At 72.3% G+C, this 57,424-nt stretch carries 46 protein-coding genes (1 of these 46 running past the window's edge); 23 read left to right on the forward strand and 23 right to left on the reverse strand.

The window, feature by feature from the left end:
• The 4 genes from ACFVYR_RS02130 to ACFVYR_RS02145 all read right to left on the reverse strand — a co-directional run.
• A partial coding sequence (locus ACFVYR_RS02130) for an AAA family ATPase (RefSeq protein ID WP_389611114.1) occupies positions 1-1,741 on the reverse strand: 1,741 nt, incomplete at its 3' end.
• Positions 1,742-1,909: 168 nt separating this feature from the next.
• Positions 1,910-3,067, reverse strand: coding sequence for an acetyl-CoA C-acetyltransferase (locus tag ACFVYR_RS02135; protein ID WP_384247665.1), 1,158 nt, complete (start codon positions 3,065-3,067; stop codon positions 1,910-1,912).
• Positions 3,068-3,122: 55 nt separating this feature from the next.
• Positions 3,123-3,752: a TetR/AcrR family transcriptional regulator gene (locus ACFVYR_RS02140; protein WP_384247666.1), complete on the reverse strand. Its 630-nt coding sequence runs from the start codon at positions 3,750-3,752 to the stop codon at positions 3,123-3,125.
• A 70-nt stretch (positions 3,753-3,822) separates the two neighbouring features.
• Positions 3,823-4,605 (reverse strand): SDR family oxidoreductase, encoded by a 783-nt coding sequence (locus ACFVYR_RS02145; RefSeq protein WP_384247668.1) that lies wholly within the window; start codon positions 4,603-4,605, stop codon positions 3,823-3,825.
• Positions 4,606-4,749: 144 nt separating this feature from the next.
• Between ACFVYR_RS02145 and ACFVYR_RS02150 the strand changes: the two genes are divergently transcribed.
• From ACFVYR_RS02150 to ACFVYR_RS02165, 4 genes are all read left to right on the forward strand, one after another.
• Positions 4,750-5,931, forward strand: a complete 1,182-nt coding sequence (locus ACFVYR_RS02150) for an acyl-CoA dehydrogenase family protein (protein WP_384247669.1) — start codon at positions 4,750-4,752, stop codon at positions 5,929-5,931.
• Positions 5,931-6,968 carry an acyl-CoA dehydrogenase family protein gene (locus tag ACFVYR_RS02155; protein ID WP_384247670.1) on the forward strand — a complete coding sequence of 346 codons (1,038 nt, stop codon included), beginning with the start codon at positions 5,931-5,933 and terminating at the stop codon, positions 6,966-6,968. Before ACFVYR_RS02150 ends, ACFVYR_RS02155 begins: the two co-directional genes overlap by 1 nt.
• 40 nt (positions 6,969-7,008) lie before the next feature.
• Complete coding sequence (locus ACFVYR_RS02160; protein WP_384247672.1) at positions 7,009-8,193, forward strand: anhydro-N-acetylmuramic acid kinase; 1,185 nt, start codon at positions 7,009-7,011, stop codon at positions 8,191-8,193.
• Positions 8,194-8,301: 108 nt separating this feature from the next.
• A complete protein-coding gene (locus ACFVYR_RS02165; RefSeq protein WP_384247673.1) occupies positions 8,302-9,240 on the forward strand; it encodes a DUF2510 domain-containing protein in 939 nt (312 codons plus the stop codon).
• Positions 9,241-9,387: 147 nt separating this feature from the next.
• Here ACFVYR_RS02165 and ACFVYR_RS02170 read toward each other — a convergent pair whose 3' ends face one another.
• Positions 9,388-9,972, reverse strand: a complete 585-nt coding sequence (locus tag ACFVYR_RS02170) for a TetR/AcrR family transcriptional regulator C-terminal ligand-binding domain-containing protein (protein WP_384247675.1) — start codon at positions 9,970-9,972, stop codon at positions 9,388-9,390.
• 161 nt (positions 9,973-10,133) lie between these two features.
• Here ACFVYR_RS02170 and ACFVYR_RS02175 point away from each other — a divergent pair, with 161 nt between their 5' ends.
• Complete coding sequence (locus ACFVYR_RS02175; RefSeq protein WP_384247677.1) at positions 10,134-11,102, forward strand: phosphatase PAP2 family protein; 969 nt, start codon at positions 10,134-10,136, stop codon at positions 11,100-11,102.
• Positions 11,099-12,025: a DMT family transporter gene (locus tag ACFVYR_RS02180; protein WP_384247678.1), complete on the forward strand. Its 927-nt coding sequence runs from the start codon at positions 11,099-11,101 to the stop codon at positions 12,023-12,025. The genes ACFVYR_RS02175 and ACFVYR_RS02180 overlap by 4 nt, the downstream gene beginning before the upstream one ends.
• A 149-nt stretch (positions 12,026-12,174) precedes the next feature.
• Here the strand turns inward: ACFVYR_RS02180 and ACFVYR_RS02185 are convergent, their stop codons facing one another.
• From ACFVYR_RS02185 to ACFVYR_RS02195, 3 genes are all read right to left on the reverse strand, one after another.
• On the reverse strand, positions 12,175-13,203 hold the full coding sequence (locus tag ACFVYR_RS02185; RefSeq protein ID WP_384247679.1) for a phospholipid scramblase-related protein: 1,029 nt from the start codon (positions 13,201-13,203) through the stop codon (positions 12,175-12,177).
• A gap of 109 nt (positions 13,204-13,312) precedes the next feature.
• A complete protein-coding gene (gene valS / locus ACFVYR_RS02190; RefSeq protein WP_384247681.1) occupies positions 13,313-15,922 on the reverse strand; it encodes a valine--tRNA ligase in 2,610 nt (869 codons plus the stop codon).
• Positions 15,923-16,021: 99 nt separating this feature from the next.
• On the reverse strand, positions 16,022-18,079 hold the full coding sequence (locus ACFVYR_RS02195; RefSeq protein ID WP_384247682.1) for a phosphocholine-specific phospholipase C: 2,058 nt from the start codon (positions 18,077-18,079) through the stop codon (positions 16,022-16,024).
• 347 nt (positions 18,080-18,426) lie between these two features.
• On the opposite strand from ACFVYR_RS02195, the gene ACFVYR_RS02200 reads away from it, so the two are divergent.
• Both ACFVYR_RS02200 and ACFVYR_RS02205 read left to right on the forward strand, forming a co-directional pair.
• Positions 18,427-19,644: a serine hydrolase domain-containing protein gene (locus tag ACFVYR_RS02200; RefSeq protein WP_384247684.1), complete on the forward strand. Its 1,218-nt coding sequence runs from the start codon at positions 18,427-18,429 to the stop codon at positions 19,642-19,644.
• A 148-nt stretch (positions 19,645-19,792) separates the two neighbouring features.
• Entirely contained in the window at positions 19,793-20,260 is a 468-nt protein-coding gene (locus ACFVYR_RS02205; RefSeq protein ID WP_384247685.1) for a DinB family protein, read from the forward strand.
• Positions 20,261-20,308: 48 nt separating this feature from the next.
• Here the strand turns inward: ACFVYR_RS02205 and ppk2 are convergent, their stop codons facing one another.
• Positions 20,309-21,268, reverse strand: coding sequence for a polyphosphate kinase 2 (gene ppk2 / locus ACFVYR_RS02210; RefSeq protein WP_384247686.1), 960 nt, complete (start codon positions 21,266-21,268; stop codon positions 20,309-20,311).
• A 191-nt stretch (positions 21,269-21,459) separates the two neighbouring features.
• On the opposite strand from ppk2, the gene ACFVYR_RS02215 reads away from it, so the two are divergent.
• On the forward strand, positions 21,460-22,383 hold the full coding sequence (locus ACFVYR_RS02215; protein WP_384247688.1) for an NADP-dependent oxidoreductase: 924 nt from the start codon (positions 21,460-21,462) through the stop codon (positions 22,381-22,383).
• Between the two features lie 76 nt (positions 22,384-22,459).
• Complete coding sequence (locus ACFVYR_RS02220; RefSeq protein ID WP_384247689.1) at positions 22,460-22,960, forward strand: FBP domain-containing protein; 501 nt, start codon at positions 22,460-22,462, stop codon at positions 22,958-22,960.
• 42 nt (positions 22,961-23,002) lie between these two features.
• Here the strand turns inward: ACFVYR_RS02220 and ACFVYR_RS02225 are convergent, their stop codons facing one another.
• Both ACFVYR_RS02225 and ACFVYR_RS02230 read right to left on the reverse strand, forming a co-directional pair.
• A complete protein-coding gene (locus ACFVYR_RS02225) occupies positions 23,003-23,392 on the reverse strand; it encodes a (2Fe-2S) ferredoxin domain-containing protein (RefSeq protein WP_384247690.1) in 390 nt (129 codons plus the stop codon).
• A 7-nt stretch (positions 23,393-23,399) separates the two neighbouring features.
• On the reverse strand, positions 23,400-24,740 hold the full coding sequence (locus ACFVYR_RS02230; RefSeq protein WP_384247692.1) for a 6-phospho-beta-glucosidase: 1,341 nt from the start codon (positions 24,738-24,740) through the stop codon (positions 23,400-23,402).
• A gap of 96 nt (positions 24,741-24,836) precedes the next feature.
• Here ACFVYR_RS02230 and ACFVYR_RS02235 point away from each other — a divergent pair, with 96 nt between their 5' ends.
• From ACFVYR_RS02235 to ACFVYR_RS02245, 3 genes are all read left to right on the forward strand, one after another.
• On the forward strand, positions 24,837-25,697 hold the full coding sequence (locus ACFVYR_RS02235; protein ID WP_384247693.1) for a hypothetical protein: 861 nt from the start codon (positions 24,837-24,839) through the stop codon (positions 25,695-25,697).
• 80 nt (positions 25,698-25,777) lie between these two features.
• Entirely contained in the window at positions 25,778-27,073 is a 1,296-nt protein-coding gene (locus ACFVYR_RS02240) for an MFS transporter (RefSeq protein ID WP_384247694.1), read from the forward strand.
• Between the two features lie 40 nt (positions 27,074-27,113).
• Positions 27,114-29,786 carry a hypothetical protein gene (locus ACFVYR_RS02245; RefSeq protein ID WP_384247696.1) on the forward strand — a complete coding sequence of 891 codons (2,673 nt, stop codon included), beginning with the start codon at positions 27,114-27,116 and terminating at the stop codon, positions 29,784-29,786.
• A 9-nt stretch (positions 29,787-29,795) separates the two neighbouring features.
• Here the strand turns inward: ACFVYR_RS02245 and ACFVYR_RS02250 are convergent, their stop codons facing one another.
• The 4 genes from ACFVYR_RS02250 to ACFVYR_RS02265 form a co-directional block, all read right to left on the reverse strand.
• Positions 29,796-30,299 carry a thioesterase family protein gene (locus ACFVYR_RS02250; RefSeq protein WP_384247697.1) on the reverse strand — a complete coding sequence of 168 codons (504 nt, stop codon included), beginning with the start codon at positions 30,297-30,299 and terminating at the stop codon, positions 29,796-29,798.
• Positions 30,296-31,276, reverse strand: coding sequence for a 3-hydroxyacyl-CoA dehydrogenase NAD-binding domain-containing protein (locus ACFVYR_RS02255; protein ID WP_384247699.1), 981 nt, complete (start codon positions 31,274-31,276; stop codon positions 30,296-30,298). Before ACFVYR_RS02255 ends, ACFVYR_RS02250 begins: the two co-directional genes overlap by 4 nt.
• A 170-nt stretch (positions 31,277-31,446) precedes the next feature.
• A complete protein-coding gene (locus ACFVYR_RS02260) occupies positions 31,447-32,340 on the reverse strand; it encodes a 3-keto-5-aminohexanoate cleavage protein (RefSeq protein ID WP_384247701.1) in 894 nt (297 codons plus the stop codon).
• 48 nt (positions 32,341-32,388) lie between these two features.
• Positions 32,389-33,303 carry a TetR family transcriptional regulator C-terminal domain-containing protein gene (locus ACFVYR_RS02265; RefSeq protein WP_384247702.1) on the reverse strand — a complete coding sequence of 305 codons (915 nt, stop codon included), beginning with the start codon at positions 33,301-33,303 and terminating at the stop codon, positions 32,389-32,391.
• A 278-nt stretch (positions 33,304-33,581) separates the two neighbouring features.
• On the opposite strand from ACFVYR_RS02265, the gene ACFVYR_RS02270 reads away from it, so the two are divergent.
• Positions 33,582-35,480, forward strand: coding sequence for an NAD-binding protein (locus tag ACFVYR_RS02270; protein WP_384248009.1), 1,899 nt, complete (start codon positions 33,582-33,584; stop codon positions 35,478-35,480).
• 12 nt (positions 35,481-35,492) lie between these two features.
• On the opposite strand, the gene ACFVYR_RS02275 is transcribed toward ACFVYR_RS02270, so the two are convergent.
• From ACFVYR_RS02275 to ACFVYR_RS02290, 4 genes are all read right to left on the reverse strand, one after another.
• A complete protein-coding gene (locus tag ACFVYR_RS02275) occupies positions 35,493-36,344 on the reverse strand; it encodes a metallophosphoesterase family protein (protein ID WP_384248011.1) in 852 nt (283 codons plus the stop codon).
• Positions 36,345-36,373: 29 nt separating this feature from the next.
• Positions 36,374-38,020, reverse strand: a complete 1,647-nt coding sequence (locus ACFVYR_RS02280) for a cytochrome bc complex cytochrome b subunit (RefSeq protein WP_384247704.1) — start codon at positions 38,018-38,020, stop codon at positions 36,374-36,376.
• Between the two features lie 89 nt (positions 38,021-38,109).
• Positions 38,110-40,020: a helix-turn-helix domain-containing protein gene (locus ACFVYR_RS02285; RefSeq protein WP_384247705.1), complete on the reverse strand. Its 1,911-nt coding sequence runs from the start codon at positions 40,018-40,020 to the stop codon at positions 38,110-38,112.
• Positions 40,021-40,167: 147 nt separating this feature from the next.
• A complete protein-coding gene (locus ACFVYR_RS02290; RefSeq protein WP_384247707.1) occupies positions 40,168-40,446 on the reverse strand; it encodes an MMPL family transporter in 279 nt (92 codons plus the stop codon).
• Here ACFVYR_RS02290 and ACFVYR_RS02295 point away from each other — a divergent pair.
• Positions 40,424-41,095 carry a TetR/AcrR family transcriptional regulator gene (locus ACFVYR_RS02295; RefSeq protein WP_384247709.1) on the forward strand — a complete coding sequence of 224 codons (672 nt, stop codon included), beginning with the start codon at positions 40,424-40,426 and terminating at the stop codon, positions 41,093-41,095. The genes ACFVYR_RS02290 and ACFVYR_RS02295 overlap by 23 nt on opposite strands.
• Before the next feature lie 14 nt (positions 41,096-41,109).
• Here ACFVYR_RS02295 and ACFVYR_RS02300 read toward each other — a convergent pair whose 3' ends face one another.
• Entirely contained in the window at positions 41,110-41,706 is a 597-nt protein-coding gene (locus ACFVYR_RS02300) for a TetR/AcrR family transcriptional regulator (protein WP_384247710.1), read from the reverse strand.
• Between the two features lie 132 nt (positions 41,707-41,838).
• On the opposite strand from ACFVYR_RS02300, the gene ACFVYR_RS02305 reads away from it, so the two are divergent.
• Positions 41,839-43,302: an amidase gene (locus ACFVYR_RS02305; RefSeq protein WP_384247712.1), complete on the forward strand. Its 1,464-nt coding sequence runs from the start codon at positions 41,839-41,841 to the stop codon at positions 43,300-43,302.
• Between the two features lie 100 nt (positions 43,303-43,402).
• Positions 43,403-45,040 (forward strand): GMC oxidoreductase, encoded by a 1,638-nt coding sequence (locus ACFVYR_RS02310; protein ID WP_384247714.1) that lies wholly within the window; start codon positions 43,403-43,405, stop codon positions 45,038-45,040.
• 42 nt (positions 45,041-45,082) lie between these two features.
• Here the strand turns inward: ACFVYR_RS02310 and ACFVYR_RS02315 are convergent, their stop codons facing one another.
• Together ACFVYR_RS02315 and ACFVYR_RS02320 are read right to left on the reverse strand one after the other, a co-directional pair.
• Complete coding sequence (locus tag ACFVYR_RS02315) at positions 45,083-45,574, reverse strand: carboxymuconolactone decarboxylase family protein (protein WP_384247716.1); 492 nt, start codon at positions 45,572-45,574, stop codon at positions 45,083-45,085.
• 3 nt (positions 45,575-45,577) lie between these two features.
• The gene (locus tag ACFVYR_RS02320) at positions 45,578-46,654 is read right to left on the reverse strand and encodes a dihydrodipicolinate reductase (protein WP_384247717.1); all 1,077 of its coding nucleotides are present in this window, start codon (positions 46,652-46,654) and stop codon (positions 45,578-45,580) included.
• A 112-nt stretch (positions 46,655-46,766) separates the two neighbouring features.
• On the opposite strand from ACFVYR_RS02320, the gene ACFVYR_RS02325 reads away from it, so the two are divergent.
• Positions 46,767-49,556, forward strand: a complete 2,790-nt coding sequence (locus ACFVYR_RS02325; protein ID WP_384247719.1) for an ATP-binding protein — start codon at positions 46,767-46,769, stop codon at positions 49,554-49,556.
• A 748-nt stretch (positions 49,557-50,304) separates the two neighbouring features.
• Here the strand turns inward: ACFVYR_RS02325 and ACFVYR_RS02330 are convergent.
• Positions 50,305-51,048 (reverse strand): SDR family oxidoreductase, encoded by a 744-nt coding sequence (locus ACFVYR_RS02330; protein ID WP_384248013.1) that lies wholly within the window; start codon positions 51,046-51,048, stop codon positions 50,305-50,307.
• 264 nt (positions 51,049-51,312) lie between these two features.
• On the opposite strand from ACFVYR_RS02330, the gene ACFVYR_RS02335 reads away from it, so the two are divergent.
• From ACFVYR_RS02335 to ACFVYR_RS02355, 5 genes are all read left to right on the forward strand, one after another.
• A complete protein-coding gene (locus ACFVYR_RS02335; RefSeq protein WP_384247720.1) occupies positions 51,313-52,089 on the forward strand; it encodes a Clp protease N-terminal domain-containing protein in 777 nt (258 codons plus the stop codon).
• Positions 52,090-52,323: 234 nt separating this feature from the next.
• Positions 52,324-53,496 (forward strand): radical SAM protein, encoded by a 1,173-nt coding sequence (locus tag ACFVYR_RS02340; RefSeq protein WP_384247722.1) that lies wholly within the window; start codon positions 52,324-52,326, stop codon positions 53,494-53,496.
• 7 nt (positions 53,497-53,503) lie between these two features.
• Positions 53,504-55,684 (forward strand): DegT/DnrJ/EryC1/StrS family aminotransferase, encoded by a 2,181-nt coding sequence (locus ACFVYR_RS02345; RefSeq protein WP_384247724.1) that lies wholly within the window; start codon positions 53,504-53,506, stop codon positions 55,682-55,684.
• On the forward strand, positions 55,681-56,853 hold the full coding sequence (locus ACFVYR_RS02350; RefSeq protein ID WP_384247725.1) for a hypothetical protein: 1,173 nt from the start codon (positions 55,681-55,683) through the stop codon (positions 56,851-56,853). The genes ACFVYR_RS02345 and ACFVYR_RS02350 overlap by 4 nt, the downstream gene beginning before the upstream one ends.
• A gap of 7 nt (positions 56,854-56,860) precedes the next feature.
• Positions 56,861-57,424: the 5' portion of a hypothetical protein gene (locus ACFVYR_RS02355; RefSeq protein ID WP_384247726.1), read on the forward strand. It continues 543 nt past the right edge of the window; 564 of the gene's 1,107 nt are visible here — the first part of the coding sequence; it begins with the start codon at positions 56,861-56,863; its stop codon lies beyond the right edge, outside the window.

A 57,424-nucleotide genomic window follows, 5' to 3' on the forward strand; every position in this document is an offset into this window, starting at 1 on the left:
CGCAGAGCTCGACGACCAGTTCGGCGCTCTCGCCGCGGGTCATGGCGTCGAACGCGCGCAGGATCAGCAGGGCGCGCTCGGCGTTGTCGCGGCCGGTGAGGGGGCCCGCGAGCTCGGCGAGCCGCCGCGAGCGGCCGGGCGAGTCCTCCTCGCCCGCGTGGATGCCTTCCCACATGTAGCGCACGGCTTGCAGGCGCAGCCGTGCGGGTCCCTCCTCCAGCCGGGCCGCCTCCTCGGCGATGGCCCGCAGGCCTTCCTCCAGCTGGTCGTTGTGGACGAGGGCCTGGGAGAGGCGGCAGACAGCGTCGACGCGCAGCTCCTGGGCGAGGCCGGGGGTGGAGAGCGCCTCGCGCAGGTGGCGGATGGTGGTGACGGGCGAGGTGAGGAGGGTGGCGCAGCCCAGTTCGTAGAGCACGCGGGCGTGGATCTCGGGCAGCGGCGGCTCTTTCAGGGCGCGCTCCAGGCACCGGCGGGCCGCGTCGGGCGCGCCGACGGCGAGGTGTTCGGCGGCGGCCTCGCGCAACTGCTCCACCAGGTCGGGGTCGTCGTCCGGGTGGACCTCCAAGAGGTGCCGGGAGGCGGCCGCGGCGCCGAGGCCGGAGTGGGTGATGACGGAGGCGGCCTGGCCGTGCATGGCGGTCTGGGTGGCCGCGGGGATCGAGTCGTAGACCGTGGTGGCGATCAGCGGATGGACGAATTCCAGGCCCTCGTCGCCGTCGACCAGGATGCGCGCCGTGCACAGCCGCTCCGCGCACCGCTCGGCGGATTCGAGTGTCATTCCGGCGAGCGAGGCGGCGAGTTCGGTGGAGATGGAGCTGCCGAGGATGGCGGCGGCCCAGGCGAAGCGGGTGGCGTCGGTGCCGAGGCCTTCGAGGCGGGCGACGAGGCCGCGGCCGCGGGCCGTGCGGTTGAGGGCGCGCAGTTCGTCGGCGGAGCTCTCGACCGGTTCGAGCTCGCTGTCCTGCACCTTGGCGAGGAGCTCGACGGATTCGTACGGATTGCCGCCGGTGACCGCCCAGACCTCGCGGCAGAACGGGGCGTCGGCGTGCTCGCCGAGCGTGGCGCGGGTCAGGCCCGCGGCGGCGTCCGGGGTGAGGGCGCGCAGGGTGGTGAACGAGCGGGCCTTGGCGGCGACGGCTGCCAGGTGGCGGGCGCTGTCGCCCTTGGCCTCGCCGGGCCTGCGGGCGACCACGACGAGTACGGGCAGTTCGTCCAGGCGCTGGGCGAAGGTGGCGAGCCAGTGCAGCGTTTCCTGGTCGGCCCAGTGCACGTCGTCGATGAGGAGGACGAGCGGCCAGTACAGCCTGGTGAGCCGGGAGACCGCTTCGACGAGGCCGTCGCAGACGCCTTGCGGATCGGGCTGGCGCCCGCCGGGCTCGGCTATCCCGAGGGCGGGCCCCGCGATGTCGTAGCAGTCGCCGAAGTACTCGCGGGCCTGGTCGGGGGCGAGGTGGACGAGTGCGGGCTGCAGGAGTTGACGTACGACGTTGAAGGGGACGGAGGTGACCGCCTCTCCGCCGCGGGCGCTCCAGACCGTGGCACGGCCGTCGGCGATGCGGCGCACCTCGGCCAGCAGAGCCGTCTTGCCGATGCCCGCCTCACCGCTGAAGACGATGAGGCCGCCCATGGTGGTCGCGTCGGCGCACAGCTCCTCGACGGCCCGGGTCGCCGCGGCGAGTTCGACATCGCGCTCCCACAGCGGGGCCCAGGCTGCGGCCCCTCCGGGCCGTCCCTGCGTCATCGCGCTACCTCCCGGGGTCGCTCAATCGACGTACAGAAGTCGAGACTAGCCGGGTCGGAGCCGCGATGGAGCGCGGTCGGCGCAGGTACTCCCGCAAGGGGTGAGGAAGAGTCCGCTTCCGCATTCCGCATTCCGCTTCCGGGGCGGCCGGGCATATGACACAGGCTCTCAGAGACGTTCGATGATCGTCACGTTGGCCTGGCCGCCGCCCTCGCACATCGTCTGGAGCCCGAACCGGCCGCCGGTGCGCTCCAGTTCGTGCAGGAGGGTTGTCATCAGCCGCACACCGGTGGCGCCGAGAGGGTGACCGAGGGCGATCGCGCCGCCGTTGACGTTGACCTTCGCGGGGTCGGCGCCGGTCTCCTTCAGCCAGGCGAGGACGACCGGCGCGAACGCTTCGTTGATCTCGACGAGGTCGATGTCCCCGATGCTCATGCCGGTCTTCTTGAGGGCGTACGCGGTGGCGGGGATCGGTGCGGAGAGCATCCGGATGGGGTCCTCGCCGCGCACGGAGAGGTGGTGGATGCGGGCGCGGGGCGTCAACCCGTGCTCCCGCACGGCCCGTTCGCTCGCGATGAGCATCGCCGCCGCGCCGTCGGAGACCTGCGAGGAGCAGGCGGCGGTGATCGTGCCGTCGTCGAGGACGGGCCGCAGGCCCGCCATCTTCTCCAGGGTGGTGTCGCGCCGCGGCCCCTCGTCGGTGGTGACTTCCCCATGGGCGACGAGTTCGCGGTCGAAGCGGCCCTCGTCGATGGCGCGGACCGCCCGCCGGTGCGAGCGCAGGGCGTACTCCTCCATGTCGCGGCGGGATATCCCCCACTTCCCGGCGATCAGCTGGGCGCCGTGGAACTGGTTGACGGGCCGGTCGCCGTAGCGCGAGCGCCAGCCCTCGCTGCCCGCGTAGGGGCCCTCGGTCAGACCGAGGGGCTCGGCGGCCTGCCGGGAGGCGAAGGCGATGGGGATCATCGACATGTTCTGGGTGCCGCCCGCGACGACGAGGTCCTGGGTGCCGGACAGCACGCCCTGCGCCGCGAAGTGCACGGCCTGCTGCGACGATCCGCACTGCCGGTCGATGGTGACGCCGGGGACCTCTTCGGGGAACCCGGCCGCCAGCCAGCTGGTGCGGGCGATGTCGCCGGCCTGCGGCCCGACGGTGTCCAGGCAGCCGAGGACGACGTCCTCGACGGCGGCGGGGTCGACGCCGGCGCGCTCGACGAGCGCCTTGAGGACATGGGCGCCCAGGTCGGCGGGGTGGACCTCGCTGAGGCCCCCCTTGCGCCTGCCGACGGGGGTGCGGACCGCTTCGACGATGTAGGCCTCGGCCATGACGGTGTACTCCTCGGTCTCCTCGGTCGGGCGGCGCCGCGGGAGGAGGCGCCGCTCACTTGCGTAGCGAGATGCCGTCCAGGACCATCGACAGGTACTGACGGGCGATCTCCTCGGGGCTGTGGCCTCCGCCGGGGCGGTACCAGGACGCGGCGACCCAGACGGTGTCGCGCACGAAGCGGTAGGCGAGCCGGATGTCCAGGTCGTCGCGGAAGACGCCTTCCGCGACGCCGCGCTCCAGCGTCGTCAGCCAGGCCTTCTCGAAGCGCTGCTGCGAGTCCGACAGGTACTGGAAGCGCTGCTGTGCGACCAGGTGCCTGGACTCCTTCTGGTAGATCGCGACGGCGGCGCGGTGCCGGTCGATCTCCCGGAAGGACTCGGTGACGAGCGCTTCGAGCGTTTCGCGGGGGCCGAGCCGGGCCTGGAGCACGGTGTCGTACCCGTCCCACAGCTCGGTGAGGAAGGTGCGGAGGATCTCTTCGAGCATCGACTCCTTGGAATCGAAGTGGTAGTAGAGGCTGCCGGCGAGCATGCCCGCGGCGTCGGCGATCTTGCGGACGGTGGTCGCGTTGTACCCCTGCTCGGCGAAGACGTCGGCGGCGATGGCGAGGAGTTCACGGCGCCGCTCGGGCGAGGGGCTCACCGGGGCCTTCTTCTTGCTGGTCTGCTGTTTCGGATTCGGCACACGGTCATTCTCCGCCCAAGCGCTTCGCCGGATTCACCGTCGGGTCCCGCGAGCCGGCACGGGCCGGGCCCTAGGCGTGCTGGCTGCTGACCGAGACCGTCTCCCCCGTCATGTACGAGGAGTAGCCGCTGGCCAGGAAGACGATGACGTTGGCTATCTCCCACGGCTCGGCATGCCGCCCGAACGCCTCGCGTGCGGTGAGCTCTTCGAGGAGCTCCGGCGAGGTGACCCTGGCGAGGTGGGGGTGCATGGCGAGGCTGGGCGAGACCGCGTTGACCCGGATGGCGTGCGGGGCGGCCTCGACGGCGGCACAGCGGGTGAGGGCCATGACCCCGGCCTTGGCCGCCGCGTAGTGCGCCTGGCCCGCCTGGGCGCGCCAGCCGAGCACCGACGCGTTGTTCACGAGTACGCCGCCCCGCCCGGCGGCCCGCATGCGGCGCAGGGCGGCGCGGGTGGAACGGAAGGTGCCGTTCAGCGTGACGTCGATGACCTTGTCCCACTGCTCGTCGGTCATCTCGGCGAGTTCGGCGGTCCCCCCGAGCCCGGCGTTGTTCACCACGATGTCGAGGGGGCCGTGGTGCCGCTCCGCGAGGTCGAACAGCGCCTCGATCTGCGCCGCGTCGGTGACGTCGCACGGCATGCCGTCGACCCGGTCGGCGCCGAACTCCGCCGCGAGCGCCGCCACCGACTCCTTGGTGCGCCGCGCGTGTGCGTCGCCGATGACGATCCGCGCGCCCTCTTCGAGGAAGCGGCGCGCGGTGGCGCCGCCGATGCCCGCCCCGGCGGCCGCCGTGATCACGGCCGTGCGGCCCACGAGCAGGTGGTGCGCGGGCACGTAGGCGGGTGCGTCCATGGTCTTTCCCCAGTTCCGGATTCGGGCTCTCGACTCGCTGACCGCCTTCAGGGTAATCTACCAAACACTTGTTAGGGAAGAGTGCGAAGCGTTCCCGGCCGCGATCGCGGAACCGCATCCCGGATTCGAAGAGGTGGGCCACTGATGGACCTCGACTTCACCGCCGAGGAAGGCGAGTTCAGGCGGCGGGCGCGCGCCTGGCTGGCCGCGCACGTACCGGCCGCGCCGCTCCCCTCCCTGGAGACCGGGGAGGGCTTCGCCGCCCACCGCGAGTGGGAGCGCACACTCGCGGCCGACCGCTGGTCGGTGGTGTCCTGGCCGCACGAGTACGGCGGACAGGGCGTCGACATCGTCAAGTGGCTGGTGTTCGAGGAGGAGTACTACGCGGCGGGCGCGCCGGGCCGGGTCTCGCAGAACGGCATCAGTCTCCTCGCGCCGACCCTGTTCGACTTCGGCACCGAGGAGCAGCGCGCGCGGGTGCTGCCGCCCATGGCGAGGGGCGAGGTGATCTGGGCGCAGGCCTGGTCGGAGCCGGAGTCGGGCTCCGACCTCGCGTCGCTGCGCTCCACCGCCCGGCGCACGGACGGCGGTTGGCTGGTCAGCGGGCAGAAGACGTGGTCGTCGCGGGCCGCGTTCGCCGACCGCGCGTTCGGCCTGTTCCGCAGCGAGCCGCACGGGAACGGCGCGGACCGTGCGGCCAAGCCGCACCGGGGCCTGACGTATCTGATGTTCCCGCTCGACGCGGACGGGGTGACGGTCCGTCCCGTCGGGCGCCTGGACGGCAAGCCCGCCTTCGCCGAGCTCTTCCTCGACGACGTGTTCGTGCCGGACGAGGACGTGATCGGCGAGCCGGGCCAGGGCTGGCGGATCGCCATGTCCACCACGGGCAACGAACGCGGCCTGACGCTCCGCTCCCCCGGCCGCTTCCTCGCCGCGGCGGACCGGCTGGCCGGACTGTGGCAGGCGCACGCGGACCCGGCCGACACGGCGCTGCGCGACCGGGTCGCCGACGCCGTCATCGGGGCCCGCGCCTATGAGTTGTTCACCTGGGCCAACGCGTCGCGATTCCTGGCCGGGCAGACGATCGGCGCCGAGTCGAGTCTCAACAAGGTGTTCTGGTCGGAGTACGACATCGCCGTGCACGAGACGGCGCTCGACCTGCTCGGCCCGGACGGCGAACTGACCGACGCGCCGCCGGTGGACGGCCCCGGCTGGGCCGAGGGGTATCTCTTCTCGCTGGCCGGCCCCATCTACGCCGGTACCAACGAGATCCAGCGCGACATCATCGCCGAGCGGCTGCTCGGCCTGCCGAAGGGACGCCGCTGATGAGGTTCCTCCTCGACGACGAGCAGCGGGAGTTCGCGCACTCCCTGGACGCGATGCTGACGGCGGCGGACACCGTGACGGCCACGCGCGCGTGGGGGGCGGGCGATCACGCGCCGGGGCGGGCGGTGTGGGCACGGCTCGCGGACGCGGGGGTCTTCGCGCTGCCGGTTCCCGAGGAGTACGAGGGTGTGGGGCCGCGGCCGGTGGCGACGGCCGTGGCGTTCGTCGAGTTGGGGCGGCACGCCGTGCCGGGGCCGGCCGTCGAGACGGTGGCGGCGGCCGCGCTCCTCGCACACCTCGCCGACGAGGGTGAGCCGGAACCGGCCAAACGCCTGCTGCCCTTCCTTGCCTCCGGCGCGGTGAGCGCGACGCTGACGCTGCCCGACGGGGGCCCGCACGCCCTGGACGCGGACGCGGCGGACCTGATCCTGGCCGTGACCGACGACGCCCTGCGGATCGCCCCCGGGCACGCGCGCGTGCGCCGGTCCCTGGACCCGGCGCGGCGCCTCGCCGCGCCGCTGCCCGGCGGGGAGTTGCTCGCCTCGGGGCCCGCCCTGAAGACGGCCGCGCGGCACGCGGCACGCTGGGCGGCGCTCGCCACGGCAGCGCAGTCGCTCGGCGTGGGCCTGGCGCTGCTCGACAGGACCGTGGCGTACGTGAAGCAGCGCACGCAGTTCGGGGCGCCGATCGGGTCGTTCCAGGCGGTCAAGCACCGGCTCGCGGATGTTCTGGTGGGCCTGGAGTTCGCCCGGCCGCTGCTGTTCGGCGCCGCGACGACCATGGCCCCCCGCGATGTCGCGGCCGCCAAGGTGACGACGGGCGAGGCCGCGTACGCGGCGGCCCGCGCGGCGCTCCAGCTGCACGGGGCGATCGGGTACACGGCGGAGTTCGATCTGTCGCTGTGGCTCACCAAGGCGCGGGCGCTGCGGAGCGCCTGGGGGGACCCGGGGGTGTGGCGCGGGCGGGCCCTCGCGGCGTACGGGCAGCGGTCCGTCTTCCCGGAACACGAGCCGTCCGCGGCCCGCGAGGTGCGATGATCAAACGCATTCGGTGAGCCGACCGGGAAGGAGGCCCCACGTGCGCGTGATCGGGCTCATGTCAGGGACCTCGTACGACGCCATCGACGCGGCAGCCGCCGATCTGTCCCTGGACGGCGACCGTCTGACGCTCACTCCTCTCGGCCTGATCAGCCGCGGCTACGACGAGGGGTTGCGCGCCGACCTGGCCGCGGCGCTGCCGCCCGCGGCCACCACCCTCGCCGAGGTCTGCCGTCTGGACACCCGGATCGGCCAGGCCTTCGCCGCCGCCGCGGTCGAGGCCGACCGCGAGCTGTGCGACGGACGGGCCGAGCTGGTCGCCTCGCACGGGCAGACCGTCTACCACTGGGTGGCGGACGGGCAGGTGCACGGCACGCTGCAGATCGGGCAGCCCGCCTGGATCGCCGAGGCGACCGGCCTGCCGGTGGTCGCCGACTTCCGGCCCCGTGACATCGCGGCGGGTGGCCAGGGCGCGCCCCTGGTCAGCCTGGTGGACCGGATGTGGCTGCGCGGCAGGCCCGGCTCCCCGGCCGCCCTCAACCTCGGCGGCATCGCCAACATCACCGCCGCCGACGGCACCGCCTTCGACACCGGCCCCGCCAACGCCCTGATCGACGCCGCGGTGCACGAGGCGACGGGCGGGCGCCTCGCCTACGACCTGGACGGCGAGCTCGCCGCACGCGGCACGGTCGACGAGGAACTCCTCTCCCGGCTCCTCGCCGAGCCGTACTACGCACGTCCCGCGCCCAAGACGACGGGCAAGGAGCTCTTCCATCTGCCCTACCTGCGCGAGGCGTTGAAGGGGTACGAGGCCCTGCCGCCGGAGGACGTCGTCGCCACGCTCACCCGCCTCACCGCCCGCACGGTCGCCGACGCCGTCCGCACCGTCGGGTCCTGCGAGGTCGTCGCCTCGGGGGGCGGGACGCGCAACCCGGCCCTGATGGCCGCCCTGCGCGCGGAGTTGGGCAGGGGGATTCCTGTGCGCACCTCCGACGAGCTCGGTCTGCCCTCCGCGGCGAAGGAGGCGTACGCCTTCGCCGTCCTCGGCTTCCTGACCCTGCACGGGCTGCCGGGCACGGTCTCGGCCAGTACCGGAGCGCGGCACGCGAGCGTGCTGGGCTCGATCACACCGGGGCGCCCGGGAACGCCGTGGCCGAAGACAGTGGCAAGGAGCGAGGGACCGGTGCAGCTCGTCGTCAACGGGCGGGGGGACAAGGGCCGGTAGGGCAAGAACACGAGCCGATGGAGCAGGGGGCAGGGCCGACACGGCGGCTCCACACAAGAAGTGGCCCCTCTCATCCACCTTTCACGCGGTGCTCCTACGCTGGCGGTCATGACCCAGATGACTCCCCCAGGCTGGTACCCCGACCCCGGCCAGATCGCCGGCGGTCCTCCCACCGAGCGCTGGTGGGACGGGAACGTGTGGACGGACCAGGTGCGGGCCGCCGCGGGCACCACGGCGTACCCGACGCAGCCGGCCTTCCCGGCGTACCCCGGGCAGCCGCCCGCCCCACGGCGGCGGCTGCGCATGGCGATAGCCACCGGCGTGGTGATCGTCGTCCTCGCGGGGATAGTCGGGGGCGTGTACGCCCTGACCTCCGACGACGACGGGGACGGCGGCGGCACCGCGGTCAAGGAGCCGTCGGCCGGCGCGCCGCGGGGGCCGGGGGCGTCCGAGTCGCCCCGCGCGCCGAAATCGCCGGGTGCGCCCGACGAGCGGGCGCCGCAGGAGGACCCGGGTTTCGTGAGCGACCTGGTGAACGGCATCAGGATCCCCGTGCCGGACGGCTGGCGGGGTGGGAGCACCAAGGACGGCGCAGGGGTGCAGACCAACCCGATCCCGTGCCCCGGGAACACCGCGGAGCAGTGCACGCGCGGCAGCGCGTTCTCGCAGTCGGCCGAGCAGCTGAAGATCGACGCCACGACGCCCGAGGCGGCGGCCAAGGCGGACATCGGGAAGAACGCCGAGACCGGGTACGGCGGCAAGACCTACGGCAGGATCACCTCGCACAAGGTGCTGGCGTCCGAGGCGGTCACCGTGGCGGGCCGGAAGGGCTACCGCGTCCGGTGGAAGGCCGTCACGCAGAAGAGCGACGACGGGTACGTCGAGTCGCTCGCCTTCCCGTCGCCCGCCGACAAGTCGAAGATCGTCATCGTCCGCATGGGCATCGACGTCAACGACAAGGCACCGTCGCAGTCCGCCATGGACAAGATCGCCGCGGGGATCAAGGCCGGTCCGGTCGGCGGTGGCGGGGCAGGCAAGAACGTATAGCCGCGCGGCTACCCGCCCAGCGGGCCGGGCGGGGTTCCTCGCCGCTCAGGAGGAACCCCGTCCGGCCCGGGGGGTGCGCGCCGCCCCCGTCCCCACGGTGCGGCGCGGGCGGGCCCGGGTCGTCATCCAGCAGACCCGGGCCCACGATCAGGTGAGGCCCAGTGCGGGGAGCACACAGGCCTCGACGAAGCGGGTCAGATACTCCCCGTCGGCGTACACGCCCTCCAGGATGGGCCGGGCCCGCAGCACGCCGAACATCTGCACCGAGAGGAACTCCACCGCCGGGTGGCCCTCAGGGATCTCGCCGCGCTCGACGCCGCGCCGGATGATCTCGGCGACGGCCTGGAGTTCCGGCTCGACCAGCGTCTCGCGCAGCGCCCGCTGCAGTTCCTCGTCCTGGAGGACCGCGTGGCTGAGCGCCTGGACCAGCATCATGTCCCGGCCCGACTGCTCGCCCGCGGCGCGGGCCGCCTCCCGCAGGTCCCCGGCGAGGCTCCCGGTGTCGATGCCGGCGAAACGCACACAGCGGTTGGCGCGCAGCGCGGCGGCCACGAACTGGGGCTTGGTCTTCCACTGGCGGTAGAGCGTGGACTTGCTGCAACGGGTGCGGGCGGCCACGCCCTCCATGGTCAGCGAGTCGTAGCCGCACTCGCGGAGCTGGTCGAGGACGGCCTCGTAGAACTCCTGCTCACGCTCCGGCGTGATCTTCGAGCGGCTCGACGTCGACGTCATGGCTCTTCTCCTCGGTACGGCGGCCGATCGGCTCGATCGGCACCTTTCGAAACGCGAGTGTACCGGTACGCCTCCGTATCGGTACACTGGCGTATCGATGAGTGGGGCGATCCTCCGCTCAAGCACCGCACCACCCAGTCGTCACGTAAAGGGGCCGGGGGATGGAATCCCGAACCGAGCCTGCCGAACGGGAGCCGGACATAGAGGTCCGGGAGCCGGGCGCAACCGCCGTCCGGAAGCCGGACACATCTGCCCGACCGCCCCTCGTCCGCGAGCTCCTCCTCGTCGTAGGACTTTTCCTCGTCTACAAATTCGGCAGGCAGCTCGCCAACGGTCACACCGGCGAGGCCTTCCACAACGCGCACCGCGTGTGGGACGCCGAGCGCACCCTGCGCCTGCCGGGCGAAGGCGTCGTACAGCACGCCCTGCTCAGCAGCGAGTCGCTGATCCACGTCGCGAACACCTACTACGCGACCGTGCACTTCCCGGCGACGCTGCTCTTCCTTGTCTGGCTGTACCTGCGCCGCCCGCGGCACTACGTCTGGACGAGGCGGGTGCTCGCCGCGCTGACCGCCGCCGCGCTCGTCCTGCACCTCGGCTTTCCGCTCGCGCCGCCCCGGATGCTCGACGTGGCGCACCTCATGGACACCGCGCAGGTCTACGGGCCTTCGGTGTACGCCGCCAAACCCGCGACCGACACCATGGCGAACCAGTTCGCGGCCATGCCGTCCCTGCACTTCGGCTGGGCGCTGATGCTCGCCGTCGGCATGATCGTCGCCACCTCGACGCGGTGGCGCTGGCTGTGGCTGCTGCATCCGCTGCTGACCCTGCTCGTGGTGGTCGGCACCGCCAACCACTACTGGCTCGACGCCCTCGCGGCGACCGCTCTGCTCGGCATCGCGCTCGCGGTGATCCGGCTGCCGAAGGCGGGCCGCTCGCGGGTCGTGCGCCGCTCGGCACCGCCCCGGACGCGGACACCGGCACCAGCACCAGCACCAGCACCAGCACCCGAGCCCACGCCCGCACTCACAGCCCCAGCCACAGCCACAGCCACAGCCACAGCCCCATTGACACCCACACCGGCACCGGCGCCCGCACCGGAACTGATCACCTCGGGAGCCCGCCGATGAGCGCCACGCTTCTCGCCGTCGTACTCTCCCTCGTCTCGGCGGCCGCGTACGCCGCCGCGGCGGTCGCCCAGGAGCGGCTGGCCTCCCGTGTCGCCGAGGGCGAGAGCGGCGCCCTGCGGATGCTCGGCAGCGGCACCTGGTGGTCCTCGGTCGGGCTGAACGCGTCCGCGGCGCTGCTGCACGTGGCGGCCCTGAAGTACGGGCCGCTCACGCTGGTCCAGCCGCTCGGCGCGCTCACCCTGGTCGCGGCCGTGCCACTCGGCGCCCGGCTCGCGGGCCGCCGGGTCACGCGCCTGGAGTGGCGCGGCACGGGCCTCACCCTCATCGGCCTCGGCGCACTGCTCCTGACCGCGTCGGGGCCCGCGCCCGAGGACAGCCTGACGGTGCCCGAGGCGCTGACCGTCGCGGCGGCGACCATGGCGGTCATCGGCTTCCTCTCCCGGCCGGGCACCCGCCCCGGGCTGCGGCACGCGACCGCGTCCGGCTTCGCGTCGGGTGTCGCGTCGGCGCTCACCCAGACCCTGACGGTCGCCGTCACCGACCGCTCGGGACCGCTGCTCAGCCCGCAGGTGATCGTCGTGGCGCTCCTGGTGGCGGCGCTCGCCGCGGGCGGCCTGCTGCTCTCGCAGACCGCCTACCGCGGCGGCCTCGGCGCACCGCTCGCCGTGGTGACCCTGTCCAACCCGCTGGCGGCCTCGGTCATCGGCGTGGCGCTGCTCGGCGAGCGGCTCCAGGGCGGGGCCGGCGGCGTCGCCCTCGCGGTGGCGGGCGCCGGAGTGGCGGCGTACGGAGTGGTCGTGCTCACCCGTTCGCCCCGGTCCGTCACCGGCGGTGCCGCGGTGGAGTCCCTGCTGTCCATCCCCGACCAGCCCGGGTCGCCCGAGGGGGCGCGACCGGCCCCGTCCGGCCTGCAGAGCGTGTGAGACGGACGGACAGACGGACGGAAACGGACAGACGGACAGACGGACAGACGGACAGACGGAAACGGCGCCGGTCGCCCCTGACGAAGGGGGCGGCCGGCGCCGTCGTCATACGAGAAGGCGGGCGAGAAGCCGGACGGCAGGGGGCACGGTCACCCGAAGCCGCGGGAATCCTGCTTCAGCGCCGTGTCGACGGTGAGCGCGGTCGCCACGACCAGGCTCAGTAGCGGCTCGGGCAGCTGGTAGTGGATCTGCAGGACGTAGTTGTCCGCGGTGGTGAACATGGTCTTGGCGAGGCCTTCCCAGGTCTTCGTGATCCGGGCGACCTCGTTGTCGGCGTGGTCGACGATCGAGAAGTTCCAGGCGCGCCAGTTCTCCGCCTTGATCGCGCCGACCTGCCGGCCGTCCACCATCATCCCGAAGTTGATCTTGCCGATCATGTTCTGCTGGACGATCTCGCCGACCGGCTGCCCGTCCGGGCGCTCGACGATCACCCGGGACTTCATGAACTTCTTGGGGCGCGTCAGCGTGAGCTGCGGCTGGCCGTACGCGTCGCGGATCTCCAGCTTGTGCGTCATGAACTGGTCGATGCTGGAGACGAAGCGCGCGACCTTCTTCAGCGTGCTCTGGCCCACCTGGACGACCGAGCCGAGCGTGTTGCCCGCCTGGTCCATGACGCTGTACTCGTTCGTCAGCTCGATGAGCTTGGCCTTCTGGTTCACGACGAGGACCGGCTCGGTGAACAGCGAGCCGCCGCCCTGCGCGGACGGCGCGACGCCGGCCTGCTGCTGCACCTGGCGCTGCACCTTGGCCGGGTCGGCCGCCGGGGCCGCCTGCGGGTGCGGGTGCGGGTTCGCCTGCGGCTGGCCGAACTGCCCCTGCTGGGCCGGGGCCTGGGCCTGGCCGAACTGGGCCTGCGGCTGCGCGAACTGGCCCTGCTGCTGCGCGGGCTGGGCCTGCGGCTGCCCGAACTGGCCCTGCTGCTGGGCGGCGGCCGGGGCCTGCGCGTGCTGCTGCTGTTGCGCGGGCTGCTGCTGCGCCTGCTGCGGGACCTGCTGGGCCTGCTGCTGGGCCGAGGTGGTGTGCTCCGTCCATTGGGAGCCGTCCCACCAGCGCAGGAGCTGGGCTGCGCCGTGCGGGTCCGGGTACCAGCCTGCAGGAGTGTTCGAATGCGTGGTCACCCGGGTGACCCTACCCCCCGGGCACGGGCCGCCCGCCAGCCCCATGCTGAGTTGTGATGTCCGCCTCAGCCGGGGCGGTCGGCGCCCTCAAGGGGCGCACCCGAGCCGCTCAGAACACCACCTCGACCCGCAACGGCTCCGCCCCTTCCGCCTCCCGCAGCTCCACCGCCCCGATCCTGCCCGCCGCCCGCACGTCGTCCGCAACCGACGCGAAGCGGGTCAGGGCGGCGCGCGGGGCCGTGGCCGTCGCCCTCGCGACCTCCGTGCGCATCGAGAGGCAGGCCTGTGACTTCGCCTTGCGGACCGCGGCGACGGCCTCCGAGGCGACGGCGAGGACCTCCGCGTCGCCCGCACCGGCCCGTAGCCCGGCGGCGTCCGGCCACGCCGCGCGATGGACCGATCCCTCGCGCCACCACGACCAGACCTCCTCCGTGACGAACGGCAGGACCGGCGCGAGAAGGCGCAGCAGGACGTCGAGAGCCGTGCGCAGCGCCGCTCGCGCCGACCCCGCCGCGGCCGTGTCGCCGTGGTCGCCGTACGCGCGGGCCTTGACCAGTTCGACGTAGTCGTCGCAGAACCGCCAGAAGAGCTGCTCCGTACGTTCCAGGGCGCGCGCGTAGTCGAAGGCCTCGAAGGCCCGTGTCGCCTCCTCGACGGTCGACGCCAGCCCGGCCAGCAGGGCGCGGTCGAGCGGTTCCGTGACGGCGGCTTGGGGCTCCGGCGCGCCCTTGGACCCCGGCGTGCCCTTGGGCCCCGGTGTGCCCTCGGTTTCCGGCGCGCCGAGGCCGAGGACGAACCTTCCGACGTTCAGGACCTTCGTGGCCAGGCGGCGGCCGACCTTCATCTGGCCGACGTCGAACGCCGTGTCCGTGCCGGGACGCCCGCTCGCCGCCCAGTAGCGGACGGCGTCCGCGCCGTGCTGTTCGAGGAGGTGATCCGGAGTGACCGCGTTGCCCTTGGTCTTCGCCATCTTCTTGCGGTCGGGGTCGAGGATCCAGCCCGAGATCGCCGCGTGCCGCCAGGGCAGCGCGTCGTGCTCGGCGTGGGCCCGCACGACCGTGGAGAACAGCCAGGTGCGGATGATCTCGTGGGCCTGGGGGCGCAGGTCCATCGGGAAGACCCGCGCGAACAGGTCCGGGTCCGCGAGCCACCCGCCCGCGATCTGCGGGGTGAGCGAGGACGTCGCCCAGGTGTCCATGACGTCCGGGTCGCCGATGAAGCCGTGCGGCTCGCCGCGCCGGTCCGCCTCGTAACCGGGCGGGGTCTCCGCGCTCGGGTCGACGGGCAGCGCGGAGCGGTCGGGGACGATCGGGTGCTCGTGGTCGGGTCTCCCCGCGCCGTCCAGCGGGTACCAGACGGGGATCGGGACGCCGAAGAACCGCTGCCGGCTGATCAGCCAGTCGCCGTTGAGGCCGCCGACCCAGTTCTCGTAGCGGGTTCGCATGTGCGGCGGATGCCACGCCAGCTCGGCGCCACGGGCGAGGAGCCGCTCGCGCAGCGCGGCGTCCCTGCCGCCGTTGCGGACGTACCACTGGCGGGTCGTGACGATCTCCAGGGGCTTGTCGCCCTTCTCGAAGTACTTGACCGCGTGCGTGACGGCGCGCGGCTCGCCCACCAGGGCGCCGCTCCCGCGCAGCATGCCGACGACGCGTTCGCGCGCGGTGTGCGCGGTGGCGCCGGCGAGTTCGGCGTACGCGGCGACGGCGGCCGGCGCCTCGACGCCGGGCGGCGGCTCGGCGAGGAAGCGGCCGTCCCAGCCGATCACCGACCGGGTGGCGAGGCGCAGTTCGCGCCACCATGTGACATCGGTCGTGTCGCCGAACGTGCAGACCATGACGGCGCCCGTGCCCTTGCCGGGCGCCGCCAGACGGTGGGCGAGGACGGGGACCTCGACGTCGAAGAGCGGTGTGCGGACCGTCGTGCCGAACAGGTGCCTGTAGCGCTCGTCGTCGGGGTGGGCGACGAGGGCGACGCAGGCGGGGAGCAGTTCGGGCCGGGTCGTCTCGATCAGGACGGCGTGGCCGTCCGCTCCGTGGAACGCGAGCCGGTGGCGGGCGGCGGGCCGCTCCCGGTCCTCCAGCTCGGCCTGGGCGACCGCCGTGCGGAACGTGACGTCCCACAGGGTGGGCGCCTCGGCGACGTACGCCTCACCGCGCGCGAGGTTGTTCAGGAAGGCGAGCTGCGCGGTGGCGCGGGCCTCGGCGCCGATGGTCCGGTAGGTCCTCGACCAGTCGACGGAGAGTCCGAGCCGCCGCCACAGCGCTTCGAAGGCCTTCTCGTCCTCGACAGTGAGGCGCTCGCACAGTTCGATGAAGTTCCGCCGCGAGACGGCTAGTTGGTGCTTGCCGGGCTTCTCGGGCGGGACGAGGTCCGGGTCGTACGGCAGGGCGGGGTCGCAGCGGACGCCGAAGTGGTGCTGGACGCGGCGCTCGGTCGGCAGGCCGTTGTCGTCCCATCTCATGGGATAGAAGACTTCCTTGCCCCGCATGCGCTGATAGCGGGCGACCGCGTCGGTGTGGGTGTACGAGAAGACGTGGCCGACGTGGAGCGAGCCGCTGACCGTGGGCGGCGGAGTGTCGATGGAGAAGACCTCGTCCCGCGTCCTCGACCTGTCGAAGACGAATACGCCCGCCTGCTCCCATCGCCGGGACCACTTCTCTTCGAGCCCGTCGAGGACGGGCTTGCCGGGGGCGCCTGCACGGCGATGGGTGGCTGCCATGCCCCTGGATGCTATCCAGCGGTACGGGCCGGGGCCTCTTCTTTTCCGGCGCCGCTCCCGCCCCCCAACACCGGGGGGCGGGAGCGTGCGGAGGGCCGGTCAGCCGGTGATGATCGCCGGGTCGCTGACGCCCGCCTCGCCGGTCTCCACGTGGCCCGCGAGGCGCCGCAGGAATCCGGCGTCCGCGTCGGACTTCACGGTCAGGTCGTACCAGCGCTTGGTCGACCGCAGGTCGACGGTGTGCTGCACGGAGGCGCCGGCCTTGACCTTGAAGGTCTGGCGCGCGCCGCCGTAGGCGTTGGTCACCGTGAGGTTCACGTCGGCGCTGCCCGTGTTCTTCAAGGTCAGCTTGATGTTGCCCGTCGTGCCGTCGTGCCGGGCGACGACCTCGGGACCCGCCTTCTTGCCGGGGCCCCTGAAAGTGCGCAGGAAGCCGTTGGGGCCGAACACCGAGAGGTCGTAGCTGTCGTGGGAGTACTTCGAGTTCCACGTGTCGGAGACCGTCTTGCCCGCCTCCGCGGTGTACGTCCAGGGGCCGTCGGTGCGGTTGGCCGAGCGGACGTGGAAGCAGACGCCGGCCTTGGAACCGCCGCTGAAGGTGAGCGTGAACTTGCCCGCGGTCGCGTCCGCCGCGCCGTCGACCAGCGGGGCGTACGGCAGCGGGCGGGCGGGCCGGGAGCCGCGCTCCTGCTTGGGCAGCGCCGGATTCGCGGGCGCCTTGGGCACGTAGTCGGGGTGCCGCTTGTCGTCCGGCGGCTGGTAGGCGGCGGTGTCGGGCAGCCGCGCCGGGCCGGTGTCCTTGCCCGCGAAGTCGAAGGCGGAGGTGAGGTCACCGCAGATCGCCCGGCGCCACGGCGAGATGTTGGGCTCCCTGACGCCGAAGCGCCGCTCCATGAACCGGATGATCGACGTGTGGTCGAAGACCTCGGAGTTGACGTAGCCGCCGGTGCTCCACGGCGAGACGACGAGCATGGGGACACGCTGGCCGAGGCCGTAGTGCCCTGCCGCGTAGGAGGCGTTGCCGGGGAAGTAGTCCAGGGTGGTGTCCACGGTGGACTTGCCCTGGTTGGCGTCCTTCGGGACGTACGGCGGCACGATGTGGTCGAAGTAGCCGTCGTTCTCGTCGTACGTGATGAACAGCGCCGTCTTCGCCCACACCGCGGGGTTGGAGGTGAGGGCGTCCAGGACCTGCGCGATGTACCAGGCCCCGTAGTTCACGGGCCAGTTGGGGTGCTCGGTGAAGGCCTCCGGACACGCGATGTAGGAGACCTGCGGCAGCCGGTCCGCCTTCACGTCGGCCGTGAGGATGTCGAAGTAGCCGTCGCCCGCCTTGGCGTTGGTGCCGGTTCGGGCCTTCTCGTACAGCGGGTCGCCCGCCTTGGCGTTGCGGTACTTGTTGAAGTACAGCAGCGAGTTGTCGCCGTAGTTGCCGCGGTACGCGTCGTCTATCCAGCCCCAGTGCCCGGCCTTGTCCAGGCCGTCACCGATGTCCTGGTACACCTTCCAGGAAACGCCCGCCTGCTCCAGGCGCTCCGCGTACGTCGTCCAGTCGTAGCCCGCCTCCTGGTTGCCGAGGACCGGGCCGCCGCCCTTGCCGTCGTTGCCGACGTGGCCGGTCAGCATGTAGTAGCGGTTGGGGTCGGTGGCCCCCATGAACGAGCAGTGGTAGTCGTCGCAGACGGTGAAGGCGTCGGCGAGGGCGTAGTGGAAGGGGATGTCGTCCCGTTCGAGGTACGCCATCGTCCGCTCGGACTTGGCGGGGATCCACTGGTCGTAGTTGCCGTTGTTGAACGCCTTGTGGCCGCCCGCCCAGTCGTGGTCGAGGCCCGCGATGAACTGCATGCCGAGGTTCTCGGCGTCCGGGTGGAAGGGCAGGACCTCCTTGGCGCCGCTCGGCTGGTGCCAGACCGGCTTGCCGTTCGGCAGCGTCACCGGGCGCGGGTCGCCGAAGCCGCGTACGCCCTTCATGGTGCCGAAGTAGTGGTCGAAGGAACGGTTCTCCTGCATCAGCACGACGACGTGCTCGACGTCCTTGATGGTGCCGGTGGCGCGCCGGGCAGGCAGGGACGCGGCCTTCGCGATGCTCTGGTTGAGCATCGCGAACGCGGCGGTGCCGCCGGTCAGCTGCATGAAGCGGCGCCGATTGAGTTCAGGCATGGGTAATCCGACCTCGTGTGATGTGGGGGACGCGAGCGGGGTGAAGTGTGCCAAGGGGAGCAAGCGATACGGAAGAGCCGGTGACGGGCGTGTGAAGAGAAGTCCAACCTCTGGTCGACAGGACACAAGGCCTCACCATTTCGGGACCGCCACCCCATAGCGGACATAAGACAAGGCCCGCACTTGACCAGTGCTTTCACAGCACATTCACATCACGTCTACGCCCTCGCGCCGGGTCCGCTTCGCCACACCCACGGCGTCGCGGGGGTAGGTGCCATGGGCAACCATGCGGAAGGATGGCGGCCACGGCCCTTCCCGCCGTCCCGCTCCGGCCACCGAGGAGAGTCATGACTGTGCGCGTCCACGGCATCTGCGCCCCCGGGTTCGAGGGCGTACGGAAGGAGTTCGAGCGGAGTTTCGCCGAGCGGGACGAACTCGGGGCGTCCGTCGCCGCCACCGTCGGCGGACAGGTCGTCGTCGATCTGTGGGGCGGCGACGCGGACCGCACGGGCACCCGCCCCTGGGAGCGGGACACGCTGGTGAACGTCTACTCCACGACCAAGGGCATGACGGCGCTCTGCGCCCATCTGCTCGCCGACCGGGGCGAGTTGGACTTCGACGCGCCTGTCGCGCGGTACTGGCCGGAGTTCGCGCGGGCGGGCAAGGCCGACATCCCGGTGCGCTGGCTGCTCAGCCACCGCGCCGGGCTGATCGCGCCGAGCGAGCCCATGGCACCGGGCGCGGCGTACGACTGGGAGAAGGTGACCGAGGCGCTGGCGGCGACGCGGCCGTGGTGGCGTCCAGGGACGGCGCAGGGCTATCACGCGGTGACGTTCGGCTTCCTGGTCGGCGAGGTGGTGCGGCGTGTCAGCGGTCTCTCGCTCGGCGCGTTCCTGCGCGCGGAGGTGACCGGGCCGCTGGGCGCGGACGTCCATGTCGGCACGCCGGAGAGCGAGCACGGGCGGTGCGCGGACCTGGCGCCGCCCGTCCCGGCCGCCGGCGCGTCGTCGTCGGCCGCGCGCGGCACCTTCGGCGACGCCCCCAAGCCGCCGGTCGGCGGGCTGACGGACCATCCGATGGCGCCGGTCACGCTGGCCCTGCACTATCTGCCGCTCGGCGACGTGAACAGCGCGGCCTACCGCAGTGCGGAGATACCCGCCGCCAACGGCCATGCCACCGCCCGCGGACTCGCCGCCGTCTACGCGGAGTTGGCGTGCGGGCGGCTTCTCTCCCCCGGCGCGCTGGAGCGGTTGCGCACGCTGCAGAGCGAAGGGGACGAGCCGGACCTGGTACTGCGGGCGGGCACCCCGCTCGCCGAGTCCTGGCCGTGGGGCCTCGGCTACATGCTCAACCAGTACGGGCAGGCGGGCCCCAATCCCCGGGCGTTCGGCCACGGCGGCATGGGCGGCTCGTACGCCTTCGCCGACCCGGAGAACGGCGTCTCCTACGCGTACGCCATGAACCGCATGGGCGCCGGGACGTCGGGCGAGGACCTGCGCAGCATCCACCTGGTGGGGGCGCTGTACCGGTGCCTGAGCGATCGGGGCCGGGGCGGGGGACGATGATGAGGACATGACTTCACGCACTACAGGCACTACAGGCACTACAGGCACTACAGGCACTTCACGCCCTGCGCTCAGAAGGGCCGTCTTCGCCACGGGAGAGCCGACCGATCCCCGGTACGGCGCGGTCACCACGGGCGACGAACGGGCCATGATCGTCAGCTTGTTGCGGGCCCAGCGGGCGACTCTGGAGCTCAAGTGCGCGGGCCTGACGGGCGAGTTGGGCCGACGGTCCGCGGCGCCCTCGGCCCTGTCGCTGCTCGGCCTGGTCCGTCACCTCACCGACGTGGAGCGCCGCTGGTTCCGGCGTGTCCTCGCAGGTCAGGACCCGGCGCCCCGCTACGCCACGCCCGACAACGCCGACGAGGACTTCGACGGAGTGGCGGCGGAGCCCGACCGCGAGGCCGTCGCCGCGGCCTGGGAGGCGTGGCGTGCCGAGGTGGCGTTCGCCGAGAAGTTCGTCGAGGAGGCCGAAGGCCTCGACTTCGAGGCGCAGGACCCCCGGCTCGGCACGGTGTCGCTGCGCTGGATCCTCCTGCACATGATCCAGGAGTACGCACGCCACAACGGCCACGCCGATCTGCTCAGGGAGCGGATCGACGGGGCGGTGGGGTACTGAGCCGTAGACGTCGACGGGGCGTGGCGGCGGGGGTGCGAAGGCAGGCCCTCACAGGCGCGGATGCCTGCCCGGTCCCCGGTCGTTGGGGGCGAGCTTGCTGGGTGAGAGGTCCGTGGGGTCCTCCCCCGGTTCGAGGAGGGTGTTGGCGGGGCCGATGATCAGCGGATCGGCCTTGCCCACCGCCTCGGTGTCCTTCGCCTCGTAGTCGACCTGCAACAGCAGATGGCGCATGGCCTCCAGCCGGCCGCGCCGCTTGTCGTTGGTCTTCACCACCGTCCACGGGGCGTGGGGCGTGTCCGTGGCCCGGAACATCTCCACCTTCGCATAGGTGTAGGCATCCCACAGGTCCAGGGAGGCGAGGTCGGTGGAGGACAGCTTCCACTGGCGGACCGGGTCGACCTGCCGGATCGCGAAGCGCGTCCGCTGTTCGGCGCGGGAGACGGAGAACCAGAACTTGATGAGGAGGATGCCGTCGTCGGTGATCATCTTCTCGAACAGCGGGGCCTGCTCCAGGAAGTGCAGATGCTCCTGCGGCGTGCAGAACCCCATGACCGGCTCGACACCGGCGCGGTTGTACCAGGACCGGTCGAAGAAGACGATCTCGCCGGCCGACGGCAGCTGGGCGACGTACCGCTGGAAGTACCACTGGCCCGCCTCGTGCTCGTTCGGCTTGTCCAGCGCCACCGTGCGCGCGCCGCGCGGATTGAGGCGCTCGGTGAACCGTTTGATCGTGCCGCCCTTGCCTGCCGCGTCCCGCCCCTCGCACACCACCACGATGCGGCGGCCCTCCTCGCGCACCGACTTCTGCAGCTTCAGCAGCTCGATCTGCAGGATCCGCTTGCTCCGCTCGTACGCCGTCCGGCTCAGCTTCTTCTCGTACGGGTAGTTCTCCCGCCACGTCTGCAGGGGCTTCCCCTGCTCGTCGAGGAGCACCGGGCGCTCGGGCCGGGTGTCGTCCACGGACAGCCCCTCGAGCAGATCCTCGTCATTCCCGTCGGTCGGCACCACCGCGTTGACCTCTCCCTCGTCGGCTCAGAGCCTGCTCACCCGAAAGCTTGCCCCCGTTGTCGCACCTCAGCACCCCAAGTCCGGCCCGACCTGTCCCGGCCGGGAATAGCCGGGCGATCTTCATGGTCGTCCCCTGCACGGAAGCCGCCGGCCGACGATGAGCGGGCGGGCGATCGGAATGAGGGAGCCAGATGCCCAAGGTCTACGCGTACACCGCACACGGCGGCCCCGAGGTGGAGGCCTTCCTCGACCTCGCGAAACCGGAGCCAGGCCCCGGGCAGCTACTCGTCGCCGTGCGCGCGGCCGGCGTCAACCCGGTCGACTGGAAGCTGCGCGCGGGCAAGCGCCGTCCCGGCCAGCCGCCCCTGACCGGGACCGAGGTTCTGGGCAGTGAGGTGTCCGGGATCGTTCAGGCGGTGGGTCCCGGCGTCACGGGGTTCGCGGCCGGTGACCCGGTGTTCGGCAATCCGGTCACCGGCGGGTACGCGGAGTTCACGCTGATCCCCGCCGACATCGCCGCGCACAAGCCGGACGCCCTCTCCTTCACGGACGCGGCCGTGCTGCCGGTCGCGGCGGCGACGGCGTACGACGGGCTGCGGCAGCTCGGTCTGCCCGCAGGTTCGACGCTGCTGATCACCGGGGCCGGGGGTGGTGTCGGGGTGGCCGCCACGCAGATCGCCCTGCACTTCGGGCTGCGTGTGGTGGGCACGGCGAGCGCGGGCAAGAAGGAGTTCGTCGAGTCGCTGGGCGCGCTCCACGTGCCGCCGGGCCCCGCTCTCGCCGAGCGCGTGCGGGAGGCGGCGCCGGGCCACCGTGTCGACGCGGTCTTCGACCTGGTCGGCGGCGCGGACCTGGTGGAGGTCGCCCAGCTCCTGACCGACCGGAAGAAGCTGATCACTGCGGCGGCCAAGGAGACCGTGGCCGAACTGGGCGGCGCCCCCGTCGCGCGGGCCCGCACCTCGGCCGTACTCGACGAGGTCGCGCTCCTCGCCGTGGCGGGCGTGCTGCGCCCGCACGTGACGGCGACGTACCCCCTGGACCGCGCGGACGAGGCGCTGCGCGCGGTGGAGGGCGGCCACGCACGGGGCAAGGTCGTGATCGAGGTCCCGGCCTGACAGGAAGCTCCGGGCCCGGCCCGTCGGGCGGAAAATGACACGACGGCCCGCCGGGGCCGTTGATACCTTCCGGATCATGAAGTCCGTCAGTGAGAACGAGATCCGCGCGTCCTTCGTGAACTGCTCCAAGGGCGAGGCCCGCAGACTCGCCCTGCCTGCCGGTTTCGCCGACACTCCCTGGTCCGACCTGGACTTCCTCGGCTGGCGCGACCCCAAGGCGCCCGACCGCGGCTACGTCGTGACCTGGCGGGACGGCGAGCTCGTGGGCATCGCCCTGCGCGCCTCGACCGGGGCGCGCAGGAGCCTGTTCAAGTCCAGCATCTGCTCGGTCTGCGTGACGCCCCAGGCCGGTTCCGGCATCACGCTGCTCGTGGCCCCGAAGGCGGGCGCGGCGGGCCGCCAGGGCAACTCGGTCGGGCTGTACGTCTGCGCGGACCTGGCCTGCTCCCTCTACGTACGCGGGAAGAAGAAGACGGCGCTGGCCCGCCGCTTCGAGGAGAGCCTCACCCTGGAGGAGCAGAACGCCAGGACCGTGCAGAACCTCAACGGCTTCCTGGACCAGGTCCTGGCCGACTGAGCCGGACGCCGAGAGCCGCGCACCGGCCAGGTCGTGCACCGGCTACAGCGCGCGGGGGTCCACCAGCTGGAGTGCGAGCGTGGCCGACGGCTCGGCCAGGCCCGGGCCGCCCGCGGCGGCCCAGTCGAGTATCCCGTCGAGCGACGCGTCGTCCGTGACGAAGCCGACCCAGGCCGCCCGGCCGCCCCGCCTGCGCCCTTCGTACGAGGGTTGAACCACGACGATGTTGGCCTGGCCGCACGGCCCGAGGCAGTCGCTCGTACGCACCGTGAACCGGCCGCGCGAGGCAGCCGCGGCGGAGCGCAGCCGCGCCAGCTGCCAGGTGTGGTCGATACCGGGATTCTTGCGCGCGTCACCGCAGCAGCAGCCCCGGCACACGACGAGTGTGCAGGGGCGGCGGGCGGCGGCACCGATGGAGACGACGGGACTCATGTCGTGATCATCTCAGGTACGCGAGTCCGGGGTGCACGCCCCGGTAGCCCTCCACCAGACGCCGCGCGACCGTCACCGAGTCCACCAGCGGGTGCAGCGCGAACGCCTTGACCGCCGTGGCGGCCGACCCGCTCCCGGCGGCTTCGAGCACCTCCCGTTCGACCGCCTTGACCGCGCACACCAGGCCGGTGGCGTGGCCGGGCAGCGGGGCCACCGACATGGGGTGGGGGCCGTTGGCGTCGACGGAGCAGGGCACCTCGATCACGGCGTCCGCGTCGAGGGCGGCGAGGGTCGTGCCGTTGCGGACGTTGAGGATCAGCGTCGCCCGCTCGTCCCGCGCGATGGCCCGCATCAGGGCGAGGGCGACCTTCTCGTACCCGCCGGACTCCAGGTCCTCCTCGGCCCGCTCCCCCACGCCCGCCGCTTCCCTGTTCTCCGCCATGTACGCCGCCTCGCGCTCGGCGAGGGTGGCGTGCCAGGTCTTGAGGGCGGGGGTGCCGGAGCGCCGCATGTCGGCGTAGAAGCGGCTCTGCTGGTGGTGGAGGAAGGCGCCGCGGGTCCGCTCGGCCCGCTGATAGGCGCGGACGGTCTCGCGGTTGAAGTAGTAGTAGTGCAGGTATTCGTTGGGGATCGCGCCGAGCGACTGGAGCCAGTCGGCGCCAAAGAGCCTGCCCTGCTCGAAGGAGACGAGGAGCGAGGGGTCGGCGAGCAGGCGCGGCAGCTCGTCGCGGCCCCCGATGTGCAGCCCGCGCAGCCAGCCGAGGTGGTTGAGGCCCACGTAGTCGATGAAGGCTTCGTCGGGGTCGCCGCCGAGCACCTGCGCGACCCGGCGGCCGAGGCCCACGGGCGAGTCGCAGATGCCGATGACGCGGTCGCCGAGGTGGTGGGACATGGCCTCGGTGACCAGGCCCGCGGGGTTGGTGAAGTTGATGACCCAGGCGTCGGGGGCGAGCCGGGCGACGCGGCGCGCGATGTCGACGGCGACGGGCACGGTGCGCAGCCCGTACGCGATGCCGCCCGCGCCGACCGTCTCCTGCCCGAGGACGCCCTCGGCGAGAGCCACGCGCTCGTCGGCGGCCCGCCCCTCGAGGCCGCCGACGCGGATGGCGGAGAAGACGAAGTCGGCGCCGCGCAGCGCATCGTCGAGGTCGGTGGTGGCGGTGACGGAGGGCGCGTCCGCGATCCCGTCGGCCTGCTCGGCCAGGACGCGGGCGACGGCGTCGAGGCGGGCCGCGTCCAGGTCGTGCAGGACGACGTCGGTGACGCGGCCCTCCGCGCGGTCGCCGAGGAGGGCCCGGTACACGAGCGGCACACGGAATCCGCCCCCGCCGAGAATTACCAGCTTCACTTCTTCAACCGCCTTCTGTCGGACCGTTATCACCGGTGCTCACGTTACGTACGATGGCGCGGCAGCGTTCGGACCCCCCACGGAGGTAGCGCCCCGATGACCGTTTGGAAGGCATCAACCGCCCTGTTCGGCGCCGTCACGCTGGCGGTGACGACGGGCGGCGGCGCCTCGGCCGCGCCCGCGGGACCCGGCGGCTGGCAGGAGACCGGCACCTCGTACGTCAACTCCCTCACCGGCAGCCAGGGGCTGGCGAGCCGCGCGGACGGCAGCCTGCTGCACCGCGGGCTCGGCTCGATCCCCCTCGACCTGCGGATCAAGGGCTGGGGGCACATAGGCGACCCGGACGTCGCGGACGGCCACACCTTCGACGCGTACCAGGGCGGCGACACGGCCCGGTCGAAGATGTATGCCGTCACGACGCCGGCCGGGCAGCGCTACCTCTACGAGCACCAGCTCGACGCGGGCGAGAAGCTCAACAACTCCTTCGCGGCCGTCTCGCCGGACAAGCAGTGGCTGGTGTCCGGCGAGTGGGGCGACCAGAACCGCCTCCAGGTCTTCCCCACGCCGCTCCTCAACCCCTCGACCCCGCCGACCGGCGGCGCGCTCCCGCAGGCCGGGCAGATCTCGCTCGACAAGCCGGTCCGTGACATCCAGGGCTGCGACTTCGTCTCCGACACCCGCCTGCTCTGCGCCTCCAACGACGCGTCCAGAAAGCTGTGGCCCGAGGACCGCCCCGTCCTCCAGGTCGACCTGCCGGGCCCGCTGGCCGGAAAGCCGGTGACCGGACACGTCACGAGCCTCTTCGCCGCGCCGCGGCGCAGTGTCTGCTCGGGCACGTTCGAGACGGAGGGCATCGACTACGACACCGCGCGTCGCACCCTGCGCGTCGAGGTGGTGCCGCCCGCGCCGTGTCTGGTGACGACGGCGGTGCACGCGTACAGGCCGACGACCGGCTGACGCACACCTGTCCCGGCCCGCCCTGTCCGCCTGACGGACAGTACGTGTGGGGCGCCGCGACGTGGGGGAAAGTCGTGATCATGACACAGCACGACCAGCAGGTGATCGCCACCCTCCCCGCCCCCGAGCGGCGCCCGATACGGCAGTTGCTCGCCGCGTCGGTCGGCAACGCCGTGGAGTGGTACGACTGGTACGCGTACACCTTCCTCGCCACCTACATCGCCGACCAGGTCTTCCCCAAGGGGTCCGGCAACTCCCTCGTCCCGCTGCTCGCCACCTTCGCCGTCTTCGCGGTGGGCTTCTTCATGCGGCCCGTCGGCGGTCTGCTCATGGGCGCGGTCGCCGACCGGCGCGGCAGGCGCGCCGCGCTGACGGTCACGATCCTGCTCATGGGCGGCAGCAGCCTGCTGGTCGGCCTGACGCCGACGTACGCGGCCGCGGGCGTGCTCGCCCCGGTCTTCCTGGTATGCGCCCGGCTGCTCCAGGGCCTGTCGGTGGGCGGCGAGTTCGCCGCGTCGACGACGTTCCTCGTCGAGTCGGCAGGACCCGGACGGCGAGGCCTGTTCTCCAGTTTCCAGTACGTCTCCACCAGCGCGGGCCAGCTCGCGGCGTCCGGCGTCGCGGCCCTCCTCGTCGCCACGCTCTCCGACGGGCAGATGGACGGCTGGGGCTGGCGGCTGCCCTTCCTGGCCGGCGCGGCGCTGAGCCTCGTCGGCTTCTGGATCAGGCAGGGCGCGCACGAGACGCACCGGGCGCCCGCCGAACCGGGCGACCGGCCCGGCCTCTTCGACGCGCTGCGCCACCATCCGCGCCAGTCCCTGCTGATCTGCGGCATCACGGCGGGCGGCACGCTCGCCTACTACACCTGGACGTCGTACCTGCCGACGTACGCCGAGCTGAACACCGATATCAGCAAGGGGCAGGCGCTCCTCGCGGGCACGGTCGCGCTCGCCTTCTTCGCCCTGCTCCAGCCGGTCGGCGGCCTGCTCTCGGACCGCTTCGGACGCAGGCCGCCGCTGCTCTTCTTCGGCATCGGGTTCGCCGCCCTGAGCGTGCCGCTGCTCAAGTCCCTCACGGGATCGTTCACTTCGCTGCTGCTCGTGCAGTGCGCGGGCATGGTGCTCCTGACCGGCTTCACGTCGATCTCGGCCGCCGTGAACGCGGAGGTGTTCCCCGCGAGGGTCCGGGCGGCCGGGATCGGCTTCCCGTACTCGCTCACCGTGGCCCTGTTCGGCGGCACGGCCCCGTACATGGGAACGCTCTTCAAGGAGATCGGGTCCCCCGGGCTCTTTCCCGTGTACGTGGCCGTGCTCTGCGTCGTCTCGTCCGCCGTCTACCTGCGGCTTCCCGAGACGGCGCACCAGCCCCTGAATTGAGACCTTCCGCCCTCGCACCGCATGCCGATATGCTCGGATCATGGCGCCTTTGGCCCCCGTATTCGTCAATGTCCGTGATTTCCACGCCATCCCCGGCCCCGAGGGCCGCTCGACCTGTTCGGACGCGTTCCAGAACGCCGTGGACGCCCTGGACAAGGACACCGGCGGGGTCGTGTTCGTCCCCGCCGACCCCCAGCCCTATGAATTCCTGCGCTCGGTGCTTGTGGACCGCAACCGGGTCCGCATCGTCGGCGAGGGCAGGCGCACCAGCGCGCTGCGGGCCATCGGGGCCACGCCCCCGCTGACCTTCGGGCTGCGCCGCGTCACCCATGGGCAGCCGCTCAGCGACGGCCACTGGGCGGATCTGCGCGGCATGCTCGACACCTCGGTGACCGACCAGCGGTGGGGATGCCGCACCCGCGTCCCCTCCCCGGTCGCCGGCGGGCCGACGAGCGAGGCCACGGTGACCCTGCCCTGCTCGCCCTTCCAGTTCGGCCCGACGGACGGCGCCTACTGGTCGGCGGTGCGTCAGCTCACCGTCGACTTCGTCATCCGCAACGACGTCATGCCCTGGTCGGTGCAGCCGCTGTTCGGCATGAAGGACGCCTTCAACCAGCCGTCCCCGTTCTACGCGTACGTCAACGCGCACGAGAACCCACCGGCGGTCGTCTTCGTCTTCCGCACCGCCGACGGCCTGCACCGCGAGATCCGCATCCCCTTCGACCCGGCGCAGCCCGTGCTGCGCTGCTCCTTCCAACTCGACCTGGACGCCCGCACGGTGACGGCGTGGACCAACAGGCGCCAGGCCACCCAGCGCGTCCAGGTCCAGCCCGACCTCTCGTTGATCAACGACGGCTGGGCCCCGCGGGAGCCCGGCCGGGAATTGGCGTTCACCCCCAACTGGTACGCCCCGTTCCGGCTGGCCGCGATCGGGCAGAACTCGTCGGGCCGGGCGGGCCTGCCCGGCAACGAGGACGACCCCGTCGACCTCACCTTCGGCGCGCTGCGCTTCTCCGACGTCCTGCGCTACAAGGTCCTGGAGGAGGGGCAGGAGCAGCAGGACGCGCGCGGCAAGGTCGACGACCTGCGCTGCCTCACGGTCGAGAGCCGGGTCTTCGGCGCCCTGACGATGAGGGACCCGGTGCACAAGAGCGCCTCGGGCGTGCCCGATCTCCAGGTGCTGTGGGAGGGCGACGTGGGGGTGTTCGGACGTGGCTTCTTCGTACCGCACGACCTGCGCGAGTACGTCGAGGGCAACGGCTGCGAGAAGCTCGACGTCCGGGGCTTCTCCTTCGCGCCCAAGGCGACCCACTACGGGCAGGCCATCGGCCTCGGGCTCGTCTACAACTTCGCCATGGACGACGTGGTCGTGGAGTTCGGCGCCCAGGGCCTGAGCTCGCACCACTTCGGGGTGAGCTACCCGGTGTCGCTGCGCTCCTGCACCTTCGAGCACCAGACCGACTGCGCGATCTACAGCTTCGGGCAGTACACCACGGCCACCGATCTGACCCTCGCCTACTACGGCCGCTCCGCGCTCAAGGCGCTGAGGTCCCGGGTGGCCTACCGCGATGTCCCCTGCACCGACTCCGCCGTGTGCGAATCGGCGGTGAAGCTGTTCCAGAGCGAAGCGGTGCTCGACAACTGGATGATCGATTTCGAGGACTTCGACGGGGACCTGCCGCGCGACAGCTACATCTGGGTGAGCCTCGCGGACGACCTCGGCGGCCCGACGCAGCTGGTCGTACGCGACTGCGTCGGAAGCGCCGGAGGCGAACGCACGGTCGCGATCCGGCTCGTCGGCAACGAGCGCGGAGCGCTCGGGGACACGCGCAAGGGCGTCGGCTGGTGCAAGGTCGAGCGGTCGTTCAACCACCACGCCGATCTGCGGATGCCGGCCCTGATCGCGGTGGACGGCCCCCTCTGGCAGGGCCTGTACGAAGGCCTTCCGCCGACCGGCATGGCCCTGGCCGTCAACACGGCCACCCCCGGCGCCTCCGCCAGGATCGGCATCGGCGCGGTGCCGCCCCCGGTGTCGGTGCCGCCGCTCGCGCCCTCGCCGTACGACCCGCTGCCGAGCCTGCCCGGTCTGATCGGCTACTACCGCGCCGACGCCCTGCGCGACAGCAAAGGCCTCCCGCTGCGCGACGGCAGCGCCGTCACCGAGCTCACCGACCTGAGCCCCGCGCACCACCACGGCGCCCCGGTGGGCAGCCCCGCCGTGTTCCAGACCGACGCCGTGAACGGCCTCGCGGCCCTGCGCTTCACCGGCGGCCACTACGCCTTCCCTGCCCTCCAGGGCTCCAGTGGCGCCGCGACCTGGTTCTTCGTGGCCAAGCGCCTGCCCACCTTCGACTCCGCTCCCGGCCGCTCGGGCTCGCTGCGCAGCAACGGACAGGGGTGGCAGCTGGACCACCTGCTGATCTCACGCACCGCCGAGTCGGACAACCAGTGGGCGGTGTACGCCGTCCGCTGCGCGGCGGGCGCGGCCCGCAGGCTCCAGACGTACACCAACGGATACCCCTACGAGCTGCGCAGGGACGACCGGGTCCGCACGGTGGGCTGGTCCGGGCCGGTCTTCGGCTACCGCCCGGACCACGGCCATGCGTTCCAGGGCCTGGTGGCCACCGCAGTCCTCTGCGATGCGGCACTGACCGACGAGCAGATCGCCGACACCTGCCGCTATCTGCTCAACCGCTACCAGATCCCGCTGTGAGCGGTCCGGTCAGCCGCTGTCGGCCGGGGCCGCCGTAAGCAGGCCGATCGAGCGGCCCGCCCAATCGGGTGCCGGTTCCGCAAGGGCATCGAGACGCTCGCGGATCCCGTCCGGGAACGGCGTCGTGCGGCCCGCGTTCTGGTCGACGTGGAGCGCGAGCAGTTCGGTGGTCGCCACGGGGGCGGCGTCCGGGGCGGGTGCGTCGCCCTCGGCCCCGACCACGTACATCTCGTGCGTGAAGCGCGCCTTCTTGGCGTCCGCGCCCAGCATGCGGGTGCGGACGGCGAGGTGGGCGCCCTCGGAGACGTCGTTCAGGTACCGCACGTGCGCCTCGACGGTGTAGAGGGAGCAGCCGGTGGACTCGCGGTAGCCCGCGTGCAGGCCGGTCCCGATCATCATGGCGTCGGTGGCGTAGCCGAAGACGAGGACGTAGAACGCCTCGCTCATATGGCCGTTGTAGTCGATCCACTCGGGCCGCACGGTGCGGTGCAGCAGGGGCAGGGGCTCGCTCACTTCTTGCCTCCGTTCAGGCGGCCCGTGGCGCGCAGGACGTCGATGACGCCCTGGTCGCGCTCGGCGACGAGGTCCGCGATGGTGCGGCCGTCCGCCTCCTCGTCGCATCCGGCGACCACGGCGTCGTACAGCTTCTTGTCGAGTTCGGGTGCTTCGAGGCGCGTCCACGGCGACTTCAGGGACGGGCCGAAGTGGTCGAGCATGTGGGCCATGCCGCCCTCCCCGCCGGCCAGCGCGAAGGTGAGCATGGGTCCCATGAACGCCCAGCGCAGGCCGGGGCCCTCGGTGATGGAGTCGTCGATCTCCCGCACGGTGGCCTCGCCGTTGGCGACCATGTGCAGGGCCTCGCGCCACAGGGCTTCCTGGAGGCGGTTGGCTATGAAGCCGGGCACCTCGCTCTTCATCGTGATCACGGACTTGCCCGCGACCTCGTAGAAGCGGGACGCCCAGGCGACGGCCTCGGCGTCGGTCAGCTCGCCGCCGACGACCTCGACGAGGGGGATGAGGTACGGCGGGTTGAAGGGATGCCCGACGACCAGGCGGCCCGGGGTGGCGGCCTCGGTCTGCATGTCGGTCATCGGGTAGCCGGAGGTGGAGGAGGCGATGACGACGCCGGCGGGCGCGGTGGCGTCCAGTTGGGCGAGCAGGTCGCGCTTGAGCTCCAGCTTCTCGGGGGCGCTCTCCTGCACGAATTGCGCGTCGCGGACGGCCTCTTCGAGGGTCGCGGTCACGGTGAGCCGCTCCTGCGAGGCGCCTTCGGCGAGGCCGAGCTGGGTGAGAGCGGGCCAGGCGGCCCCGACGAGCCGGCGCAGCCGCGTTCCGGCGTCGGGGGCGGGGTCCCATGCGGTGACGTCATAGCCGCGAGCCAGGAAGTGGGCGACCCAGCCGCCACCGATGACACCGGCACCGACACAGGCGACACGGCGCACTTCTTCGGGGGCGGCCGTTGTCGTGCTCGTGCTCGTGGTCGTTGTCATGAGGGTGGGGATCCTTTCGTGGGGGAGGGTGTGTCGGTGGGCGGGCGCTTCGGAGGGGCGCTCTTCAGGGGCGCGGGGTACTGCGCGACCAGCCACAATGGGCCCGCAGCGCACACACCCCCGCAAGCCGGCGGACCGGCGAGACGGCAGGACGGCGCCCCGACACCCCGCTATCCCCGAGGCCGAAGGCCAAGCTTCTGCCGGGCCTCGTCCGGCGAAGCCACCCGCGAGCCAAGGCTCTCGGTGATCCGGACCGCCCGCTCGACCAGCTGCGCGTTCGTCGCCTTGTTGCCCTTGCCCAGGTACAGATTGTCCTCAAGCCCGACGCGGACCTGTCCGCCGAGCAGGATGGACTGGGCCACCCACGGCATCTGCATGCGACCGAGCGCGAAGCTGGCCCACTGCGCGCCCTCGGGAAGCATGTTGACCATGGACTGCAGGACCCCCGGGTCGGCGGGGGCACCCCACGGAACGCCCATGCAGAGCTGGAAGACGGTCGGCTCGTCGAGCAGCCCCTCGGCGAGTAGCTGCTTGGCGAACCAGAGCTGACCCGTGTCGAAGATCTCCAGCTCGGGGCGGACGCCCAGCTCCTGGATCCGCTTGGCACCCTGCCGGAGCATGTCGGGCGTGGAGACGTACAGGTTGCTGCCGTCGCCGAAGTTGAGCGATCCGCAGTCGAGGGTGCAGATGTCGGGGAGCAGCTCCTCGACGTGCGGGAGCCGGTCGAGCCCGCTGACGAGGTCCGTGCCCGGCAGGTGCTTGAGCGGCTCGTCCGGGTCGATGACGAGGTCGCCGCCCATGCCCGCCGTCAGGTTGATGACGACGTCGGTGCCGGTCTCCTTGATGCGCTCGACGACCTCGCGGTAGAGGCGCGGGTCGCGGGACGGGTCGCCGCTCTCGGGGTCGCGGACGTGGATGTGCACGACGGCGGCGCCCGCCTCGGCTGCCTCGACGGCCGAGGCGGCTATCTGCTCGGGCGTCACGGGCACGTGCGGGCTCTTGCGGACGGTGTCGCCCGCACCGGTCAGGGCGCAGGTGATGATGACGTTGTCGTTCACGGGCATGCGGAACTCTCCCTCGGGGGTGGGGTAGAAGTGCAGGCGGCCTGGGAGTCAGTGCGCGGTCAGCGTCGCGTCGACGTAAGCGATGAGCGCCTCATGCATGGCGTCGGCACCGGTACCAGAACCGGGGCCGGTACCAGAACCTGGGCCGGTACCAGAACCAGGAGTGGTACCAGAACCACCACCGTCCGGCGCCGAGGCGAGCACCTGCGTGGCGAGCCCGTCGATCAGCGCCGTCAGCCGCAGCGCGGCAGCCTCGGGATCGGTGGAACGGAAGACGCCTTCGGCGGTACCGCGGCGGATGACGTCGGCGACGGTGGCGCGCCACTGCCGGTAGTAGTCGGCATGCAGGCGGCCCACGGCGGTGGAGCGCGCGGCCTCCGCCCACAGGTCGAGCCAGACGCTCCACTGCCAGCGCTGCTGCGGGGTGCGGGGGATCTGCAACTCGATGAGCTGGCGCAGTTCGTCGGCGGTGTCGGCGGCGTCCGCGATCCGGGCCGCCCGGCGCACGGTGTCCTCGTCCATGCACCAGCGCACGGCCGCTTCGAGGAGGTCGTCGCGGCCTGGGAAGTGGTAATGGATGGCGGCGGTACTGGTGTCGCAGGCCGCCGCGATGTCCTGGACGCGGACGGCGTGGAAGCCGCGCTCCGCGATGAGGCGGACGGTCTCACGGACGATCTGCAACGGGCGGCCACCCTCCGGTGAGGGGGACGACCCCCCGGCACGCTGCCGCCGGGCCGGGGACGCGGGCGCCTCCGTGCCGAGGAGCCAGCCCGCGTCGACGTGCCCGATGGCGGCGATCCGGGCCAGCTCGGCCGCGGTGAACCGGCGGGTGCCGCCCAGCGAGCGGGACAGCTTCGAGGGGTCCATCACGATCCGGCGGGCGAACTCCCGCTGGGTCACCCCGGCGTCCGCGATGACCTTCCGCACGCGCTCGGACACGTCGTCCCGCTGCTCTGACTGCATGGTGGGCCACCGTACCCATGCGTTGCGATATCCACAACACCAGGCCACATCAGCTCAAGCATCAGAAGCTCATTGCGATACTGACTGACACATCAGTCACCAATTGCCCGTGCCGTTCGAGCAGCTCCCCGAGCCGGAGATCGCAGGTGCGCCTTGAGGGTTGGTGGTGCGTGCCGCCCGGCTACGGGAACCACCCGGCCACTTGAGGCACTCTTCTCCCTGTGTCGCACGCATCTTCGCTCCCCCCGCAGCGCCCGCCACTGCCCGCCCCCGGCCACATGGTCGTGTGCGGCAGCGACAACGCACTGGCCCACCGGCTCGCCGCCGAACTCCGCGGTGTCTACGGTGAGCAGGTCGTCCTCGTCGTCCCGCCCGCGGGCCGCGGCGCGGTCGACCGGCTGACGGGCCGGGCCAGGACGACGGCGCTGCTTGGGCGCATCACGGCGGCCGTCGCGCGCGGAACCGGCAACGGGGGCGGGAACGGCGAGGGCGGCAATCCGCCGGACCCGCCAAGGACGCTGGAGGCCGCCGAGCTCACCGACGCGGTCCTGGAAGGCGCGGGCATCCCGCAGGCCGCCGCGCTCGCGCTCGTGCTCGACGACGACGAGACCAACATCCGCACCGCGCTCGCCGCACGCCGGCTCAACCCCCGGCTGCGCCTGGTCATCCGGCTGTACAACCGCAAGCTGGGCCAGCACCTGGAGGAGCTGCTCGATCAGGCGGCCGCCGTGGCCGGCCTGGCCACCACCGACGCCAGCGTCACCGTGCTGTCCGACGCGGACACCGCGGCGCCCGCCCTCGCGGCCACCGCGGTCGCCGGGACCAGCAAGGTCGTACACGCCTACGGACTGCTGCTGCGCGCGGTGGAGCGCACTCCCCCGGCACCCGGCGAGGTGGCACCGCAGGGCCTTGCGACCCTGGCGCTGCTCTCCGCCACCGCCAACGACCCTGCCGGGGCGGAGGGTTCGGAGGGCGCGGACAGCGGCGCGGGGCCCCGGCTGCTGCCGGACGACGCCGCCGTGGCGGCCGCTCCCGGGCGGGGTGCGCTCGTCCTGGAGGCCGTCTCGTACTCGGGCTCCACGCCACCGCCCGGCTTCCTCGCGGGGCGCGGCGTACCGCTGCGGCAGCTGTTCTCGCGGCGGTTGCGCTGGTCGGTGGCCGGATTCGCGGCGGCGGTGCTCGGCATGGCCATCGCGTCGATCGTCACCACCGACGACACCCCGCTGCACGCCACGTACCTGACGCTCCTCGACCTCTTCTCGATCAACGACCCGGCGACCGATGGGCCGATGAGCCGGCAGATCCTGCAGCTCCTCTCCGGCCTGGTCGGGCTGCTGCTCCTGCCGATCGTCTTCGCCGCCGTCCTCGAGGCGCTCGGCACCTTCCGCACCGCGTCCTCGCTGCGCCGCCCGCCGCGCGGCCTCTCGGGCCACGTCGTCCTGCTGGGTCTCGGCAAGATCGGCACCCGGGTCCTCGCCCGGCTGCGCGAGCTGGACATCCCCGTCGTGTGCGTGGAGGCGGACCCCGAAGCGCGCGGCATCTCGCTGGCGCGGCGTCTGCGGGTGCCCACCGTGATCGGCGACGTGACCGAGGAGGGCGTCCTGGAGGCGGCCAAGGTGCACCGCGCGCACGCGCTGCTCGCCCTGACCAGCGCGGACACCATAAACCTCGAAGCCGCCCTGTACGCACGGTCGGTGAAGCCCGATCTGCGGGTGGCGCTGCGCCTGTACGACGACGAATTCGCGACCGCCGTGTACCGCACCCTGCGCGCCGCGCACCCGAACGCCCTCACCCGCAGCCGCAGTGTGTCCGCGCTGGCCGCGCCCGCGTTCGCCGGGGCGATGATGGGCCGGCAGATCCTGGGGGCGCTGCCCGTCGAGCGCTCGGTGCTGCTCTTCGCGGCGCTCGACGTCTCGCTCCAGCCGCAGCTGACGGGCCGCAGGATCGCTCAGGTGTTCCGGCCGGGGGCGTGGCGCGTGGTCGCTCTGGAGCGCTCGTCGGACCACGGGCCCGGCCAGGCATCCGGTCAGGTGTCCGGCCGGACGTCGTCTCTGGAGTGGGAGCTCGACCCGGCGTACGAACTGCGTCCCGGGGACCGCGTCGTCATCGCCGCGACCCGCCAGGGCCTGGCCGAACTCCTCGCCCGCAGGCCACTTCCCGCGCAGCCACAGCCCTGACGAGCCCCCTTCTCACTCCGGTTCGGGCACGGGCAGGATCTGGCGCAGATGCGGGTCGGGGTGGAAGTCCCTGCGCCACTCGCGGGGATAGCCGACGGACGCCTCGATGTGCGGCACCCCGTCGTGCACGGTGGTGCGCGGGATGTGCAGGTGGCCGTAGACGACGGCCGCCGCTTCGTACTTCACGTGCCAGTCGGCGGTCCGCTCGGTGCCGCACCAGAGCGCGAATTCGGGGTAGCGCAGGACCCGGGTGGGTTCGCGCAGCAGCGGCCAGTGGTTGATCAGGACGGTCGGCATGCCCGCGGGCCGCTCGGCGAGCCGCTCCTCGGTCTGCTTGACGCGGGCGCGGGACCAGTCGTCGCGGGTCGCGTACGGGTCGGGGTGCAGGAAGTACTCGTCGGTGCAGACGACGCCCGCCTCGTGGGCGACCTCAAGCGCCTGCTCCTTCGTGTGCGTCCCCGCGGGGCGGAAGGAGTAGTCGTAGAGCACGAACAGCGGGGCGACCACGACGGGGCCGCCCGCGCCGCGCCACACCGGGTAGGGGTCCTCGGGCGTGGCGATGCCCGACTCGCGGCAGAGTTCGACCAGGTGGCGGTAGCGCGCCTCGCCGCGCAGCTGGACCGGATCGTCCTTCGGCGTCCACAGCTCGTGGTTGCCCGGCGACCACACCACCTTGGCGAAGCGCCCGGCGAGCGTGCGCAGCGCCCACTCGATGTCGGCCATGCGCTCGGCGACGTCCCCGGCGACTATCAGCCAGTCCTCGTCCGTGCCGGGCCTGATGGTCTCGACGTACTTCCTGTTCTCCGCGTAGGCCACGTGCAGGTCGCTGATCGCCAGCAGCTTCGGAGTCTTCTCGGATGCCATCACGGTGCGAGGCTAACCGAGCCGCACCGTCAGTGGTGGTCGCCCTCACCTCGCTGGATCGCCAGATACTCCTCCGCAGTCGCCTTGGGGACCTGCGCCTTGGGGCCGTACATGGCGCGGGCGAGGCGGGCGCGGAGCCGGTCGGAGCGAGGGACCTTGCGCCTCACGCCGTTGGCGTCGACCAGGGGCCCGACCTCGTAGGGCCGCGGCTGTTCGTGGGCGGTGAGGCGGTAGAGCTCGGACTGCGGCAGCGGTTCGTGGACCTCGACGTACTCGCCGTGCGGAAGCCGTTTGACGGTGCCGGTCTCGCGCCCGTGCAGCACCTTCTCCTGGTCCCTGCGCTGCAGGCCGAGGCAGATCCGGTGCGTGACGAAGAAGGCGACGACGGGCCCGAGGAAGAAGCCGGCCCGCACGAACCAGGTGATCGCGTTGATGGAGAGGTGGAAATGGGTGGCCCACAGGTCGTTGCCGCCGCCGACCATCAGCACGCCGAAGAGCGCGAGCCAGGCGACACCGAGACCGGTGCGCACGGGTGCGTTGCGCGGCCGGTCCGCGATGTGGTGTTCCCTCTTGTCGCCCTTGACCCAGGACTCGATGAACGGATAGACGCCGATCGCGAGGAGGATCAGCGGGAAGAGGGTGAAGGGGATGAAGACGCCGAGTTCGAGCGTGTGCCCCCAGGCGTTGATCTCCCAGCTGGGCATCACCCGGATCAGCCCCTCGGAGAAGCCCAGGTACCAGTCGGGCTGGGCGCCGGTGGAGACCACGTCGGGCCGGTAGGGACCGATCGCGAAGACCGGGTTGATGGAGGCGACCGCGCCCATGATCGCGAGCACGCCGAAGACGAGGAAGAAGAAGCCGCCCGCCTTGGCGATGTAGACGGGCAGGAGCGGCGCCCCGACGACGTTCTTCTCGGTCTTGCCGGGCCCGGAGAACTGGGTGTGCTTGTGGTAGAAGACCAGGATCAGGTGGGCGGTGACGAGCCCCAGCATGATGCCCGGGAGCAGCAGCACATGGATCGGGTAGAGCCGCGGGATGATGTCCTGGCCCGGGAACTCCCCGCCGAACAGGAAGAAGGAGAGGTACGTCCCGATGACGGGGGTGGCGAGGATGGCGCCCTGCGCGAAGCGGATGCCGGTGCCGGACAGCATGTCGTCGGGGAGGGAGTAGCCGGTCAGACCGGTGAGGATGCCCAGGAACAACAGGGTCCAGCCGAAGAGCCAGTTGAGCTCGCGCGGCTTGCGGAACGCGCCGGTGAAGAACACCCGCATCATGTGCACGAGCATCCCGGCGACGAAGACGAGCGCGGCCCAGTGGTGGATCTGCCGGATGAGCAGTCCGCCGCGGACCTCCATGCTGATGTCCACGGTGGATTCGTACGCCCGGGAGACCAGGACGCCCTTGAGCGGTACGTACGTCCCGTCGTAGGCCACCTCGGACATGCTCGGGTCGAAGAACAGGGTGAGGTAGGTGCCGGTCAGGATCAGGATGATGAAGCTGTAGAGGCAGATCTCCCCGAACATGAACGACCAGTGGTCGGGGAAGATCTTGCGCATCTGGGTCCTGGCAAGGGTGTTGATGCCGAGCCGCCCGTCCGCCCAGTCGGCGATCCGCTCCCCTTTGCCGTGCTGTACAGGTCGTGCATTCGTTCGGGTGCGCTCGATGCGTCCGCTCATGCGACTCCCTTTCAGGCGGTTCCAGGGTAGGTCGCATGGGTGACGGATCCAACAGCCGCGGATGTGACAACTTGCCACTGGCGTGAAGCTCACGCTCGCGGCGTCAACCGGTGCAGCCGCAGGGCGAGTTGGATCTCCAGGGTGCGGGCCGGGGTGTTCCAGTCGTCGCCGAGCAGCCGCGCCACCCGTTCCAGTCGCTGCACCACCGTGTTCACGTGCACGTGCAGCGCGGTCTTGGCCCTGGTGAGGCTGCGGTCCTGGCCGAAGTACGCCTCCAGGGTGCGCACCAGCTCCGTGCCGCGATCGGCGTCGTACTCCAGGACCGGGCCGAGCGTGGCCCTGATGTAGCCGCCCAGATCGGCCTGTTCGCCGATGAGCAGGCCGACGAAGCCGAGGTCCGCGAGGGTCGCGCCGTGCCCGGTGTGACCGAGGGCGCGCAGGGCGGAGAGGCAGCGCAGGGCCTCGGCGTGCGCGCCGGGCAGCCCGGCGGGTCCGGTAGCCGGGCCCGCCGCGCCCACGGTGACCGGGCCGCCCACGGCCTGCCCGAGCGCGGTGGCGAGCGCCCGCGCGTCGGCGTCCGGGGCGGTGGCGGGGGTCACGATCACCACGCTGTCGTGGTGCAGGCCGGCCAGGCCGCTGTGGGCACGGGCGGTGCGGTGGGCGGCGGCGAGCAGCCGGGGCCGTGGCGCGCTCTCGCCGTGGGCGACGAACACCGCGTGCGGCAGGTCGAGCCGGACGCCCAGGCGGCGGGCGCGGCCCGTCAGGCCCGCCGGGTCGCCGGTGGTGGCGAGCAGGTCACCGAGAAGTTCGCCGCGCACCCGGTCCTCGGTCTCGGCCACCGACCTGCGCAGCAGCAGGAGCAGCGCGGTGACGACGCCGGCCCGCTCGAACAACCGCCGGTCGGCGTCGGCGAGTTCGGGGCGCCCGGTGAGGGCGATGCTGCCGAGGATCTCGGGGCCCGCGAGGACCGCGCAGACCCAGGTGCCGTCCTGCAGGACGGCGCGGCCACTGGTGCGCGAGGCGGCGACGGCGGGCGCGGGCGGCGGCAGCGGTCCGGTGCCGCCGGTGGTGCGGGCCAGTTCGACGCCGTCCGCGTCGTGGATGAGGACCCCGCCGTCGAGCAGCGCGGCGATGCCGTCGGCCACCTCGTCGGCGCCGCCGCCGCGCAGGACGAGATCGGTGAGCTGGTCGTGGGCCTGCTCCGCGCGGCGCATGGCGCTGCTGTGCGCGCGGATGGTCTCGTTGGCGGCGTTGAGCTCGACGAGCGCGGCGCGGGTCTCCTCGAGCAGGCGGGCACCGTCGATGGCGATGGCGGCGTGGTCGGCGAGTGAGGAGAGCAGCACGATCTCCTCGGTGGTGAACGTGCGGGCCGCGCGGTCGGCCGCGTAGAGCACGCCGATGACGCGTGGGCCCAGGCGCAGCGGTACGCCGAGGATGGCCCGCAGCCCTTCCTGCCGGACGGCGCTGTCTATGGCGTCGGTGTGGTGGAAGCGGGGGTCCTGCTGGTAGTCGCCGCTGACGTAGGGGCGGGCGGTCTGGGCGACGAGGCCGCCGAGGCCCTCGCCCATGCCGAGCCGCAGTTGCTGGAAGGCGGCGGCCACGCTGCCGTCGGTCACCCGCATGTAGGTGTCGCCCGCCGCCTCGTCGTTCAGGGAGAGGTACGTGACGTCGGTACCCAGGAGCAGTTTGGCGCGGCGCACGATGGCGCGGAGCACGGCGTCCGGGTCGCGCAGCGCGGCCAGGTCGCTCGCGGTGTCGAACAGCGCGGTGAGTTCGGCCTCACGGCGGCGGTGCGTGCCCAGGGTGCGGTGGACGCGCAGCGCCACGTCGGTGGCCTCGTCGAGGGCGGCCAGGTCGTCGGTAGTGGCGCCGGCCTCGCGGGCCCGTGCCGCGGGGCGGGCGAACTCCTCGGCGGGCGCGCCCCGGGCGAGCAGGTCGAGCAGCGTGCGCAGGGCCGCCCGGGGTTCGGCGGGGTCCGCGCCCGTGGTGGAGGGAAGCATGGGGCGATGGTCTCCCGGCGGGGTGGGCGCGGTCGATGGCCTGCGCGGGATCCGCCCTATCACCGCCCGGGGCGCGTTGCCCCTGCGCATGGCGGTGCCCGCCTCCGGGGGAGGGAGGCGGGCACCGCGACCGGGGGCTCGGCGGGGTCAGGCGTCCGTCGAGCTGTTGGCGTACGGCGGCTCGGCCGCGGGGGCGGGGGTGGTGGCCGGTGCGGGCTCGGGGGTCTTCTCGCCGAGGCCGAACCGTGCGTGGAACGTCCGCAGGAACCCGGGCGCGTACCAGGCGGAACGGCCGAGCAGGCGCATCGCGGCGGGCAGCAGGATGCCGCGTACGGCGAGGGCGTCGATGAGGATGGCGAGTCCGCTGCCCAGGCCGAAGAGTTGCAGGAAGCTGATCTCGGCCGTGCCGAAGGCGAAGAAGCTCACCGCGAGCAGGACGGCCGCCGCCCTGTCGTTGCGCGCCGTCGCCCGCGACCTCGGCATGACCGTGCAGGCGCTCTACCACTACTTCCCGAACCGGGACGCCCTCGTCACGGCGCTGGTCACGCACGCGTACAGCGACGTGGCCGACGCCGTGCAGGCCGCCGTCGACCAGGCCGCGCCCGATCCTGACCTGCCGCGCCCGGTCGTCGCGGCCGAGGGCTACCGCCGCTGGGGCATCGCCCACCCGGAGCGCTTCCAACTCCTCTACGGCACACCGCTGCGCGGCTACGAAGCGCCCGCCGAGGGCCCGACCACGCAGGCGACGCGCCGGATGAGCCTGATCTTCGAGCGCGAGATGTTCCACGGGTTCACCGCGGCCCAACTCGCCGCAGCCGACGCCCCCGAGCTCTCACCGTCACTCCGGGCGCAGCTGTCCCAGCTGCCGCCGACCGGCATGGGCACGCTGCCGCCGCCCGCGACCGCTCTGCTCCTGAGCGCGTGGGGGCACATGCACGGCCTGGTGGTCCTTGAGGTGTTCGGGCACACGTCGTTCCTCGACGGCCACCAGGCGGAGATCTTCCGCATGTCGATGAGGAACATGGTCAGCGACATCCACCGCCGCATTCCGGCCGCCGCCCCACCTGGCAAGTGACCGGCGCGAGTTGACTACGGGCGGGACCGGTCCACGATCCCCTCGACGATCCGCATCAGCCGCTCGCCCGTCCGGTCGATGCTGCCGTTCTGCGTACTGACCTGGGCGCCTTCGAGTACGAAGGTGATCTCGGCCGCGACCTGCTCCGGATCGGTCAGCCCGGCGGCGGCACACATGCCCACCAGCCTGCGGGTCTGGTGGGCCTTGTGGTCCTCGATCACCTGCCGTGCGGGGTGGGCGCGGTCGGGCAGCTCGGCGATGGAGTTGATGAACGGGCAGCCCCGGTGCGAGACCGCGGGCAGCCCCTCGGCGATGAAGCGGGCGAGGCCCAGAATTTGCTCCCGGGGCCGGTCGGGGTACTCGGCCTCGACCCGGTCGAAGGCCGCCCGATAGTCGGCGGCGACGATCCGCAGCCACTCCGCGACCAGCGCGTCCTTGGTCTCGAAGTGCCGGTAGATCGCCATCTTGGTGGTCTTCGCCCGCTCGGCGATCGCCTGGACGCCGACCCGCCGGATCCCCTCGCTCTCGAAGAGCTCCTCGGCCGCGTCGAGGATGCGCTCACGCGGCGGCAGCTGCGCCACTCTGCTCGGCCTGCTGACGGTCGATGCCATGACCACTCCGTGCGTTGGCGTTCGTTGCCGGTCCTGCGACCCGCTGCTACGGTACCAGCCCGTGCCACGCGATACCGGGCGGTATCGCGCGACACCGCAAGGTATCTTCTTCTCTGCCGGGAGTGAGTGACAGTGCGCATCACCGAGTACGTGAGCCACGACGCGGTCGGGCTCGCCGAGCTGGTCGCCAAGGGTGAGGTGACCCCCGCCGAACTGGAGGCGGTCGCACGGGAGGCCACGCGGGCGGTCGATCCGCGGATCAACGCCGTCGTGGAGACCTGGCCGGCCGACGACGAGCCCCGCCCCGGCAGTTCGCCGCTGGCCGGGGTCCCTTTCCTGATCAAGGACATCGCGGTGGCCATGGCGGGGCGGCGCATGGAGCTGGGCAGCCGGCTCGCGGCGGGCCACGTCTGCGCCACCGACTCCTTCCTGATGCGGCGGTTGCGCCGCGCCGGCCTCGTGACGTTCGGCCGCACCTCGACGCCGGAGATGGCCTACAGCAACACGACGGAACCCGTGCTGTACGGCCCGACCCGCAACCCATGGGACCTGCGGCGCAGCGCGGGCGGCTCCAGCGGGGGCGCGGGCGCGGCCGTCGCCGCCGGGGTGGTGCCGATCGCCCACGCCACCGACGCCGCGGGCTCGATCCGCGTCCCCGCCTCCTACAACGGCCTCTTCGGCCTGAAGCCCACCCGGGGCCGGGTCTCCGCGGGCCCCGATTTCGACGAGATCTTCAACGGCCTCGCCGTGCACGGCAGCGTCAGCCGCACGGTGCGGGACAGCGCGGTGCTGCTCGACCTGATACGCGGCCCGGAGCCGGGCGATCCCTACTTCGCCCCGGAGCCGCCCCGGCCGTACGCGCAGGAGGTCACCCGCGCGCCGGGCGCCCTGCGGGTCGGCGTCCTCGGGCAGGCATGGGGCGGCCACCGCACCACCGCGCCCGTGGCCGACGCGCTCTCCCGCACCGCGGGTCTGCTCGAATCCCTCGGCCACCACGTGGTGGAGGCCGAGGCCGGTCTCGGGGTCGACTGGGAGGAGTTCGTGCTTGCCAGCGCCCGCCAGTGGACGGCGAACCTCACGGCGTCGGTCGACGCACTGGCGGCCGCCTTCGGCCGGCCCGTCGACTCGACCACCCTCGAACCGCCGGTCCTTGCCAGCTACCACTACGGGCGGCGGGTGAGCGGCGCCGAGTTCGTCGACGCCCTCGCGGTCCGCAACCGGGTCTCCCGGAGCCTGGCGCGGCACTTCGACACGTACGACGTGCTGCTCACCCCGACGGTGCCGGAGCTTCCCGTACCCCTGGGCACCCACGCCGAGGGAGCGACCGAGCTCGACGGTCTTGGCTGGCTCCGCCGCCTGCTCGATCTGTCGCCGTTCACCGTGGCGTTCAATGTCTCGGGCACGCCCGCCATGTCCGTGCCCCTGATGGCCGACGCGGGCACGGGGCTTCCGATCGGCATGCAGTTCGCCGCCGGGTACGGGCGCGAAGGCCTGCTCTTCCGCCTCGCGGGACAGCTGGAGGAGGCGAGCCCGTGGTCGGGCCGTACCCCGGCGGTCTGGGCGGGCCACCACCTGGACAACCACCCGGACCACTGAGGGCCTCGCGCGGCTGGAAATTACTCATAGGTATGCCGTGACTTCATACACTCGCAGCAGTAGAACTCGTTTCTGTTCAGCCAAACGTGAGGAAGATCACATGAGCGCATCTGCCGCGCATGGCACCACTTCTGATGGTGTGTCACGTCGAAGGTTCATCGCGGGAACGAGTTCTATTCTGGGGGCGGTCGCGCTGGCCGGTCAGGCCTCCCCGGCGCGGGCGAGGGCCACGGCCGCACCGATCACCGACGGCGCCGACGTACCGGCCCTGGTGATCGGGAGCGGATACGGCGGGTCCGTCGCCGCCCTGCGGCTCGCCGAGGCCGGTGTCGACGTGCACATGATCGAGATGGGCATGGCCTGGGACACCCCGGGCGCCGACGGCAAGATCTTCGCCAACACCACGGCCCCGGACGTCCGTTCGTACTGGCTGCGCACCCGGACCAAGCAGCCCATCAGCAACTTCCTGGGCTTCCCGCTCGACAAGGACGTGCCGCGCCACACCGGAATCCTCGACGCCGAGGAGTTCGGCGGCATCATCGTCTACCAGGGCCGCGGCGTCGGCGGCGGTTCCCTGGTCAACGGCGGCATGGCGGTCACCCCGAAGCGCGAGAACTTCGGCGAGATCCTCCCCACGGTCGACGCCGCCGAGATGTACGGCACCTACTACCCGCGGGCCAACGCGGGCCTGGGCGTGAACACCATCGACCCCGCCTGGTTCGAGACGGCCGAGTGCTACCAGTACGCCCGGATCGGCCGCAAGCACGCGCAGCGCTCGGGCTTCGGCTTCACCTTCGTGCCCGACGTCTACGACTGGGAGTACATGAAGCGGGAGCAGGCGGGCACCGTCCCCAGGTCGGCGCTCGCGGGTGAGATCCTCTACGGCAACAACCACGGCAAGAAGTCCCTCCAGCAGACCTACCTCGCCCGCGTCAGGGCGACCGGACGGGTCACCATCTCGCCACTGCACCGCGTCACCTCGGTCACTCCCGCGGCCGGTGGCGGCTACACCGTCACGATTCTGCAACTCGGCACCGACGGCGAGACCACCGCCACCAAGTCGGTGACCGCCGATCGGGTCTTCTTCGCCGCAGGCAGCGTCGGCACCAGCAAGCTCCTGGTCAAGCTGAAGGCCACCGGCGCCCTGCCCCGCCTCAACGGCGAGATCGGCCAGGGCTGGGGCGACAACGGCAACGTCATGTGCGGCCGCGCCAACCACCTGTGGGACGCCACCGGCAAGCTCCAGTCGTCCATCCCGACGGCCGGCATCGACAACTGGGCCGCGGGCGGCGTCTTCGCCGAGGTGGCGCCGCTGCCCACCGGCATCGAGACGTACGCCTCGTTCTACCTGTCGATCACCAGGACCCCGCACCGCGCCGCGTTCAGCTGGAACGCGGCCGCGAACCGGGTCGACCTGAACTGGCAGACCGCGTGGAAGCAGGCCTCGATCGACGCCGCCAAGACGATCTTCGACAAGATCAACGCGAAGGAGGGGACGATCTACCGCACCGACCTCTTCGGCACCTACAAGATCTGGGGCGACCACCTCACGTACCACCCGCTCGGCGGCGCGGTGCTCGGCAGGGCCACCGACAACTACGGTCGCCTGCAGGGCTATCCGGGGCTCTATGTCATCGACGGCGCCCTGATCCCGGGCAACACCAGCGTCAACCCGTTCGTCACCATCACGGCGCTCGCCGAACGCAACATCGAGAAGATCATCGCCACGGATCTGTGAGTCCGCCGCCGGGGGCGAGGGCGGGGGTTCAAGGACAGGCCCTCAGGGCCGGGGCAGCACGCACACCGTGTCGAGCCCGAGTACGTGGTTGAGCCGGCCGAAGGCGAGCCACGACCCGATGCTCATGCTCAGCTCCACGATCTCCGCCTGGCTGTAGTGCGCGGTCATCCGCGCCCAGAACGCGTCGTCCAGATGGTGGTGGTCCAGGGCGTACCGCTCCGCGTACTCCGCGGCCAGCCGGGTGCGGTCGTCGAAGGCGTCGGTGGTACGCCACTGGGCCACCGCCTCGGCGAACTCGCTCTCGACCTTGTCCCCGTCCCGCTCGGTGCGCCAGTCCAGGCAGAACGCGCAGCCGTTGATCTGGGCGATCCGCAGCCGGGCCGCCTCGAACTCCCGCAGCCCCAGGGTGGTGTGGGCGTACACCGCGAGCGAGAAGTTCGACGCGGCCGCCCCGATCTCGGGCACCATGTCGCCCCACACGTACGGGATGGCGTCCTGGCCCTCGGGTATGTCGATGCGCAAGGGACCACTCATGCGTCACTTCCTTCCCAGTCGTCCCGCTGCCGGGCGCAGCGGGACGTCGAGCGCGTCATAGAGGCCGGGCTCGGCGTCCACCAGCCAGTCGACGGCGTTCACCAGGCGGCCCACCGCGGTGGCGTTGCCGCCCGCGGAGCGGTTCTCGTCCTCGTCGGTGGCCTCGACCGTGACCTCGATGCGCGGGCGGCCCTCGACGATCACGCGGTGGGCGCCGTCGCCGCCGTCGGGGGGCGAGGGCCAGTGGGGCGCGCAGGAGGGGTGGATGCGGGTGATGTGCTCGATGACGATGCGGGATTCGCCCCCGACGACGCCCTGCACCTCGAAGCGGACCGCGCCCTGGGTGCCCGCCGCGAACTCGCCCATCGTGCGGGTGCGTACCGAGGCGTCGAGCGGGTGGCGCTCCAACGTCTCGCGCAAGCCGTCGAGTTCGACGTCCAGCGCCCGCGCCAGCAGCCGTATCTGTCCGCCCCACACCATGGTCGGCACCGAGGGCGCCAGCATGGGCGGCTCGTACTCCATCGGGTGCCCCATGCCGATCAGGTGCCGTACGGAATCCTCCTGGTCGTACGTCGAGTAGTCGAAGATCTCCTGGCAGCGGATCGCGTCGACGGTGGAGCCGAGGCCGCTGGCAAGGAGCGGCAGGACGTCGTTGGCCCAGCCGGGGTCCACACCGGAGACGAACAGCGACCCGCCGCCCGCCGCGACGGCCGTGAGCACCGGGTCCCTGAACTCCGGCGGTGCGCCCCGCCGTTCGTAGAGCGGGTACAGCGCGGGCGTGACGACCACGGCCCCGGCCCGCACCGCCCGCACGACGTCGGCGAGCGCCTCGTCGGGGCGCAGGTCGCCGGAGGCCGCGTAGACCACGGCGCGCGGCCCGGCGGCGAGGACCGCCGCCACGTCATCGGTCGCTGTCACCCCCAACCCCCGCCCCATTCGCGCCAGTTCACCGGCGTCGACGCCGACCTTGGCGGGGTGGTGCACGAGCACGGCAGCGAGCGTGAGACCGGGATGGGCCACCACGGCGCGCACGGCCGCACGGCCGACGTTGCCGGTGCCCCAGACCACCGTGGGAATCATGCGCGGAGGGTAGCGAGGGGCGGCGACGGTTGACAGAGGCACGGCCCGAGAAGAAAAGATCCGTCCGCTTCCGTGCCTCTCCGAAGTCGCGTACCGCCGGTACGCTTTACGTATGCTCCTGGGGCGTTCCGCGGAATGCGCGCGTCTTCTCGCTCTCATCGACAAGGCACGCGGGGGCGAGAGCGGCGCCCTGCTCATCCGCGGTGAGGCCGGGATCGGCAAGACCAGCCTGGTCAGTCATGTCGCCGGGCAGGCCGACGACCTGCTGCGGCTCTCCACGCGCGGCGTCGAGGTCGAGTCCGACCTGCCCTATGTGGGCCTCGCCGACCTGCTGCGGCCCGTCCTGCACTTCCTCGACCGCATACCCGAACGGCAGGCGGCGGCGCTCACCGGCGCGCTGGCGCTCGGACCCGCCGTCGCCCAGGACCGCTTCGCGGTGGCCGCGGGCACGCTCAGCCTGCTCGGCGCGCTCGCCGAGGAGAGCCCGGTCCTGGTCACCGTCGACGACGCGCAGTGGCTCGACCCGTACTCGCTGGACGCGCTCGCCTTCGCCACCCGCAGGCTCGGCCGCGAGGGCGTCGTCGTCCTGTTCACCGCCCGCGACGAGCAGGAGGAGGCCGCGTCCCGGCTCGCCTCCATCGAGACGTTCACCCTCACCGGCCTCGACCCCGAGTCCGCGCACCGGCTGATCGCCGAGAAGGGCACCGCACAGCTCACCGAGCGGGAGGCCGCCCGGCTGCTCACGGAGGCGCGCGGCAATCCCCTGGCGCTGATCGAACTGCCCGCGCTGCTCGCCGGGAGCGGCGCCGGTGACGACGTGGACTCCGGGGCGCCGCTGCCCATCGGCGAGATGCTGGCCCACACGTTCGGCAGCGCCGTGGCCAGGCTGCCCTCGGAGGCGCAGGACGCGATGCTGCTGCTCGCGGTCCTCGGGACCCGGCCGCTGGCGGGCACCGAGGCGGCGCTGCGGGCGCACGGGCTCAGCTACGAGTCGCTGGAGACCGCCGAGGCCGCGGGCCTGGTCGTCGAGGAGCGGGACGGGTACGCCTTCCGGCATCCGCTGGTGCGTTCGGCGGTCTACCACAGCGCGACGGCCGTGCGCAGGCGGCGGGCCCACCACGCCATCGCCCGCTCCCTGCAGGGCGCCACCGCGCCCGCGCTCGAACAGTACGCCTGGCATCTGGCCGCATCGGGCGCCGAACCGGACGAGCATGTGGCGTCCCTCCTGGAAAACGCCGCCGCCGGGGCCCCCGACACCCTCGCGTACCCCCTGGCCTCCCGGCTCTACGAACGGGCGGCGCGCTTCACGCCTGAGGGGCAGCGCAAGGCGGAGCGGCTGCTGTGCGCGGCCCGCGCCTCACAGGCCGCGGGATCCCTGGACGAGGCGGCCGCGATCCTGGACCGCGCCCTGGAACACGCCGAACAGCTCGGCACCCAGCTCGACATCCGCCAGCTCCGCTGCTACCTGGACGTGCAGCGCGGCCGGCCGACGCGCTCGCGCGACCTGCTCAGGTCGGCCGTCGACGAGGCCGAGAAGGTCGACCCGGCGCTCGCCGCGATCATGCTCGGCGGCATCGCGCTCACCGAGCTTGCGGTCGGCGACCTCACCGCGGCCCGGCGCACCTCGGCCACCGCGATGGAGCTCGCCGACTCCGCGCACGAGCCGCCTGCGCCCGTGCGGCTGCTGCGCACGCTGGTGCTGCTGCTCGGCGGGGACGCCGAGGCCGGCCGGGCGCTCCTGCGCGAACTGGCGGGCCCGCTCGCCGCGCCCGACCCCACCTTCCCCTACCCGGTCGCCGGGGTGGGCGGCCTGTGCCACCTCGCGGCGGAGGAACTCGACGAGGCGCACGACCTGTTGGACCGCGCCGCGTACACGGCGCGCGGTTCCAGCGCGGTGGGGCTGCTCTCGCACCTGCTCGGCACGCTGTCGGTGGTCGAGTTCTGGCGGGGCCGCTGGACGGCGTCGCTGGCCCACGCCGACGAGGCGGTGCGGCTCGCCGAGGCGTCCGGGCAGCTGATCGAGGTGTCTCGCGGGCTCGCCGCCCTGGTCAGGACCGAGGCCGCCGTCAACCGCGAGGAGGACTGCCGGCGGCACGCGGCGCAGGCCATGGAGTGGGCCGCCTCCACCGAGCTGCAACTCGACGCGGCGCGGGCGCTCGGCGGGCTCGGCCTCCTGGAGCTCGGCCTCGGCCGCTTCGAGGAGGCCGTGCACCACCTGGAGGAGGTGCGGGCCTTCTCGCAGCGGCACGGGCGGGGCGACGGCCTGTATCTGACATGGGCGGCCGACCTGGCGGACGCGTACGTCCATCTGCACAGGACCGCGGAGGCGCGCGAGGTCCTCGACGTCCTGGAGTGCGAGGCGGCCCGCGGTCACCGTCCCGTCACGGCGGGGGCGGCGGCCCGGTGCCGCGGGCTGCTGGAACCGGGCGATCCGGAGGCGGCGTCGCGGCACATGAGGCGCTCCCTCACGCTGCTCTCCGAGCGGCCCGTGCCCTTCGAACGGGGCCGGACCGAGTTCGCGTGGGGCGAGCAGCTGCGCAGGCAGGGGCGGCGCAGTGAGGCCCGGCGGCTGCTGGAGCGGGCGCTCGCCACGTTCGAGCGGCTCGGCGCGGCGGGGTGGGCGGCGCGGGTGGCGGCGGAGCTGCACGCGGCGGGCGGCACCGAAGTGCGGCCCGAGCGGGCCCCGTTGCAGCGGCTGACGCCGCAGGAACTGCAGGTCGCGCTGGTGGTGGGCCGTGGTCTGACCAACCACGAGGTGGCGGAGCGGCTGTTCCTCAGCGTGAAGACCGTCGAGTTCCACCTGAGCAACATCTACCGCAAGCTCGACGGGGTGCACCGCAGGGCGCAGCTGGTCCGCCTGCTCGCGCAGGCTTCCGAGGTCTCCGAGGCGTCGGGGGTCTGAGGGCCCGTCCCTGAGAGCCTGTCTTTGAACCCTCGTCGTCCGCGCGAAGCGCGGGCGCAGCGGTGGATTGGGGCCTCCCCTGCTCGAGCGGAGCCGAGAGCTTGGGGAAGCGTGCGATCGGAGTGCGGAGTTCCAGGTCATGTGGCGGAGCCACCTGTCCTGGGGCTCCGTGCGCCGAGGGCGCGTGCCGGGCGCCGCTGCGCAGACGGGGGTTCAAAGACAGGCTCTGAAGGTCGGGCGGGGCAGTCCGGCCTTGACCGGACCGTCGGGGCCGTGTCGCGCGGGCTCCGGGCCCACTTCGCGCCGCGTGCGGCCCCCACAGCCGTACGGGCAGCGATGGCGTGCGCCCGGTCCCGGATACGTCCCGTACCCGAGCGGGGGTGCCTACGGGCACCCCCGCCCCCCGCCCTCGCGACGGTCGCTCCCCCGATGCTGACGGGCCGTCCGTCCGGCCGTACACCCCCGTAGTACGTCCGGCCACCGGTGTTGCTCCCCTGTTCCGGTGTTTCGGGTCCGCCGCGTCTTCGCGACCGTGGGTACACCATGGCCCCGTACGCGGACGGGGGCGACAGTGAAAACCCTGGGGTCCGGTTACGGGGGCCACGGCGGTCTGTCGGGCCCGGCGGGGCGGGCGGGGCAGGTGGGGCGTACGACCTCGAACGCAGTGTCGGTGAACCGGTGGCCCCCGGGCCCGGCCGCGCCCCGGGGCGGCCCGACCCAGGGTTTTCCTCGGGCAGTCCGCGGCGGGTCAGCCGGCGCCCCAGCCGCCGTCCACGGGCAGTGAGGCGCCGGTGATGTAGCCGGTGTGCGGTCCGCAGAGCCAGCGTGCCACGGCGGCGACCTCGGCGGGCTCGATGAGGCGTTTGATCGCGGAGCGGTCGAGCAGGACGTCCGTGACGACGTCGTGCGGGGCGATGCCGTGCACGGCGGCCTGGTCGGCGATCTGCCCCTCGACCAGTGGCGTACGTACGTAACCGGGGTTGACGCAGTTGCTGGTCACACTGTGCGCGGCGCCTTCGAGCGCGGCGACCTTGCTGAGCCCCTCCAGGCCGTGCTTGGCGGCGACGTACGCGGACTTGAAGCGGCTGGCCCGCAGTCCGTGCACGCTGGAGATGTGCACGGCCCGGCCCCAGCCCCTGCCGTACATGTGCGGCAGGCAGTGCCGCAGCAGCAGGAACGGCGCGGTGACCATCAGGCGTTGGAGGAGTTCGAAGCGGGCCGGGTCGAACTCCTCGATGGGCGCGATGTGCTGGGCGCCCGCGCTGTTGACCAGGATGTCCACGGCGGTGGGCAGTGCCTGGACCGCTCCCGCGTCGGTGAGGTCCACGGCGTGCGGGACACCGTCGACGGCGTCGGCCACCGCCTTGGCCGACGCCCCGTCGATGTCGACGACGTGGACGAGGGCACCCGCGGCGGCGAACGCCTCGGCGCAGGCCCGCCCGATGCCGCTGCCGCCGCCGGTCACCAGGGCGGTGCGTCCGGCGAGGTCCACGTGGTCGGGGCCTCCATCGGTGCCGTTGCCGGTGCGCGGGTGCCCGGCGGGGCCGGGATGTTCGCTCGTCATGGCCGAAAGGCTAGTGAGCGACGGCCGTTCCTCCCATGGCCGCGGGCACCACAGTGCGGGGCGCGGAGGTGTGAGCGGGCCCTGTGCCCCGGCACCTCTCGTGGCGGCCTTGCCGCTCTCCCCCCACCGACAGTTCACGGCAGGTGTCAACCGTAGGTTGACAGTGCCCAACTGTCAACCTACGGTTGTCACATGACACCTTCCGACGGCACATCCGGTGCGTCCGGTACAGCAGGCCCGTCCCCCACCACCCCTCAGACCCCCATCCGCCTCGACGATCTCATCGACGCCATCAAGACGGCGCACACCGACGCACTCGACCAGCTCTCCGACGCAGTCATCGCCGCCGACCACCTGGGCGACGTGGCCGACCACCTCATCGGCCACTTCGTGGACCAGGCGCGGCGTTCCGGCGCCTCCTGGACCGACATCGGCAGGAGCATGGGCGTCACGCGGCAGGCGGCCCAGAAGCGGTTCGTACCCAAGAAGCCGGGCGAGAGCTCCGACCTCGACCCGAACCAGGGCTTCAGCCGCTTCACCCCCCGGGCGAGGAACGTCGTGATGGCCGCGCACAACGAGGCCAAGGCCACCCAGCACGACGAGGTCCGCGCGGAACATCTGATCCTGGGCCTCCTCAGCGAGCCGGAGGCGCTGGCCGCCAAGGCGATCGTCGCCTCGGGCGCCTCCCTGGACGACGTCCGCCGGGCTGCCCTCGACGCGCTGCCCGCGACGGCCGCCGAGGCCCCAGAGGTCATCCCGTACGACGCGGGGGCGCGCAAGGTGCTTGAGCTGACGTTCCGCGAGGCGCTGCGCCTCGGCCACAACTACATCGGCACCGAGCATCTCCTGCTGGCCCTGGTCGAGTTCGAGGACGGCGCGGGTCCGTTCACCGGCCTCGGCCTCCAGAAGGAGTCCATCACGGCCTGGGTCACCGAGGCGCTCGACAGGCTGCACCCGAAGAGCGCGTAGCGCTTGGCAGCCCGTGCCCCGGCCGGGGCGCGGGCCGTCCGCGAGTACCACGCCGAGGGGCTCCCCGAACAGACCGGGGTGCTTGATTCCGCCATAAACTACCCAGTTGTCTAGACCCATTGACACCCCTTCCGGCGCTCCCTAATGTCGCCATTACCGCTCGAAGAACGTCACCGCACATCGATCATGCGTGGGGGGTTCGTGAACAGCACACCTGCTGCCGGCGATATTGGAATGGCATTCCCGCAAAATCGCGAGGGCCTGCCCATCGTCAGCCTCGATCAGGCACACTCACCGCAGAAAGTACTCGCCCACGGAGAATTGCTGCGGCGATTCGTGGCGGACGAGGAGATCAAGCCGGTCCATATGCGCATCGGCATCATGGGCGCCTGCAATATGCGGTGCAATTTCTGCAACTTCCACTCCCCCAACGAGGAACAGTTCTACGACCTGTTCTCGTTCAAGGACTCCATCGCCACCGACAAGGCCGTCACCCTGCTGCGCGAGTTCGCCGCCAACGACGGGCGCGCCGTGACCTTCTGCGGCAGCGGCGAGTGCACCATCCACCCCGGGTACACGGAGATCTGCCGGGCCGGGCACGCGGCCGGACTGCGCATCGGCCTGATCACCAACGGCTCCCGGCTCGGCCGCCCGAAGGTCGCCGAATGCGTCGCCGCGACCCACACCTGGGTCCGCATCGGCCTGAACGCGGGCACGGAAGCCACCTTCGACGACATCACGCGGGACCGCGAACAGACGTTCTCGAAGTTCATCGGCTCGGTCGGCAAGCTCCGCGAGAAGGCCGTCGACCCGGACTTCCGCATCGGCTTCAACTACGTCATCACCCTGCAGAACTACCGGGAAATCATGGAGGCGGCCCATATCGCCCATGAGTCCGGGGCGCATTACGTACGCTTCGAGCCCGAGTTCTACAGCGCACTCGGACACGAGACCATCGAATCCGTGATGCCGGAGATCTCCGACTCCCTCCAGCGCGCCGCCGAGCTCTCCACGGACGCCTTCGAAGTGTCGGTGCCCAAACTCGACCGGGGCCCCATGGACCAGGTCGAGGAGGTCGAGGGCGATTTCGAGCGCTGCCACTACAGCCGCTTCGTCACGGCCGTCGGCGCCGACGGAAATCTCTACCCCTGCCCGCAGGTCCACCTCAACAGCCGCTACCTGATCGGCAATGTCGTCGAGCAGGGGTACGCACAGGTCCTGGAAGGCGGGCCGCGCGCCGAATGGGAGGCGTCCAACCCGCGCAGGACCGACCTGTGCAAGTCGTGCTTCTACCGGCCGCAGAACGAGCTCCTGGAGCTCCTCAAGCGCGGTCAGATCAAGCTCGACGAGGCCCTGGACGCCTACTCGCTGGAAGTGCCGAGCACGTTGCACGGCGACTTCGTCTGAGCCGCGCATGCAGCTACGTCACCTCCAGAGGCTGCTCGCCGCCGAGCCGGCCCTGCGCCCCACCGAACCCCACAGCACCGACAACAGCACCGGCGCCACCACCGCGAACAACACCGAAGCGCACGCGACCCGGTCCCGCCGGGTCCGTGCCGTCGTCGAGCGGCTGGCCCGTGTGGAGCGGGCCCCGCTCGCCGTCGCCGAATCCACCTCCTCCGCGCGTGACGGGCTGCACCACGAGCGGCTCCTGCTCGAATCCCCCGTACGCGGCCCCTTCCACGCCACCCTCCTTGCCCCGCCGAACGCCGCCCCGGGACCGGCCGTCCTCGTCCTCGGCGGCAAGAACGCCCGCCTGGACCAGCTCACCGGAGACGTGCCCCCGGACCACCCCGACCGCAATGTGGCCGAGCACCTGGCGCGGGCCGGTTTCGTCACGCTCTCCTTCGACCACGGCATCGGCGGCGCCATGGACGCCGACCGCAGGGCCGGCCGGGACGAAGGGGCGCTGCTGGCCCATGCGTTCGCCCTCACCGGCCGCTCCCTGCTCGGCGCCCTCACCGGGGACGCCCTCGGCGCGCTGGACGTCCTCACCGCGCACCCGCTCGTCGACCCGCACCGCGTCGGTCTGTTCGGCCACAGCCTCGGGGCGGCGGTCGCCCTGCACACCGCGCTGCTCACCGAGCACCAGGACATCCCGCTCTGCGCGGCCAGCCACATCGGCAGCTACCCGGCCCTGTACGAAAGGCTGTTGACCGGTTACGAGGGCGCGGTGCTTCCCGGCATCCTGGAGTACGCCGACCTCCCCGACCTGTACACCGCCCTCGCCCCGGCCCCGCTCCAGCTCCAGTACGGCACGGCCGACACCTACCTGGAACCGGCCGACGCACGCGCCGCGGCCGACCGCGTCCTTGCGGCGTACACGGCCGTCGGGGCGGACGCGGAGATCCACGCGCTGCCCATGGGGCACGGCACCCACGTCGGCCACGCGGCGGACTTCTTCAGACGTACGCTCCCACCGCGGACCGCACCGGACGGCAAAGCCCCGGGCCCCGGGCGTCAAGTGCCCGCCCAGCGCATCCACTTCGAGGTGTCCGAGCGCCGCGTCGTACTCGACCGGGTCGACGCGGCGCTCGCCTCCGGCATCCTCACCCAAGGTCCACAGGTGGCCCGCTTCGAGGAGCTCGCCCGGCCCTGGACCGGCGCGGAGACCGCGGCGGTCGCCTCCGGCTCGGCGGCCCTGGAGATCGCGCTGCGCATCGTCGGCGTGGCGGGCCGCACGGTGCTCGCACCCGTCAACACGTTCTTCGCCACGGCCGCGGCGGCCGTACGCGCCGGGGCGGCCGTGCGCTTCGTCGACATCGAGCTCGACGGTCTGGGCATGGACCCGGACGCCCTGCGCGCCGCCCTCGCCCGGCATCACGACACGGCCGCCGTACTGCCCGTGCACATCGGCGGCATCGTCTCGCCCGCGCTCGACGCGGTGCTCAAGCTCTGCCAGGAGCGCGGCATCCCGGTGGTCGAGGACGCCGCGCACGCCTTCGGCGCCACCCTCGACGGGCGTCCGGCCGGGAGCTTCGGCCGGTTCGGCGCCTTCTCCTTCTTCCCCACGAAGGTCGCCGTCAGCGGTGAGGGCGGACTGCTCTGCGCCGCCTCGGCGGACGACCTGGAGCAGGTGCGGCGCTGGCGCGACCACGGCAAGAGCGCCCCGGGCTCCACGCTGCACGACCGGCCCGGCGGCAACTGGCGGCTGAGCGAACTGCACGCCGCCGTGGGCACGGTGGACCTCGAGCGCTTCTCCCGCACGCTCGCGGCGCGCCGTGCGCTCGCCGCGCGGTACGACGCGCTCCTCGCCGACGTGCCGGGAGTGCGGACGCACGACGTGCCCAAGGCCGCGGGCAGCAACTTCTACAAGTACGTCCTCTACCTGTCCCCCGACGCCCCACTGGACCGTCCGCTCCTCAAGAAGCGGCTGCGCGAGCGGCACGGCGTCGCCCTGGCCGGTGAGGTCTACGACCATCTGCTCTGCGATCACCCGTACTTCGCGCCACAACGTCAACAGGACGCGGGCGACGGCGCGTTCACGCGGGCCCGCTGGTTCGCGCGGCACCACATCGCCCTTCCGCTGTACCCGTCCCTCACGGAGGCCGAACAGATTCAGGTGGCCGCCGCGCTCCGCAGCGAGCTGCCGTGACCGCCGTGCTCCGCGCTTTCCGCAGGGGCGAGTGGCGGACGTCGCTCGACCAGGTGCCCCTGCCGGGCCCGCCGGGCAGCGGACTCTCGCTGGTCCCGGAGATCGTCGCCGCCGCGGACCGGCGCTGGTGGGACAGCGCACTCCCGCAGCTGCCTCCGCTCACCGGGCGCCGTGAACTCCTGCACGCCGCAACGGCGTTGTTCGACCGGGGCACCCTCGCCGTCGGCGGCATCGGCGAGCAGAGCGCCGGGGACTTCCGCTCGGCGCTGTGGGAGAGTGCGGGGCTGCCGCGCGCCCTGGTCGACCGGTGGTGCGCGATGCTGCGGGACGGCCTGCTCAAGCGGGGCGGGGCCCCGGAGCCCGACGGCCGCCTCGCCCTGGTCGCACTGCCGGGCAACACCTTCACCTGCCTGGAGTCGGTCTGCGACCAGGCCGAGCGCTCGGCGGGCGTGTGGGTGCGCCCGAGCCGGCGCGAACCGCTCTCCGCCGCCCGGTTCGTCGCCGCCCTGCTCGCGGCGGGCTGGCCCCCGGAACGCCTCGGCCTGTACCCCACCGAACAGCGTTTCCTGCCAGGCCTGTTGCGGCTCACGGACCGGCAGGTCGTGTACGGCGGCGCCGGGCTCGCCGCCTCGGTCCGCGACTCCCCCGCGCTCACGCTGCACGGCCCCGGCCGGGGCTGCGCCCTGGTGCCGCCGGCCATGCCCGTCGACGAGGCCGTGTCCTGGCTGCTGCCGCTGGTCGCGGCGGACTCGGGGCGGTTCTGCAGCAACGTACGCACCGTCGTCTGCGAGGCCCCCGGCGCGGCCGAGCCCCTGGCCCTGGCACTCGCCGCCGCACTCGACGCGCTCCGGCCCGACGGCGAGTGGCCGCTGACCGCCTTCCGTGAGCCGGGCGCGGCCGAGAGCGCGGCGCGCACCGTCCACGACCGCCTGCGCCCCGGCGACCGGCTCCTCACCCGCCTGCCGCCCGTCACACACAGCGCGACGCCCGACGTCCACGCAAGTCCTCAACTCGCCCTGCTCGGCGGCCATTTCACGACAGACACCGTCTCCCACCCCCTCATCGGCCACGAGGTCCCCTTCCCCTTCGCCGCCGTCCTGAGCGCATCGCGCGCAGCAGTGCGCGCCATCACCGCCGAGTCCCTGTTCGTGTACCGCCCAGCGAAGTGAGGCCCGGATGACCACCGCCTTCGGCACGCTGCCCGACGTGCTGCGCGAACGCGTCCCTGAGCTGGGCGTCGACCTGGACACCTGGACGCGCCGCATGATGCGCTGGCACTTCGACCCGGAGACCGGCAGCCCCTTCTGGGTGGCGCGGCGCGACAAGCTCGGCTTCGACCCGGTCAGGGACATCGACGGTTTCGCCGCCCTCGACCGCTTCGGCCTCTTCGACAAGGCCGAGCTGCGTGCCGCGAGCGCCCGCGACCTGCGGCCGCGCGGCTACCACGACCGGCCCTTCCGGGTCTTCGAGACCGGCGGCACCACGGGCGCGCCCTGCCGGATCGTCAACGTCACCCGCCTCGCGTACGACGTGGAGATCTACCGCACGGTCCTTGAGGCGCGCGGGGTGGCGGGCGGCGACGTGCTCGCGATGACGCCGAGCGGCCCGCACGCGTACGGGCACTTCGTGGAGGGGCTCGCGGACAGCTGGCGCGGCGCGGTGCACGCCATCGACTTCGATCCGCGCTGGGTGAAGGCCGCGCTGCGCTCGGGCGGCACGGCCGACGCCTACACCGCCCAC

This window comes from Streptomyces sp. NPDC058284, from assembly GCF_042881135.1.
Lineage (GTDB): Bacteria > Actinomycetota > Actinomycetes > Streptomycetales > Streptomycetaceae > Streptomyces.

Bases quoted from the DNA above. Each gene is read 5' to 3' on its own strand.
- ACFVYR_RS02135 (WP_384247665.1), bottom strand. From the start codon at position 3,067: ATGGCCGAGGCCTACATCGTCGAAGCGGTCCGCACCCCCGTCGGCAGG.
- ACFVYR_RS02145 (WP_384247668.1), bottom strand. From the start codon at position 4,605: ATGGACGCACCCGCCTACGTGCCCGCGCACCACCTGCTCGTGGGCCGC.
- ACFVYR_RS02150 (WP_384247669.1), top strand. From the start codon at position 4,750: ATGGACCTCGACTTCACCGCCGAGGAAGGCGAGTTCAGGCGGCGGGCG.
- ACFVYR_RS02155 (WP_384247670.1), top strand. From the start codon at position 5,931: ATGAGGTTCCTCCTCGACGACGAGCAGCGGGAGTTCGCGCACTCCCTG.
- ACFVYR_RS02165 (WP_384247673.1), top strand. From the start codon at position 8,302: ATGACCCAGATGACTCCCCCAGGCTGGTACCCCGACCCCGGCCAGATC.
- ACFVYR_RS02170 (WP_384247675.1), bottom strand. From the start codon at position 9,972: ATGACGTCGACGTCGAGCCGCTCGAAGATCACGCCGGAGCGTGAGCAG.
- ACFVYR_RS02175 (WP_384247677.1), top strand. From the start codon at position 10,134: ATGGAATCCCGAACCGAGCCTGCCGAACGGGAGCCGGACATAGAGGTC.
- ACFVYR_RS02180 (WP_384247678.1), top strand. From the start codon at position 11,099: ATGAGCGCCACGCTTCTCGCCGTCGTACTCTCCCTCGTCTCGGCGGCC.
- valS (WP_384247681.1), bottom strand. From the start codon at position 15,922: ATGGCAGCCACCCATCGCCGTGCAGGCGCCCCCGGCAAGCCCGTCCTC.
- ACFVYR_RS02195 (WP_384247682.1), bottom strand. From the start codon at position 18,079: ATGCCTGAACTCAATCGGCGCCGCTTCATGCAGCTGACCGGCGGCACC.
- ACFVYR_RS02200 (WP_384247684.1), top strand. From the start codon at position 18,427: ATGACTGTGCGCGTCCACGGCATCTGCGCCCCCGGGTTCGAGGGCGTA.
- ACFVYR_RS02205 (WP_384247685.1), top strand. From the start codon at position 19,793: ATGATCGTCAGCTTGTTGCGGGCCCAGCGGGCGACTCTGGAGCTCAAG.
- ACFVYR_RS02215 (WP_384247688.1), top strand. From the start codon at position 21,460: ATGCCCAAGGTCTACGCGTACACCGCACACGGCGGCCCCGAGGTGGAG.
- ACFVYR_RS02220 (WP_384247689.1), top strand. From the start codon at position 22,460: ATGAAGTCCGTCAGTGAGAACGAGATCCGCGCGTCCTTCGTGAACTGC.
- ACFVYR_RS02225 (WP_384247690.1), bottom strand. From the start codon at position 23,392: ATGAGTCCCGTCGTCTCCATCGGTGCCGCCGCCCGCCGCCCCTGCACA.
- ACFVYR_RS02235 (WP_384247693.1), top strand. From the start codon at position 24,837: ATGACCGTTTGGAAGGCATCAACCGCCCTGTTCGGCGCCGTCACGCTG.
- ACFVYR_RS02240 (WP_384247694.1), top strand. From the start codon at position 25,778: ATGACACAGCACGACCAGCAGGTGATCGCCACCCTCCCCGCCCCCGAG.
- ACFVYR_RS02245 (WP_384247696.1), top strand. From the start codon at position 27,114: ATGGCGCCTTTGGCCCCCGTATTCGTCAATGTCCGTGATTTCCACGCC.
- ACFVYR_RS02255 (WP_384247699.1), bottom strand. From the start codon at position 31,276: ATGACAACGACCACGAGCACGAGCACGACAACGGCCGCCCCCGAAGAA.
- ACFVYR_RS02260 (WP_384247701.1), bottom strand. From the start codon at position 32,340: ATGCCCGTGAACGACAACGTCATCATCACCTGCGCCCTGACCGGTGCG.
- ACFVYR_RS02265 (WP_384247702.1), bottom strand. From the start codon at position 33,303: ATGCAGTCAGAGCAGCGGGACGACGTGTCCGAGCGCGTGCGGAAGGTC.
- ACFVYR_RS02270 (WP_384248009.1), top strand. From the start codon at position 33,582: ATGGTCGTGTGCGGCAGCGACAACGCACTGGCCCACCGGCTCGCCGCC.
- ACFVYR_RS02275 (WP_384248011.1), bottom strand. From the start codon at position 36,344: ATGGCATCCGAGAAGACTCCGAAGCTGCTGGCGATCAGCGACCTGCAC.
- ACFVYR_RS02280 (WP_384247704.1), bottom strand. From the start codon at position 38,020: ATGAGCGGACGCATCGAGCGCACCCGAACGAATGCACGACCTGTACAG.
- ACFVYR_RS02285 (WP_384247705.1), bottom strand. From the start codon at position 40,020: ATGCTTCCCTCCACCACGGGCGCGGACCCCGCCGAACCCCGGGCGGCC.
- ACFVYR_RS02300 (WP_384247710.1), bottom strand. From the start codon at position 41,706: ATGGCATCGACCGTCAGCAGGCCGAGCAGAGTGGCGCAGCTGCCGCCG.
- ACFVYR_RS02310 (WP_384247714.1), top strand. From the start codon at position 43,403: ATGAGCGCATCTGCCGCGCATGGCACCACTTCTGATGGTGTGTCACGT.
- ACFVYR_RS02315 (WP_384247716.1), bottom strand. From the start codon at position 45,574: ATGAGTGGTCCCTTGCGCATCGACATACCCGAGGGCCAGGACGCCATC.
- ACFVYR_RS02320 (WP_384247717.1), bottom strand. From the start codon at position 46,654: ATGATTCCCACGGTGGTCTGGGGCACCGGCAACGTCGGCCGTGCGGCC.
- ACFVYR_RS02325 (WP_384247719.1), top strand. From the start codon at position 46,767: ATGCTCCTGGGGCGTTCCGCGGAATGCGCGCGTCTTCTCGCTCTCATC.
- ACFVYR_RS02335 (WP_384247720.1), top strand. From the start codon at position 51,313: ATGACACCTTCCGACGGCACATCCGGTGCGTCCGGTACAGCAGGCCCG.
- ACFVYR_RS02340 (WP_384247722.1), top strand. From the start codon at position 52,324: ATGGCATTCCCGCAAAATCGCGAGGGCCTGCCCATCGTCAGCCTCGAT.
- ACFVYR_RS02345 (WP_384247724.1), top strand. From the start codon at position 53,504: ATGCAGCTACGTCACCTCCAGAGGCTGCTCGCCGCCGAGCCGGCCCTG.